60 protein-coding genes, 4 tRNA genes and 1 pseudogene (2 of these 65 only partly in view) are annotated in these 55,702 nt (G+C 71.8%); 45 read left to right on the top strand and 20 right to left on the bottom strand.

Features of this window, described 5'->3' with window-relative positions; genetic code table 11:
* The 18 genes from fliD to DEJ35_RS07105 form a co-directional block, all read left to right on the top strand.
* Window positions 1-285, top strand: the end of a protein-coding gene (gene fliD, locus DEJ35_RS07190) for a flagellar filament capping protein FliD (protein WP_258378443.1). It extends 1,104 nt beyond the left edge of the window; the window shows 285 of its 1,389 coding nt (coding positions 1,105-1,389); its start codon lies beyond the left edge, outside the window; its stop codon occupies window positions 283-285.
* Window positions 286-296: 11 nt separating this feature from the next.
* Entirely contained in the window at window positions 297-770 is a 474-nt protein-coding gene (gene fliS / locus DEJ35_RS07185) for a flagellar export chaperone FliS (protein WP_110859827.1), read from the top strand.
* On the top strand, window positions 760-1,062 hold the full coding sequence (locus tag DEJ35_RS07180; RefSeq protein WP_110859829.1) for a hypothetical protein: 303 nt from the start codon (window positions 760-762) through the stop codon (window positions 1,060-1,062). Before fliS ends, DEJ35_RS07180 begins: the two co-directional genes overlap by 11 nt.
* A 230-nt stretch (window positions 1,063-1,292) precedes the next feature.
* Window positions 1,293-1,637 (top strand): flagellar basal body protein, encoded by a 345-nt coding sequence (locus tag DEJ35_RS07175; protein WP_017886135.1) that lies wholly within the window; start codon window positions 1,293-1,295, stop codon window positions 1,635-1,637.
* Window positions 1,634-2,029 (top strand): flagellar basal body rod protein FlgC, encoded by a 396-nt coding sequence (locus DEJ35_RS07170; protein WP_071244596.1) that lies wholly within the window; start codon window positions 1,634-1,636, stop codon window positions 2,027-2,029. Before DEJ35_RS07175 ends, DEJ35_RS07170 begins: the two co-directional genes overlap by 4 nt.
* A complete protein-coding gene (fliE, locus tag DEJ35_RS07165) occupies window positions 2,029-2,370 on the top strand; it encodes a flagellar hook-basal body complex protein FliE (protein ID WP_111192430.1) in 342 nt (113 codons plus the stop codon). Before DEJ35_RS07170 ends, fliE begins: the two co-directional genes overlap by 1 nt.
* Complete coding sequence (gene fliF, locus DEJ35_RS07160; protein ID WP_111192428.1) at window positions 2,370-4,040, top strand: flagellar basal-body MS-ring/collar protein FliF; 1,671 nt, start codon at window positions 2,370-2,372, stop codon at window positions 4,038-4,040. The genes fliE and fliF overlap by 1 nt, the downstream gene beginning before the upstream one ends.
* Entirely contained in the window at window positions 4,037-5,089 is a 1,053-nt protein-coding gene (fliG, locus tag DEJ35_RS07155) for a flagellar motor switch protein FliG (protein WP_111090858.1), read from the top strand. The genes fliF and fliG overlap by 4 nt, the downstream gene beginning before the upstream one ends.
* On the top strand, window positions 5,082-5,756 hold the full coding sequence (locus DEJ35_RS07150; protein ID WP_111192426.1) for a hypothetical protein: 675 nt from the start codon (window positions 5,082-5,084) through the stop codon (window positions 5,754-5,756). The genes fliG and DEJ35_RS07150 overlap by 8 nt, the downstream gene beginning before the upstream one ends.
* Window positions 5,753-7,096: a FliI/YscN family ATPase gene (locus DEJ35_RS07145; protein WP_111192424.1), complete on the top strand. Its 1,344-nt coding sequence runs from the start codon at window positions 5,753-5,755 to the stop codon at window positions 7,094-7,096. Before DEJ35_RS07150 ends, DEJ35_RS07145 begins: the two co-directional genes overlap by 4 nt.
* Window positions 7,096-7,527: a flagellar FliJ family protein gene (locus tag DEJ35_RS07140; RefSeq protein ID WP_071403924.1), complete on the top strand. Its 432-nt coding sequence runs from the start codon at window positions 7,096-7,098 to the stop codon at window positions 7,525-7,527. Before DEJ35_RS07145 ends, DEJ35_RS07140 begins: the two co-directional genes overlap by 1 nt.
* Window positions 7,524-8,261: a C40 family peptidase gene (locus tag DEJ35_RS07135; RefSeq protein ID WP_110859840.1), complete on the top strand. Its 738-nt coding sequence runs from the start codon at window positions 7,524-7,526 to the stop codon at window positions 8,259-8,261. Before DEJ35_RS07140 ends, DEJ35_RS07135 begins: the two co-directional genes overlap by 4 nt.
* Window positions 8,258-9,664, top strand: coding sequence for a flagellar hook-length control protein FliK (locus DEJ35_RS07130; protein ID WP_111192422.1), 1,407 nt, complete (start codon window positions 8,258-8,260; stop codon window positions 9,662-9,664). The genes DEJ35_RS07135 and DEJ35_RS07130 overlap by 4 nt, the downstream gene beginning before the upstream one ends.
* 25 nt (window positions 9,665-9,689) lie before the next feature.
* On the top strand, window positions 9,690-10,133 hold the full coding sequence (locus tag DEJ35_RS07125; protein ID WP_110859844.1) for a flagellar hook assembly protein FlgD: 444 nt from the start codon (window positions 9,690-9,692) through the stop codon (window positions 10,131-10,133).
* 90 nt (window positions 10,134-10,223) lie between these two features.
* Window positions 10,224-11,399: a flagellar hook protein FlgE gene (locus DEJ35_RS07120; RefSeq protein WP_110859846.1), complete on the top strand. Its 1,176-nt coding sequence runs from the start codon at window positions 10,224-10,226 to the stop codon at window positions 11,397-11,399.
* A gap of 230 nt (window positions 11,400-11,629) precedes the next feature.
* On the top strand, window positions 11,630-11,803 hold the full coding sequence (locus DEJ35_RS17255; RefSeq protein WP_181420035.1) for a hypothetical protein: 174 nt from the start codon (window positions 11,630-11,632) through the stop codon (window positions 11,801-11,803).
* Between the two features lie 19 nt (window positions 11,804-11,822).
* On the top strand, window positions 11,823-12,164 hold the full coding sequence (locus DEJ35_RS07110; RefSeq protein ID WP_111192420.1) for a helix-turn-helix transcriptional regulator: 342 nt from the start codon (window positions 11,823-11,825) through the stop codon (window positions 12,162-12,164).
* Window positions 12,161-12,835: a cation diffusion facilitator family transporter gene (locus tag DEJ35_RS07105; protein ID WP_111123029.1), complete on the top strand. Its 675-nt coding sequence runs from the start codon at window positions 12,161-12,163 to the stop codon at window positions 12,833-12,835. The genes DEJ35_RS07110 and DEJ35_RS07105 overlap by 4 nt, the downstream gene beginning before the upstream one ends.
* Window positions 12,836-12,858: 23 nt before the next feature.
* On the opposite strand, the gene DEJ35_RS07100 is transcribed toward DEJ35_RS07105, so the two are convergent.
* From DEJ35_RS07100 to DEJ35_RS07090, 3 genes are all read right to left on the bottom strand, one after another.
* Window positions 12,859-13,149 carry a helix-turn-helix transcriptional regulator gene (locus DEJ35_RS07100; RefSeq protein WP_110859852.1) on the bottom strand — a complete coding sequence of 97 codons (291 nt, stop codon included), beginning with the start codon at window positions 13,147-13,149 and terminating at the stop codon, window positions 12,859-12,861.
* 99 nt (window positions 13,150-13,248) lie between these two features.
* On the bottom strand, window positions 13,249-13,404 hold the full coding sequence (locus tag DEJ35_RS07095) for a zinc transporter permease (protein WP_110860088.1): 156 nt from the start codon (window positions 13,402-13,404) through the stop codon (window positions 13,249-13,251).
* 89 nt (window positions 13,405-13,493) lie between these two features.
* Complete coding sequence (locus tag DEJ35_RS07090) at window positions 13,494-14,129, bottom strand: isochorismatase family protein (RefSeq protein WP_110859854.1); 636 nt, start codon at window positions 14,127-14,129, stop codon at window positions 13,494-13,496.
* A 115-nt stretch (window positions 14,130-14,244) separates the two neighbouring features.
* On the opposite strand from DEJ35_RS07090, the gene DEJ35_RS07085 reads away from it, so the two are divergent.
* Window positions 14,245-15,189 (top strand): GlxA family transcriptional regulator, encoded by a 945-nt coding sequence (locus DEJ35_RS07085; RefSeq protein WP_111192418.1) that lies wholly within the window; start codon window positions 14,245-14,247, stop codon window positions 15,187-15,189.
* A 122-nt stretch (window positions 15,190-15,311) separates the two neighbouring features.
* Here the strand turns inward: DEJ35_RS07085 and DEJ35_RS07080 are convergent, their stop codons facing one another.
* From DEJ35_RS07080 to DEJ35_RS07050, 7 genes and pseudogenes are all read right to left on the bottom strand, one after another.
* Entirely contained in the window at window positions 15,312-16,913 is a 1,602-nt protein-coding gene (locus tag DEJ35_RS07080) for a Na+/H+ antiporter (RefSeq protein ID WP_111192464.1), read from the bottom strand.
* 136 nt (window positions 16,914-17,049) lie between these two features.
* A pseudogene (locus DEJ35_RS07075) lies at window positions 17,050-17,670 on the bottom strand (DUF475 domain-containing protein); the annotation flags it as partial.
* 263 nt (window positions 17,671-17,933) lie between these two features.
* Window positions 17,934-19,502 carry a UDP-N-acetylglucosamine 1-carboxyvinyltransferase gene (locus DEJ35_RS07070; RefSeq protein WP_176708770.1) on the bottom strand — a complete coding sequence of 523 codons (1,569 nt, stop codon included), beginning with the start codon at window positions 19,500-19,502 and terminating at the stop codon, window positions 17,934-17,936.
* A gap of 110 nt (window positions 19,503-19,612) precedes the next feature.
* A complete protein-coding gene (locus tag DEJ35_RS07065; RefSeq protein ID WP_110859860.1) occupies window positions 19,613-20,422 on the bottom strand; it encodes an anti-sigma factor in 810 nt (269 codons plus the stop codon).
* Window positions 20,419-20,964: an RNA polymerase sigma factor gene (locus tag DEJ35_RS07060; RefSeq protein ID WP_110859862.1), complete on the bottom strand. Its 546-nt coding sequence runs from the start codon at window positions 20,962-20,964 to the stop codon at window positions 20,419-20,421. Before DEJ35_RS07060 ends, DEJ35_RS07065 begins: the two co-directional genes overlap by 4 nt.
* A 68-nt stretch (window positions 20,965-21,032) precedes the next feature.
* Window positions 21,033-21,650 carry a class F sortase gene (locus tag DEJ35_RS07055; protein WP_181435536.1) on the bottom strand — a complete coding sequence of 206 codons (618 nt, stop codon included), beginning with the start codon at window positions 21,648-21,650 and terminating at the stop codon, window positions 21,033-21,035.
* A 29-nt stretch (window positions 21,651-21,679) separates the two neighbouring features.
* Window positions 21,680-22,519 (bottom strand): DUF4397 domain-containing protein, encoded by an 840-nt coding sequence (locus DEJ35_RS07050; protein ID WP_111192416.1) that lies wholly within the window; start codon window positions 22,517-22,519, stop codon window positions 21,680-21,682.
* Between the two features lie 242 nt (window positions 22,520-22,761).
* Between DEJ35_RS07050 and DEJ35_RS07045 the strand changes: the two genes are divergently transcribed.
* The 13 genes from DEJ35_RS07045 to csrA all read left to right on the top strand — a co-directional run bounded on the left by DEJ35_RS07045 (window position 22,762) and on the right by csrA (window position 33,409).
* A complete protein-coding gene (locus DEJ35_RS07045) occupies window positions 22,762-23,064 on the top strand; it encodes a flagellar FlbD family protein (RefSeq protein ID WP_111192414.1) in 303 nt (100 codons plus the stop codon).
* Between the two features lies 1 nt (window position 23,065).
* Complete coding sequence (locus tag DEJ35_RS07040) at window positions 23,066-23,890, top strand: motility protein A (RefSeq protein ID WP_110859870.1); 825 nt, start codon at window positions 23,066-23,068, stop codon at window positions 23,888-23,890.
* A gap of 2 nt (window positions 23,891-23,892) precedes the next feature.
* Entirely contained in the window at window positions 23,893-24,822 is a 930-nt protein-coding gene (locus tag DEJ35_RS07035; RefSeq protein ID WP_110859872.1) for a flagellar motor protein MotB, read from the top strand.
* Between the two features lie 106 nt (window positions 24,823-24,928).
* The gene (locus DEJ35_RS07030) at window positions 24,929-25,807 is read left to right on the top strand and encodes a flagellar motor switch protein FliM (protein WP_110859874.1); all 879 of its coding nucleotides are present in this window, start codon (window positions 24,929-24,931) and stop codon (window positions 25,805-25,807) included.
* Window positions 25,807-26,511 carry a flagellar motor switch protein FliN gene (fliN, locus tag DEJ35_RS07025; protein WP_110859876.1) on the top strand — a complete coding sequence of 235 codons (705 nt, stop codon included), beginning with the start codon at window positions 25,807-25,809 and terminating at the stop codon, window positions 26,509-26,511. The genes DEJ35_RS07030 and fliN overlap by 1 nt, the downstream gene beginning before the upstream one ends.
* Window positions 26,512-26,518: 7 nt before the next feature.
* On the top strand, window positions 26,519-27,079 hold the full coding sequence (locus DEJ35_RS07020; RefSeq protein WP_111123018.1) for a flagellar biosynthetic protein FliO: 561 nt from the start codon (window positions 26,519-26,521) through the stop codon (window positions 27,077-27,079).
* Window positions 27,076-27,912 (top strand): flagellar type III secretion system pore protein FliP, encoded by an 837-nt coding sequence (gene fliP / locus DEJ35_RS07015; RefSeq protein WP_071244631.1) that lies wholly within the window; start codon window positions 27,076-27,078, stop codon window positions 27,910-27,912. Before DEJ35_RS07020 ends, fliP begins: the two co-directional genes overlap by 4 nt.
* 9 nt (window positions 27,913-27,921) lie before the next feature.
* Window positions 27,922-28,197 (top strand): flagellar biosynthetic protein FliQ, encoded by a 276-nt coding sequence (locus tag DEJ35_RS07010; RefSeq protein WP_017887433.1) that lies wholly within the window; start codon window positions 27,922-27,924, stop codon window positions 28,195-28,197.
* Complete coding sequence (locus DEJ35_RS07005; RefSeq protein ID WP_111192412.1) at window positions 28,197-28,955, top strand: flagellar biosynthetic protein FliR; 759 nt, start codon at window positions 28,197-28,199, stop codon at window positions 28,953-28,955. The genes DEJ35_RS07010 and DEJ35_RS07005 overlap by 1 nt, the downstream gene beginning before the upstream one ends.
* A 4-nt stretch (window positions 28,956-28,959) precedes the next feature.
* Window positions 28,960-30,153, top strand: a complete 1,194-nt coding sequence (locus DEJ35_RS07000) for a flagellar biosynthesis protein FlhB (RefSeq protein ID WP_111192410.1) — start codon at window positions 28,960-28,962, stop codon at window positions 30,151-30,153.
* Window positions 30,150-32,204, top strand: a complete 2,055-nt coding sequence (locus DEJ35_RS06995) for a flagellar biosynthesis protein FlhA (RefSeq protein ID WP_111192408.1) — start codon at window positions 30,150-30,152, stop codon at window positions 32,202-32,204. The genes DEJ35_RS07000 and DEJ35_RS06995 overlap by 4 nt, the downstream gene beginning before the upstream one ends.
* The gene (locus DEJ35_RS06990; RefSeq protein ID WP_146244764.1) at window positions 32,179-33,144 is read left to right on the top strand and encodes a hypothetical protein; all 966 of its coding nucleotides are present in this window, start codon (window positions 32,179-32,181) and stop codon (window positions 33,142-33,144) included. The genes DEJ35_RS06995 and DEJ35_RS06990 overlap by 26 nt, the downstream gene beginning before the upstream one ends.
* A 4-nt stretch (window positions 33,145-33,148) precedes the next feature.
* Window positions 33,149-33,409, top strand: coding sequence for a carbon storage regulator CsrA (csrA, locus tag DEJ35_RS06985; RefSeq protein ID WP_111090852.1), 261 nt, complete (start codon window positions 33,149-33,151; stop codon window positions 33,407-33,409).
* A 73-nt stretch (window positions 33,410-33,482) separates the two neighbouring features.
* Here the strand turns inward: csrA and DEJ35_RS06980 are convergent, their stop codons facing one another.
* Window positions 33,483-35,621: an acyl-CoA dehydrogenase gene (locus DEJ35_RS06980; protein WP_111192404.1), complete on the bottom strand. Its 2,139-nt coding sequence runs from the start codon at window positions 35,619-35,621 to the stop codon at window positions 33,483-33,485.
* A 198-nt stretch (window positions 35,622-35,819) separates the two neighbouring features.
* Between DEJ35_RS06980 and DEJ35_RS06975 the strand changes: the two genes are divergently transcribed.
* A complete protein-coding gene (locus tag DEJ35_RS06975) occupies window positions 35,820-37,286 on the top strand; it encodes a peptide MFS transporter (RefSeq protein ID WP_181435535.1) in 1,467 nt (488 codons plus the stop codon).
* 166 nt (window positions 37,287-37,452) lie between these two features.
* Here the strand turns inward: DEJ35_RS06975 and DEJ35_RS06970 are convergent, their stop codons facing one another.
* The 5 genes from DEJ35_RS06970 to DEJ35_RS06950 all read right to left on the bottom strand — a co-directional run bounded on the left by DEJ35_RS06970 (window position 37,453) and on the right by DEJ35_RS06950 (window position 44,273).
* A complete protein-coding gene (locus DEJ35_RS06970; protein ID WP_051596716.1) occupies window positions 37,453-37,767 on the bottom strand; it encodes a hypothetical protein in 315 nt (104 codons plus the stop codon).
* Window positions 37,768-38,381: 614 nt separating this feature from the next.
* A complete protein-coding gene (locus DEJ35_RS06965) occupies window positions 38,382-41,750 on the bottom strand; it encodes an ATP-binding protein (protein WP_111192402.1) in 3,369 nt (1,122 codons plus the stop codon).
* A complete protein-coding gene (locus DEJ35_RS06960; RefSeq protein ID WP_110859894.1) occupies window positions 41,747-42,538 on the bottom strand; it encodes a DUF4194 domain-containing protein in 792 nt (263 codons plus the stop codon). The genes DEJ35_RS06965 and DEJ35_RS06960 overlap by 4 nt, the downstream gene beginning before the upstream one ends.
* A complete protein-coding gene (locus tag DEJ35_RS06955; protein WP_111123011.1) occupies window positions 42,535-44,085 on the bottom strand; it encodes a DUF3375 family protein in 1,551 nt (516 codons plus the stop codon). Before DEJ35_RS06955 ends, DEJ35_RS06960 begins: the two co-directional genes overlap by 4 nt.
* A gap of 115 nt (window positions 44,086-44,200) precedes the next feature.
* Window positions 44,201-44,273: transfer RNA gene (locus tag DEJ35_RS06950), tRNA-Val, on the bottom strand.
* Between the two features lie 215 nt (window positions 44,274-44,488).
* Here DEJ35_RS06950 and DEJ35_RS06945 point away from each other — a divergent pair.
* The 5 genes from DEJ35_RS06945 (at window position 44,489) to DEJ35_RS06925 (ending at window position 47,147) form a co-directional block, all read left to right on the top strand.
* Window positions 44,489-44,560: transfer RNA gene (locus DEJ35_RS06945), tRNA-Gly, on the top strand.
* Between the two features lie 82 nt (window positions 44,561-44,642).
* A tRNA-Cys gene (locus DEJ35_RS06940) sits at window positions 44,643-44,716 on the top strand.
* A 47-nt stretch (window positions 44,717-44,763) separates the two neighbouring features.
* A tRNA-Val gene (locus DEJ35_RS06935) sits at window positions 44,764-44,838 on the top strand.
* 126 nt (window positions 44,839-44,964) lie between these two features.
* Entirely contained in the window at window positions 44,965-45,879 is a 915-nt protein-coding gene (locus DEJ35_RS06930) for a helix-turn-helix transcriptional regulator (protein ID WP_111192401.1), read from the top strand.
* 83 nt (window positions 45,880-45,962) lie between these two features.
* Window positions 45,963-47,147, top strand: a complete 1,185-nt coding sequence (locus DEJ35_RS06925) for an MFS transporter (protein WP_258369855.1) — start codon at window positions 45,963-45,965, stop codon at window positions 47,145-47,147.
* Window positions 47,148-47,157: 10 nt separating this feature from the next.
* On the opposite strand, the gene DEJ35_RS06920 is transcribed toward DEJ35_RS06925, so the two are convergent.
* Window positions 47,158-47,340 (bottom strand): helix-hairpin-helix domain-containing protein, encoded by a 183-nt coding sequence (locus DEJ35_RS06920; protein WP_220032934.1) that lies wholly within the window; start codon window positions 47,338-47,340, stop codon window positions 47,158-47,160.
* Between the two features lie 73 nt (window positions 47,341-47,413).
* On the opposite strand from DEJ35_RS06920, the gene DEJ35_RS17250 reads away from it, so the two are divergent.
* The 3 genes from DEJ35_RS17250 (at window position 47,414) to DEJ35_RS06910 (ending at window position 49,430) form a co-directional block, all read left to right on the top strand.
* Window positions 47,414-47,560: a hypothetical protein gene (locus DEJ35_RS17250; protein ID WP_173033777.1), complete on the top strand. Its 147-nt coding sequence runs from the start codon at window positions 47,414-47,416 to the stop codon at window positions 47,558-47,560.
* A 76-nt stretch (window positions 47,561-47,636) separates the two neighbouring features.
* The gene (locus DEJ35_RS06915; protein WP_111192397.1) at window positions 47,637-48,131 is read left to right on the top strand and encodes a hypothetical protein; all 495 of its coding nucleotides are present in this window, start codon (window positions 47,637-47,639) and stop codon (window positions 48,129-48,131) included.
* Between the two features lie 246 nt (window positions 48,132-48,377).
* On the top strand, window positions 48,378-49,430 hold the full coding sequence (locus DEJ35_RS06910) for a BLUF domain-containing protein (RefSeq protein ID WP_111192395.1): 1,053 nt from the start codon (window positions 48,378-48,380) through the stop codon (window positions 49,428-49,430).
* A 198-nt stretch (window positions 49,431-49,628) separates the two neighbouring features.
* Here the strand turns inward: DEJ35_RS06910 and DEJ35_RS06900 are convergent, their stop codons facing one another.
* Complete coding sequence (locus tag DEJ35_RS06900; RefSeq protein ID WP_111192391.1) at window positions 49,629-50,204, bottom strand: TetR family transcriptional regulator; 576 nt, start codon at window positions 50,202-50,204, stop codon at window positions 49,629-49,631.
* Between the two features lie 46 nt (window positions 50,205-50,250).
* Here DEJ35_RS06900 and DEJ35_RS06895 point away from each other — a divergent pair, with 46 nt between their 5' ends.
* Complete coding sequence (locus tag DEJ35_RS06895) at window positions 50,251-51,309, top strand: NAD(P)-dependent alcohol dehydrogenase (RefSeq protein WP_111192389.1); 1,059 nt, start codon at window positions 50,251-50,253, stop codon at window positions 51,307-51,309.
* Window positions 51,310-51,407: 98 nt separating this feature from the next.
* On the opposite strand, the gene DEJ35_RS06890 is transcribed toward DEJ35_RS06895, so the two are convergent.
* Together DEJ35_RS06890 and DEJ35_RS06885 are read right to left on the bottom strand one after the other, a co-directional pair.
* The gene (locus tag DEJ35_RS06890) at window positions 51,408-53,063 is read right to left on the bottom strand and encodes a catalase (protein WP_111123004.1); all 1,656 of its coding nucleotides are present in this window, start codon (window positions 53,061-53,063) and stop codon (window positions 51,408-51,410) included.
* A gap of 136 nt (window positions 53,064-53,199) precedes the next feature.
* A complete protein-coding gene (locus tag DEJ35_RS06885) occupies window positions 53,200-53,994 on the bottom strand; it encodes an HpcH/HpaI aldolase/citrate lyase family protein (RefSeq protein WP_111192387.1) in 795 nt (264 codons plus the stop codon).
* 277 nt (window positions 53,995-54,271) lie between these two features.
* Between DEJ35_RS06885 and DEJ35_RS06880 the strand changes: the two genes are divergently transcribed.
* The 3 genes from DEJ35_RS06880 to DEJ35_RS06870 form a co-directional block, all read left to right on the top strand.
* The gene (locus DEJ35_RS06880) at window positions 54,272-54,859 is read left to right on the top strand and encodes an HdeD family acid-resistance protein (RefSeq protein WP_111192385.1); all 588 of its coding nucleotides are present in this window, start codon (window positions 54,272-54,274) and stop codon (window positions 54,857-54,859) included.
* On the top strand, window positions 54,859-55,149 hold the full coding sequence (locus tag DEJ35_RS06875) for a hypothetical protein (RefSeq protein ID WP_111090845.1): 291 nt from the start codon (window positions 54,859-54,861) through the stop codon (window positions 55,147-55,149). Before DEJ35_RS06880 ends, DEJ35_RS06875 begins: the two co-directional genes overlap by 1 nt.
* Window positions 55,150-55,214: 65 nt before the next feature.
* Window positions 55,215-55,702 carry the 5' end (the start) of a hypothetical protein gene (locus DEJ35_RS06870; protein ID WP_111123001.1) on the top strand. 895 nt of this gene lie beyond the right edge of the window, so only the first 488 of its 1,383 coding nucleotides appear in the window; its start codon is at window positions 55,215-55,217; the stop codon falls past the right edge of the window.

The raw sequence follows: 55,702 nt of genomic DNA, 5'->3' as shown, positions 1-55,702 counted from the left end.
GCGGACCCGAAGGCGACCCAGACGATGCTCTCCGGGGTCGCCGCGAACGTCGGCGCCGCGGCCACCGCCGCGTCCGACAAGTACGACGGCTCGGTCACCACGTCCATCACCGGGCAGCAGGCCGTCGCCAAGGACCTCAACACCCAGATCGACAGCTGGACCGACCGTTTGACGATGCGCCGGGCCGCCCTGCAGACCCTCTACTCATCCCTCGAGACCAGCCTCAGCAAGCTCCAGTCGCAGTCGAGCTGGCTCGCCAGCCAGCTGGCCTCGACGTCGAGCTGACGGGAACGACCATGACCTTCGACTTCCAGGCAGCCGCCTTCCGCCAGGCCGCCCAGCCGCGCACCGTCACCGACCAGCGTCGTGCCCAGTACACGAACGAGGCGGTGCTGTCGGCGACGCCGGCCCAGCTCGTGACGATGCTCTACGACCGGCTGCTGCTCGACCTGCACCGTGCCGAGGCAGCGCAGGTCGCCGCCGACTGGGAGGCGGCCCGCGAGCAGCTCCTGCACGCCCAGGCGATCGTCGGCGAGCTCTCGAGCACCCTCCGGATCGACGTCTGGGACGGCGGCGAGGGCCTCCTCGCCGTCTACAACTACGCCTCCACCTCGCTCATCACGGCGAACGTGCACCGCGACGTGCAGGCCACCCGGGACTGCATCCGGATCCTCGAGCCGCTGCGTCAGTCGTGGCACGAGGCGGCCGCGTCGCTGCCCGCGACGCCCGCCGCGCAAGCGCCGACCGGGGGAGCCCTCGGTGTCGCCTGAGCAGACGGCGGAGCGGCTCGCCTGGGAGGCCCTGCTCACGTCCCTGGAGCACGACGCCGCCGGGCAGGCGGCCGACGCCACGGCCGTGGCGGGGTGGTCGGAGCCGACCGGGCTGGGACCGCTGCCGCGTGACCTGGTGGGACGGGCCTCCCGGCTGCTCGCCGCGCAGCGGGACCGCATGACGGTGCTCGAGGCGGACCGCCGCTCGACGCTGGAGCACCTCGGTGCCCTGCGCGCCGTCGACGCCACGCGCGAGCCCCGCGGCTCCGTGTACCTCGACGCTTCCGCCTGACCCGCGCCCCAGCACCAGTTCTGCGACAGAGCACCCGTCGATCGACGGGTGCTCTGTCGCATCTCGGGCGCTCCGCCCCGCCCCGCCCCCCGTTCGGGGCGACGCCTAACGTGCCGCACGACGGGCACCGATAGCGCCACTCGAGCACGGATCGCTCACCAGTTCGGCCAGGGATCGGCCACCACCGCACGGCGACGTCGCACCGACGACGCCTGACGAGGGGACCCTTCGTGTTCGATTCCGTGACGAGCGTCGCGCTGCAGAGCGCACTCGACGGTCTTTCGATGCGCCAGAAGGTGATCGCGAACAACATCGCGAACATCAACACGACGAACTACCACGCTGAGAAGGTCCAGTTCGAGGACGCCCTGGCGAAGTCGATCGTGGACGGCGACGGTGCCACCACGCCGACGATGGCGCGCAGCCTCGAGCCGACGAACACGAACGGCAACAACGTCAACCTCGACGAGGAGACGCTGTCGAACATCGACACCGTGCTGCGGTACCAGTTCGCCACGCAGGCGATGAACTCCGAGCTCACCAGCGTCCGTGCGGCGATGCGGACGAACTCGTGACGACCTTCGACGCGATCGGCATCGCGAGCACCGGCCTGACCGTGCACCGGAAGTGGCTCGACGCGGTCTCGGACAACATCGCCAACGCGAACACCGTGAAGTCGATGGACGACACCGCGTTCCAGGCGCGCTACGTCGAGGTGCAGGAGGGCAACGGCGTCTCTGGCGCCTACGTCAAGGGCGCAGCGTTCGGCAGCGCCGCCGGCCGTGTGACCTACGACCCGGACAACCCGCTCGCGAACGAGGAGGGCTACGTCCGCATGCCCGACATCGACCTCGGCACGCAGATGGCGGACCTCATCATGGCCCAGCGCGGCTACCAGGCGAACGCCGCCGTGGTCGACCGTGCCAAGACCGCCTACGAGGCGGCACTGCAGATCGGGAAGAACTGATGCCCATCGACGCCGTCAACGGTGTGACCACCAACGCGATGACGAACGCCCTGACGAGTGTGTCGGGGACGTCCAGCGACAGCACGAACGCGACCGCAGCCGCCGGCGCGACCACCGACGGCAGCGGGTTCGCCGCGAGCCTCGGCAACGCCGTCGACGGGCTGCAGTCGCTGCAGAGCGACTCGAAGACCCTCGCGCTCAAGGCCGTGACCGGCAACCTCGACGACATCCACGACGCCACGATCGCCGCCACCCGCGCGCAGGTCACGCTCGAGCTCGTCTCCGCCGTTCGCAACAAGGGCGTCGACGCCTTCAGCGAGATCATGAGGATGCAGGCCTGATGCCCGTCGCCGTCAAGAACGTCTTCGCGCGCCTCAGCGCCTACGTGAAGGGCTTCTCCGCCGCTCAGCGCACCATCGCGATCCTGGCGATCGCGGCGCTCGTGCTCGGCGGGATCGCCCTCGCGTCCTGGCTCGGCAAGGCGTCCTACGCCCCGCTCTTCACCGGCCTCGCCGCGGCCGACGCGAGCTCCATCACGGACCAGCTGCAGACCGACGGCGTGCCGTTCCAGCTCACCGACGGCGGCGCGACGATCCTCGTGCCGCAGGCGCAGGTGTACTCGGAGCGGCTCAAGGCGGCGTCGAACGGCCTGCCGTCGTCGAACGAGGGCGGCTACTCGCTGCTCGACGAGATGGGCGTGACGAGCTCGGAGTTCCAGCAGGACGTCACCTACAAGCGCGCGATGGAGGGCGAGCTCGCCAAGACCATCGGCGCGATGGACGGCGTGCAGACCGCCACCGTGCAGCTCGCGATCCCGGAGAAGTCCGTGTTCGTCTCCGAGGAGAAGGACCCGACCGCGTCGGTGTTCATCGCGACCGACAACGGCACGCAGCTGAGCACCGACCAGGTGCAGGCCATCGTGCACCTGACGAGCGCCTCGGTCGAGGGCATGCAGCCCACCGACGTCTCGGTCGTCGACGCGAAGGGCCAGACCCTGTCCGCTGTCGGCACCGGTGCGACCGGGAGCGGCGCGGACCAGGCCGCCGACTACGACGCGGCGACGAGCAAGAAGATCCAGGACCTGCTCGACACCACGCTCGGTGTCGGCAACGCGACCGTCGTGGTCTCGGGGACGATGAACCAGGAGTCCGGCACCCGGACGTCCGAGAGCTACACCAGCCCGACCTCGGGCCCGGTCGCGCTGAACGAGTCGAGCACCACCGAGGAGTACGGCGCCGGCGCCGGTGCGGGGACCGGCGCGACCGGGGTCCTCGGTCCGGACAACATCGCCGTCCCGAACGGCACCGCGAACAGCGGCACCGGCGACGACGGGTACAAGAACGAGTCGGCGACGAAGAACAACGCCGTCGACCACACCACCGAGACCACGCAGATCCCTTCGGGCGGACTTGACCGGCAGACCATCTCGGTCGCGCTGAACTCCAAGGCCGACGCCGTGCAGAACGCGAACCTGCAGAGCATCAACGACCTGGTGTCCGCCGCCGCGGGGGTCGACCAGAACCGTGGCGACCAGGTCAAGGTCGCGATGATGGACTTCGACACGAGCGCTTCCGACCAGGCCGCCAAGGCCCTCGAAGCCCAGCAGAAGGCCGACCAGCAGGAAGCACTGTGGTCGTCGATCCGCACCGCCGGCATCGTGATCGGCATCGTCCTCGCCGTCATCGCGATCATGATCTTCGTCGCCCGTCGCAACCGGAAGCAGGAGCGCGAGGCCGTCGACCTCGGCGAGCTCGACGCCTTCGCCGGTGAGACGTTCCAGCTGCCCCTCGCGATGGACGGCGTCGACGACCGGGCGACGCTCGGTGCCGGTGACGCCCCGACCGCCGTCCTGTCGGCGATGCCCGGCGGCGACGCCCCCACCGAGGTGCTGACGACCGAGGAGATCACCGCCGAGCGCCGCCGTCAGGACATCTCCGCCCTCGCCGAGCGCGACCCGAAGCGCACCGCCGAGCTCCTGCGCGGGCTCCTGGACGACCGGGCACCGGTGTGAGCGCCCTGGTGCCGAGCCCCGGCGGTGGGACCGGTCCGAGCGACCGTGCGCTGACCGGCGCGCAGAAGGTCGCGCTCATCCTCATGCAGATGGAGACCGACCGCGCCGCCGAGGTGATGAAGCAGTTCACTGAGATGGAGGCCGAGGAGATCTCCGCCGAGATCGTCCGGATGCGCCGCGTCGAGGACACCGTCGTCGACCAGACGCTGTCGGAGTTCCACCGGATCACGATGAGCGGCCGGCTGCAGAAGCGCGGCGGCAAGGAGACCGCCCTCGGGCTGCTCGAGGCGTCGTTCGGCGCCGAGCGCGCCGCCGGCGTGATGGACCGTCTGGCCTCGAACCTCGCCGGCCAGTCGTTCGACTTCCTCGACGACGCCGAACCCGGCCAGGTCATCTCCCTGCTCGAGGGTGAGCTGCCGCAGACGATCGCCCTCGTGCTCGCCCACCTGGGCCCCGGACAGGCCAGTGCCGTGCTCGCCGGGATCGACGAGCGGGTCCGCACCGACGTCGCCCAGGCCTTCGCCACCATGGGCAGCGCGACCCCCGAGGCCGTCGGCATCGTCGCCGGTGTGCTGCGCCAGCGCGCCGGGGCCGTCGTGTCGCCGCGCGAGAGCGTCGAGGTCGTCGGTGGCATCGCGCCCCTGGTCGACATCATCAACCGCTCGGACGTCGCGACCGAGAAGGCCGTGCTCGAGGGACTCGAGGCCCGCGACCCGGAGCTCGCCGAGGACATCCGCTCCCGCATGCTCACCTTCGAGGACATCGTGAAGCTCGAGTCCCGCGACATCCAGCAGGTGCTGCGCGGCATCGACTCGAAGATCCTCGCGACCGCCATGAAGGGCGCAGCCGGGCCGGTCGTCGAGACCATCCGCGCGAACGTGTCCGAGCGCAACCGCGAACTGCTCGACGACGAACTGCAGGCCATGGGCCCGGTCCGCGTCTCGCAGGTCGAGGAAGCCCGTGCCGAGGTCGTCCGCTCCGTGCGCGAGCTCGAGGCCCAGGGCGTCGTCACCGTGCACCGTGCCGAGGAGGACGAGCTCGTTGACTGACACCGTCGTGCACCGCGTCGCCTTCCCGGTGCTCGCCGACCCCGCCGGACGCGAGCGTGCGTCGAGTGCGGACGTCCGCGGGCACGCGGCCGGGTACACCGCCGGCCTGCGGGCCGCGCAGGCCGAGACCGACGCCCTGCGCGCCCGGCTCGAGACCGAGCACGCCGCGCGGATCGCCGCGCTGCAGGCCGACACGGCACGCCGGATCGCGGTCCTCGACGCCGCCACGAACGCCATGCTGTCCACGGTCGCTCCCGTCCTGGCGGACGCCGAGGCGTCGGTCGCGAGCGCGGCGGTCGACCTGGCCGAGGCGATCGTCGGGAACGTGGTCCGCGCCTCCAGGCCCGCACACGACGCGACCGTCGTCGACGGTCCGGACGGAGAGGGCAGCCGGGAGGCCCGGATCGCGTCCGGCGCCGAGGCCACCGTCCGGCGGGCGCTCGCGTCCGCCGACCGCACGGTCCCGGTGGCCGTCCGGCTGAGCCCGGCGGACGCCGCTCGCGTCGCCGGCCTCGACCTGCCGGTGCCGGTCGTCGCCGACGGTGCCCTGCGCGACGGCGACGCCGTCGTCGACCTGCCGGACGGCATGCTCGACGCGCGCATCGCCTCGGCGCTCGACCGCGCCCGCACCGCTCTGGGTGTCGACGCGACGGGAGCCGGCCGGTGACCGCCACGCGGCTCCGTCCCCGCGGTCTCGACGAGGCGCTGCTGCGGGCCGCACCCCAGCGGGTCGGTGTCGTCACGAGCGCCGTCGGCCTGGGGCTGACGATCGCCGGGCTCGACGCCCGCGTCGGCGAGGTCGTCACGGTCGGCGCCGAGGACGGCGAACAGACCGCGGTCGAGGTCGTCGCCACCGATGCCTCTGGCGTCCGCTGCATGCCGCTCGGCCGCCTGACCGGCGTGACCGCGGGCACCCCGGCGCGCCCGACCGGCCGCCCGGTGCTCGTGCCGACCGGATCCGGTCTGTTCGGCCGCGTGCTCGACGGGCTCGGCCGACCGATCGACGACCGCGGTCCGCTCGAGGGCCCCGGCGGCGAACCGGTCACTTGGGTCCCGCTCGACCACGACACCCCGAGCGCGATGGCCCGGACCCGCATCGACACCCCGATGCAGCTCGGCGTCCGCGTGCTCGACACCCTGACCACCGTCGGCCGCGGGCAGCGCATGGGCCTGTTCGCCGGGTCCGGCGTGGGCAAGTCGTCGCTCCTGTCGATGATCGCGCGCGGCAGCGACGCGGCCGTCAACGTCATCGCCCTGGTGGGGGAGCGCGGCCGTGAGGTGCGCGAGTTCCTGGAGGACGACCTCGGAGCCGAGGGGCTCGCCCGCTCGATCGTCGTCGTGTCGACCTCCGACGAGCCCGCGCTCATGCGCCTGCGCGCCGCGTTCGTGGCCACCCGCATCGCCGAGTCGTTCCGCGACGCCGGCCAGGACGTCGTGCTCATGATGGACTCGCTCACCCGCGTCGCGATGGCGCAGCGCGAGATCGGTCTGTCGGTGGGGGAACCGCCGGCCACCCGGGGCTACCCGCCGTCGACGTTCTCGGTGCTCGCGGGACTGCTCGAGCGCGCCGGGACCGACCGGGTCGGCAGCATCACCGGCATGTACACCGTGCTGGTCGACGGGGACGACCACAACGAGCCGATCGCCGACGCGGCCCGCAGCATCCTCGACGGCCACGTCGTGCTGGACCGCAAGCTCGCGATCACCGGGCACTTCCCGTCGGTCGATGCCCTCGGCTCGGTGTCCCGCGTCGCGTCGAAGGTCACCCGACCCGAGCAGCGTGCCGCCGCCACCGTGCTGCGGAAGGTGATGGCCGCCCGTGCCGGTGCCCAGGACCTGCTCGACGTCGGCGCGTACCAGCGCGGGTCGAACCCGCTGGTCGACGCCGCCGTCGACCACCAGGGATCGATCGACGCGTTCCTGCGCCAGGGCATGGACGAGCGGGCGACCGCCGACGCGTCCTGGCAGCGCCTCGGTGGCCTCGTGCAGCAGCTGGGGGTGTCGTGATGGCCCGCCGTTTCCCGCTCGCCGGACTCCTGCGCCTGCGCCACACCGAACAGGACCGTGCCGCCGCCACGCTGGCCACCGCGAACGAGCGCGTCCGTGACGCGGCCGACGCCCGGATCGCCGCACGCCGGAGCCTCGCCGACAGCGAGGACGCCCAGCCGATCCAGGACGCCGCCACCCTGAGCGCCGTCGCCGCAGCACGTGCCGCGACCCGCGGGATGCTCGAGGAGCTCGACGCCGTGGTGCAGAACCGCCGTGCCGACGCCGACCGGGCACAGCAGGACTACACCGCCGCCCGTCGCGCCGCCGTCGGCCTCGAGAAGCTCGAGGGCAAGCACACCGAGCAGCAGGCGGCCGAGGAACTCCGGACCGAACAGAACGCCCTCGACGAGATCGCGGCACGACGCCGCACGGAAGGTGGTGCCCGATGAGCGTCGAAGCGGTGCTCTCCCGGATCTCGGAGATCCGGTCCCAGATCGACACGCTGCGCGGCGGGACGGCCACGGCTGCCCCGAGCGCGTCCACCACCAGCGGTGCCGCGGGGTCGGCCGCCTTCGCCGACGCCCTCGCCACCGCCGACGGCACGACCGGCGCGGCGACCGCTGCCGGTGCGACCGCCGCAGCGACCCCGACGGCCACCCGTGCGCCCGGGACCTCGGTCGACGCCGGGGCCGGCACCCTCGCCACCGGCAGCGGTGCCACCGGGGCCGACGTCGTGGCCGACGCGAAGAAGTACCTCGGCGTGCCGTACGTGTTCGGCGGGGAGACGACCGCGGGCATGGACTGCTCGGGCCTGGTGCAGACGGTGTTCAAGGACCTCGGGGTCACCATGCCCCGGGTCGTGCCGGACCAGGCGAAGATGGGCGTCGAGGTCGGTTCCCTGAAGGACGCGCAGCCCGGCGACCTGATCATCCCGAAGGGCGAGGGCCACGTCGTCATCTACGTCGGCGACGGCAAGGTGCTGCACGCGCCACGCCCCGGCAAGGACGTCCGGATCGTCGACAACTGGTACTCCGACGCCGACATCGCGACCATCCGCCGGATCGTCCCCGCACACGCGGCACCGGCGGCCATCACCGCGCCGACCGCCTCGGCAGCGCGTTCCGCGACCGACCTGCAGACCGCCGCGCTGCTGTCCATGATGCAGTCCGGGAGCGCCGCATGAGCCTGACCATCGCCACCCAGCCGTCCGTGCCCGCCGCACCGGGCCCCAGCCGGAGTGCGGCGTCCGACCCCGAGGCCGCCGGGTCCTTCGGCGCCGCACTGACCGCCGCCGTCGCGACCGAGCGACGCCCCGGAGACGGTGCCGCCGGGCGGGACGACACCGACGGCCGCACGGCGGACGGCTCGGCCGCGACGCCGAGCACCGCCACGCCGGCTGCGTCCGTGTCCACGTCGGACCAGTCGGTGCCCGCGAACGATTCCCCGTCGGTCGACGCGCAGGCGCTGCTCGCCGGCGGACTCGTGGCCGTGGCCGCACCCGTCGCGCCGGCGGGCCTCGCGAGCAACACGGGGGACCAGTCGGCCAACAGCGCTGCCGAGACACCCGCCGGCGACCCACACGTCGTCGTGGCCGCCGCAGGGGCGACCGTCGGAACGACCACGACTCCGCCGTCGGTGGAGGGGGACGCCTCCACGCCGGTCCCGTCGACCCCGGCGCCGACCACCGCCCCCGACACGGCGACCCCGCAGCAGGCACCCGCGGCGAACGCGGCACGGGAGACCGCTGCCGCAGCGACGACGGGCCCGGCGACCACCGCCGCGGCGACCCCCGCCGTGGCGCCCGTCGGCACCGCGTCTCCGGCCGCTGCCGCGACGACCGTCGCAGGCGCCACCCCCGCGACGACCGCTGTTGCGACCGACCCGGCGACGACCGCCTCGACGGCCGCTGCCGCGATCGCGGCCCCCGCCGCCGGCCGCACCGCCGACGGTGACACCGCCACCGTGACCCCGGCCCAGGCGCCGGTCGTCGCGACCGTCGCTGCCCCGGCAGCCGGCACCGGCTCCCGAGCCGGCCAGGGGACGGAGCAGCAGGCGTCGACGCCGGGTGATCCGGGCCTCCCAGCCGTCGCCCCCAGCCGCGGTGGCGAGACGCCGTTCGTCATGTCGACGACGCCGACCACCGCGCCCGCCGCGGCGACCGCGCCGGCCCCGGCACCGCTCGCCCAGCAGCTGGCGCGACCGGTGTTCTCGCTCGCCCAGGCCGGGCCCGGCGAGCACGTCGTCACCGTGCAGGTCGTGCCGGACAGCCTCGGCCCGGTCACGGTCCGCGCGCACGTCACCGCGCACGGCATGCACGTCGAGCTGTTCGCCGCGTCGGACGCCGGCCGCGAGGCCGTCCGCCAGGTCCTGCCGGACCTGCGACGCGACGCGGCCGGCACCGGTGTGAGCACAACGCTCGACCTGTCGTCCCAGAACCAGCCGCACGACGCGCCGGGTCGCGACGAGCGTCCGGCCGCGCGTGCGCTGCCTGGCGACCCCGGCCTGGAGGCGCGGGTCACCCCGCGTACGCAGCCCGCCGCCCACACGCCCTCCATCCGCAGCGCGGGACTCGACGTCCTCGCCTGATCCGGCTCACGAACAGGAACTCACCATGCCCATCGACGGCATCACCGGCAGCGTGGACCCGACCGCGCAGGCGGCGGCCCTGGCCGCCAACTCGACGGCCCAGAAGTCCCAGACGATGGACTCCGAGGTCTTCATGAAGCTGCTCGTCACGCAGTTGCGCAACCAGGACCCGTCCTCGCCGATGGACACCAACCAGATGATCAGCCAGCAGACGCAGCTCGCGATGATGGAGCAGATCACCAACCAGACCACGACGGGGAACGAGAACTTCTCGCTCCAGATGCGCATCGCCGCAGCGAACCTCGTCGGCAAGCAGGTCAGCTACACCGACGCCGACTCGGGCAAGTCCGTCACCGGGACCGCCTCGGCCGTGTCGTACGCGAACAGCGTCCCCACGGTCACCGTGAACGGGAAGGAGGTCGCTCTCGACGTGATCTCCGGCATCACCACCACCGCTCCGGCTCCCTGACGCCCAGGCCTGCCTTCCCCGTTCTTCCTCGTTCTTCCTCGTTCTTCCTCGTTCTTCCTCGCTCTTCCTGCCTCTCCGAAAGGACGCACCATGCTCCGCTCGCTCTACTCCGGGATCTCCGGCCTCCGCTCCCACCAGCAGATGCTCGACGTCACCGGCAACAACATCGCCAACGTCAACACCGTGGGCTTCAAGTCGTCGACCACCGTGTTCCAGGACACCCTGTCGCAGATGACCCAGGGTGCCGGCGGACCGCAGACCGGCATCGGCGGCACGAACCCGGCCCAGATCGGCCTCGGCGTGCAGGTCGCCGGGGTCTCCACGAACTTCTCCCAGGGCTCGGCGCAGGCCACCGGCAAGGCGACCGACCTGATGATCTCGGGCGACGGCTTCTTCGTCACCCGCCTGGGCAACGACACCGTCTACACCCGCGCCGGTGCGTTCGACTTCGACGCGGACGGCCGCCTGGTCACCGCCGACGGCAAGATCGTGCAGGGCTACCCGGCCACGAACGGCGTCGTCAACGAGAACGGCCAGCTGTCCGACATCACGCTGCCGCTCGACGCCGCGGCCCCGGCTGTCCGCACCACCGCCGCCACGGTCGCCGGAAACCTGCCGTCCGAGACCGCGGTCGGCCAGACCATCACGCGCGAGGCCACCGTGTACGACGCCTCGGGTGCCAAGCACACGATGTCGCTTGCCTACACGCGCACCGCCGACGGCTGGGACGTCACCGGGCGCAACGGCCAGGGCACCACGGCGACGACCTCGCTGACCTTCGGCACCGACGGCAAGCTGACCGCCGGCGGGACCCTCGCCGTCGGTGGGATCCGGGTCGACATGGGCGACCTGACCGGGTTCGCCTCGCTCAACACCGCGGCGATCGGTTCACAGAACGGCCGCGAGGCCGGCGCACTGCAGGGCTACTCGATCTCGAAGGACGGCACCGTCACCGGCACGTTCTCGAACGGCGCGTCGCTCGCGCTCGGCCGCATCGCCCTCGCCACGTTCGCCAACCCGGCCGGCCTCGAGAAGACCGGGGCGTCGGGCTACCGTGCCACCGCGAACTCGGGCGGTGCGACGGTCGGCGGTCCCGGCTCGGCGGGCGTCGGGTCGCTCGCGGCGGGGACGCTCGAGATGTCGAACGTCGACCTGTCGCAGGAGTTCACGAACCTGATCGTGGCGCAGCGCGGGTTCCAGGCGAACGCCCGCATCATCACCACCTCGGACGAGGTGCTGCAGGAGCTCACGAACCTGAAGCGCTAACGGCGGGCTGCGCTCGCGTCGCTGGCGCTCGCGTCGCTGGCGCTCGCGTCGCTGGCGCTCGCGTCGCTGGCGCTCGCGTCGCGGGCGCTTGCGTCGGCGGGCGCTTGGTGAGCAGGATCGGTCGGGTGCTGAAGGGGGACTCGACCGTTCCTGCTCACCATCGTTCGTGGTGCAGGGAGTTCGGCGCCGGGTCGTGACGAAACGACGCGTCGTGACGTCTCATCGGTGCGATGTGCGAGAACCACGACACCGACCACCAGTCCGACCACCGCTGCCGCAGCGTCTTCGACCGCTGGTGGTGCGATCGACCACGCGGCCACGACGGCGTGCACGAGTCGCGTGGTCCCGGCGGCCGCACGAGCTGGAACGACGCGCTGACCGGGCGGCGGCTCGGGGACGTCTGAGCTCGGGTATGGTCAGTACATGCTGACCATTGCCTCGCGGCACGACGTGTTGAACCGCCTCGGGCGGGCGCTCTCCGACCCCACGCGTGCGCGGATCCTGCTCCGGCTGCTCGACGAACCCGGCTACCCGGCGCGGCTCGCCGAGGAACTCGAGCTGACGCGGACGAACGTGTCGAACCACCTGGCGTGCCTGCGCGGCTGCGGGATCGTCGTCGCCGTGCCCGAGGGGCGTCGGACCCGGTACGAGATCGCGGACCGCAACCTCACCCGCGCGCTCGAGTCCCTCGTCGACGTGGTGCTGGCGGTGGACGTCGCCGATGACGGCCGGGTCGCGGACGCCGGCTGCGAGGTCGAGCGGTGAGCACGGTATCGGTGTCGCTCGCACCGGTCCGTGTCGGCGTGCTCCGGCGACGGATCAGGTGGATCGTCGCGGCCACCATCGCCTACAACGTGATCGAGGCCGTCGTGGCGATCGCCGCCGGCTCGGTTGCTTCCTCCACCGCGCTGATCGGCTTCGGGCTCGACTCGATCGTCGAGGTCCTGTCGGCAGCGGCCGTCGCGTGGCAGTTCGCCGGGCGTGACCCGGAGGCCCGGGAGCGAACGGCACTGCGGGTGATCGCGGTCTCGTTCTTCGGGCTCGCCGTCGTGGTGAGTGTCGATGCCGTCCTGACCTTCACGGGTGTCCGCTCGCCGGAGCACAGTCCGGTCGGCATCGTCCTGGCCGCGGTGAGCCTGGCGGTCATGCCGTTCCTGAGCCTCGTCGAACGGCGGACCGGACGCGAACTCGGTTCGGCGTCGGCCATCGCCGACTCGAAGCAGACGCTGATCTGCAGCTACCTGTCGGCGGCGGTGCTGCTCGGCCTGCTGGCGAACAGCCTGTTCGGCTGGTGGTGGGCCGATCCGCTCGCCGGACTCGTCGTGGTGGTGTTCGCCGTACGCGAGGGACTCGAGGCCTGGCGCGGTGACGCGTGCAAGCAGCCGGTGTCGGCGCTGACGGGGGAGCGGGAAGGCGACGGCTGTGACTGCTGCTGACGTGTGTCAGGCGCAGTCGGTGATCAGCCGGCTTCGGCCTCGCGCACGTGGCTGACAGCATCGCCGACGATGTGCGCGATGTGCTCGTCGTGCAGCGAGTACACGGCGTTCCGCCCGATGCGTTCGACCTGCACGATGCCCGCGAGCCGCAGCGTGCGAAGGTGCTGGGACACCAGGGGCTGCGACAGTTCGGTCGCTTCGGCGAGGGAGCCGACGTCGGACGACCGGGAGATCAGCGCGGACAGGATCCGCAGTCGGGCGGGCGAGGACAGCGCCTTGAAGAGGTCCGCCGCTGCTTCGATCCCGTCTGACATGGACTCATGTAAGCGCACGCGCATACGTGCATGCAACACGACGGCCCCGACGCGGTGCGTCGGGGCCGTCGTGTCGGTGCCGGTGATCAGCGCTGTCGATCAGTGCTCGTCGTAGTGATCGCCGTGCTGGGCGTGCTTGTGTCCGTCGTGGACGAAGTCGACGTGGTCGTCGTGCTGGACCGTCTCGTGGCCGCAGCCGTCCTGGTGTGCGTGCTCGGCGACGGTGTGCTCGGCGCTGTTCTCGTGCTCAGCCATGGTGACCTCCTGCTGATCGTCGGTTGGGATGCCCTCAGCGTAGGTCACACATGCAGAAGTTGCAATACATTTATAGATGAGAACCGATGTCAGCCCGGGAACCGCTGGGTCCCCGCGAGAGCCGACGTCGGCAGCGCGTCCCTGGGGATCGCGACTCCGGCGGTGAGTGCCGACGTCCACTCCGAGGTCGGTGCGACGGCGGCGAGGTTCGACTGCAACAACGCCATCAGCGTCCGGTGCACCGTCTCGGCGGACACGGCCCCGCCGGCGTTGACGATGTTGATCGCGCCGGTCGCGTCGGACAGCACCTCGACCGAGACGCCGAGCGCCTCCGCCTCGGCCGCCGAGGCGATGATGCAGTTGTTCGTCATGAAGCCGACCAGGGTGACCGTGTCGATCGACCGCTCCTGCAGCCAGGCGAGCAGGTCCGTGTGGGCGAAGACGGAGCTGAACTGCTTCGTGACCTGATGCCACTCGGGCGTCCGTCGCCGCTCGATCTCGGGGTGCAGGGCGAACGCCTCCGTCGTCGGGTTGAACACGGGAGCAGCATCGCCGGCGGTGTGCTGGACGACGACGATCGGCGTGTCGGCAGCCGTCGCGGCGTCGATCGCGTTCGTGATCTGCGCGAGCGCGTCGCGGACGGGCGGGAACCGGACCTCGAGTGGACCGCTGAAGTACTCCAGCTGGATGTCGACGAGGACGAGGGCGCGCTGGGGATCGGACACGGGAGCTCCTTGGGTCGGTGGGCGTACTCGACGATCCTCGTCCGTCGATGCCCTCGGTGCGATTGGCACGCGTGCATCGGTACGATGGATCCAGGCCAAACCGGAGGAGTCCCGCGTGCGGATCGCCATCTACGCCTTCGACGGCATCACGATGTTCCACCTGTCGGTCCCGCAGATGGTGTTCGACGAGGTCACCCGACTCGGGCTCGCCGACTGGGAGACCGTCGTCTTCTCCGACCGGCCCGGTTCGGTCCGGACCGCCGAGGGGCTGACGCTCGGTCCGGTTCAGGGGCTCGCCGCCGCGGCGGACGCCGACCTGGTCGTGGTGCCGTCCTGGACCGACGACGGCACCCGCCTGCCGACACCGACCGAGCGGGCGGTCGTCGAAGCGCACGCGCGTGGATCGGTCGTGGTCGGTCTGTGCCTCGGGTCGATCGCGGTCGCCGGTGCCGGGCTCCTCGCGGGACGCAGCGCTGTGACGCACTGGCGCGAGGTCGACCGGCTCGCCGCGCACCCCGACGTCACCGTGGACCCCGACGTGCTCTACGTCGACCACGGTGACGTGCTGACGTCGGCGGGCACGGCGTCCGGGCTGGACGCGTGCCTGCACGTCGTGCGGACGCGGCTGGGCGCCGAGGCTGCGAACCGGGTCGCGCGGAGCCTGGTCGTCGCGCCGCACCGCGAAGGCGGCCAGGCCCAGTACATCGAGCGGCCGGTCGTGCAGCGTCGCGACGACGACCCGGTGGCGACGGCATCGGCCTGGGCGGTGGAGCACCTGGACGAGGAGCTCGGCGTCGACCGACTCGCTGCGGCGGCCCACATGAGCCGCCGCAGCTTCGTCCGGGCCTTCAGGGTGTCGACCGGCACCACCCCCGCGGCCTGGGTACGGAGTCGCCGTCTGGACGAGGCCCGTCGACTGCTCGAGACCACCGACCTGCCCGTCGACCGGATCGCCGCAGCGTGCGGGTTCGGCAACCCGGTCACACTGCGGCAGAACTTCGCCGTGGCGTTCGGCAGCACACCCTCGAGCTACCGCCGACGGTTCGACGCGCGGCCCTGACCAGCCGGCCGGGCGAGTGCGTTCCTTCCCATGACGGCTGTGATGGGAAGTGGAAACGGGCGTACCTGGTCAGAACGACAGACCGGGTACGCCCGGTTCGACCAGGTGTGCCCGGAGCCGCCCTACGACGACGTGGGCGATGACGCCACCGACTCCATGCCGTCCAGCCGCGCCTCTTCCGCGTCGTACCCGGCGCGGACCTGACGCAGCACCAGGTCGTCGATCTCGTCGGCGTCGCGCAGGCGCAACAGCGTGTTCGCCTTGTGCTGGACGAGCGCCAGCTCGAGGGCGACCGCGTTGTCGTGCCGCTGCAGCGCGGGGTGGTCGTCATCGTCCCCCTCGCGGGCCTCGATCACGTCGAGGTGCGCCTCGTAGTCCTTCCGCAGGCGATCGACGGTGGCACGATCCGCTCCGGTCGACCGTGCCAGACGGGGGAGCGCATCGAGCGCCTCCTCGATCGCGGTGCGTTCGGCGTAGCGACGTTCCTCGCTGACGGACTCGTCCTCGGGCAGCGCGGCGCGACGCAGGACGGCCGGCAGTACGAGGGCCTGCCCGACGATCGTGACGATGACCACCCCGGCGGTGACGAAGACGATGAGGTCGCGCTCGGGGAAGTCGCCGCCGGACTCGAGGGTGCGCGGCACGGCGACGGCCATGGCGAGCGACACCGCGCCCCGGAACCCGGCGAACCCGCTGACGAGCCGGTCGCGGTGCCCCTCGCGCGGTTCCCCGCCGGTGCGTCGGGTGACGAGCCAGATGGTCCCGCCCGCGGCGTTGAGGAAGGCGAACCGCACGATGACGAGCAGCACCGCGACCGCGAAGACGATCCCGGTCCCGCGCAGCAGGTCGGCGGGGTCGAGTGCGCGTGCGGCGACCATCGCCTCGATGCCGACCAGGACGAACAGTGCGCCGTTGAGCAGGAAGGTCAGGAACGACCAGAACGCACGCACCTGCTGGCGGGTCTCGGCGCGGTCGAGCTTGGGGCCGACCTGGCTGACGACGATGCCGGCCGCCACGACGGCGAGCACGCCGGAGGCGCCGATGGCCTCGGCGGCCAGGAAGGCCGCGAAGGGCACGAGCAGGGTGACGAGGTTCTCGAGCACGACGGTGTCCACGCGCCGCAGCACCATCGTCCCGATCCAGGCGGCGACGAGACCGGCGGCGACCCCGCCGATGTACGACAGGACGAGCATGCCCGACACACCCCAGAAGGTGAGCTCCTGCGTACCGACGGTGACGGCCACCGCGATGCCGTAGACGACCAGGGTGGTGCCGTCGTTCACCAGGCTCTCGGCGCGGAGCACCGTGACGTTCCGCCGCGGCAGCATCTTCGTGAGCACGCCGACCGCGGTCGCGTCGGTCGGGGCGACCGCGGCGCCGAGCACCCAGGCCGGCCCCCACGGGATCCCGAGCAGGTGCAGCAGCACGGCGACGGCACCGGCGGTCACCACGACGAGCAGGGTGCCCATCAGGACGATGCCGCGCAGGTTCTTCCGGATCTCGCGGAGCGACGTCGTCAGACTCTCCCAGTAGAGCAGCGCCGGCAGGAACAGCAGCAGCACGGCCTCGGCGGGGAGCTCGACGTCCGCGAACTGGGGCACGAACGCCAGCAGCGCGCCGAAGACCAGGAGCAGCACGGGTGGAGCGATCCGGATCCGATCGGCCACGGCCGCCGTCAGTGCGATGGCGAGGCCGAGCACGACCACCAGTTCCGGTCCCAGCACGTGCACTCCGATCGTCGTCCGACCCGCCAGTCAACGCCGATCCACGGTGGATCCTTCCAGAACAGCCGAACGACGCGCCGCACCACGGCCGAACGACGCGCCGCACCACACCGCACGACGCCTCACGAACCGCCGCTCACACCGCCCGCGGCCGCCGCACCACCCGCCGCCACCACGCACGCCACGGCAGGGAACCCATCAGCGCCGACCCGATCACGACGGTCCTGAAGCACCCCACGACGACGCCCGGGATCGGCACGAGCAGACTCGCCCACAGCAGCACCGACAGGCTGTACACGCCGTCGAGGATCTCGAAGAGCATGAACACCACGAGCCCCCGCTCGACCACGACGGTCGACGCGGAGAGGTGGATCCGCCAGGCACCGCGGCCGACCCCGATCGACGCCGTGTCCGAGGCGCCGCCTCCGGCACCCGGACCAAGTGCCCACGACGCGGTCCGCTTCGACACGAGGTACGCGGCGATGCCGGCCGCCCCGCCGAGCGCGACCGGCAGCAAGGCACCGGCGGCCCACCCGGAACGCGACCCGACGAGCACGGAGGACACCACGACCCCCGTCGCAGCGGTGACCAGCGACCAGACGCGGGGTCGCGCGACGGAGGCGAGCCGCGCCTCCAGGCTGCCCAGCCACGACCTGCGGGACGCGCGGTCGGTGTGGAACAGGTACTCGGCGAAGACCTGCCGGATGAACGCGGCGCCGAAGGCGGCGAGGGCGGGACGCACCTCGGCCAGGTGCGCGGAGAACGAGCCGGCGCGAACACCGCCTGTTCGAAGGAGCTGGCCGGGTCGGTCGCGTCACCGACCGCGACGGCGGCCGGCGGCAGGAGCATCGCGAGCACGCCCGCGACGATCCCGAGCGACAGGAACAGCCGCCGGGCGGGGGAGTGCAGCCGCCGTCAGGGAGGGAGCGCACAACACCGGTGTTCGCGTGCTGAACCGCGGTCTGCACGTGTTCAACCGGCGAACACCGGTGGCTTGCGGGGGCCTTGCTCGCCGGAGCGTCAGTCGTGGAACGTCTCGATGGACGCGCCGAGCGAGTTGAGGCGCTCCTGGAGCTGCTCGTAGCCACGGGCGATGATGCCGACGTTGCGCAGGACGCTCTCGCCCTTCGCCGCGAGCATCGCCAGCAGGATCACCACGGCGGGCCGCAGCGCCGGCGGGCAGCTGATCTCGGCACCGGAGAAGTGCGTCGGGCCGGTGACGTCGAGGCGGTGCGGGTCACGCAGGGTGACGCTCGCGCCCAGGCGGGTGAGGTCGAGCAGGTGGATCGCCCGGCCCTCGTAGACCCAGTCGTGCACGAGCGTGGTGCCCTCGGCCATGGCTGCGATGACGACGAAGAACGGCAGGTTGTCGATGTTCAGGCCGGGGAACGGCATCGCGTGGATCTTGTCGATCGGCGCGTGCAGCTCGGACGGGTGCACCGTGATGTCGACGAGGCGGGTGCGGCCGTTGGCCGCGGCGTACTCCTCGCTGACGTCGAAGCGCAGGCCCATCTCGGCCAGGGTCGCGAGCTCGATCTCGAGGAACTCGATCGGTGCACGGGTCACGGTGAGGGTCGACGCTGTGACGATGCCGGCGGTCAGCAGGCTCATCGCCTCGACCGGGTCCTCGCTCGGCCAGTAGTCCACGACCTCGTCGATGCGGCTCTTGCCGGTGATGCGGAGCGTGGTGGTGCCGATGCCCTCGATCTGCACCCCGAGCAGCTCGAGGAAGAAGCAGAGGTCCTGCACCATGTAGTTGGGGCTGGCGTTCCGGATGACGGTCTCGCCGTCGCGGGCCGCGGCGGCCAGGATCGCGTTCTCGGTCACGGTGTCACCGCGCTCGGTGAGCACGACCGACTTGGTGGGGACGGCCTGGTTCGCGACGTCGACCTCGTACCAGCCGGAGGTCGCCTCGACGTCCACGCCGAACGGACGGAGCGCGATGAGGTGCGGCTCGACCGTGCGGGTGCCGAGGTCGCAGCCGCCGGCGTAGGGCAGGCGGAAGGACTCGTACCGGCCGCTGAGCGGGCCGAGGAACATGAGCACGCTGCGGGTGCGGCGGGCGGCGTCGGCGTCGATCGCGTCGAGGTGCAGGTCGTCGGGGGCGACGATCTCGAGGGTCTCGCCGTCCTCCGACCACGTGACGCTCGCGCCGAGGCTGCGGAGCACGTCGATGATGCGGTCGACCTCGACGATCCGGGCGACCTTGTGCAGACGGGTCACGCCGCGGTTGAGCAGCGAGGCGCAGAGCAGCGCCACGGCGGCGTTCTTGCTCGAGTTCACCGCGATGGAGCCGCTGAGCTTCCGGCCGCCCTGCACGCGCAGGTGGGCGCGCTGCGGCGCACCGCCGATCGAGACGATCTGCTGGTCGAGGGCGTCGCTGATGCGGGTGAGCATCTCGAGGGACAGGTTCTGCCCGCCCTGCTCGATGCGGTTGATCGCGCTCTGGCTGGTGCCGACGCGTTCGGCGAGCTGGGCCTGCGTCATGCTGCGGCCCTTGCGGGCGCCCCGGATCAGGGCGCCGACCTCACGGAGGGGTGCTGCGGTCGCCGGAGATGCCGGCGAGACGACGGTGGTGGTGTCGGTCATGCGCGCCACGCTAACACGCTCATGAGATAAACCGGTGGAAGATGGACACCCATTGCGCGTCCGGAGGTCTCGAATACGTCACAGTTGGGAATTTCGGGGGACGAAACTGCTCAGGGATCGGTCAGGGTGCCCCGGACGATCGAGTTGCCGGAGTGCGCCGGATCGCCGTCGTCGGCCTCGGCCGAGACGTCGACGACCGGGAACTCCGCGGTGTCGACGCCGTCGGGCACCGTGAAGCGGCCCTGGTCGCCGTCGAGGTAGCCGACGCTCACCAGTCCGCCGAGGTCCGACCGCATCATCCAGACCTCGCGCAGCGGACCGGTGCCGGAGCGACCGCGCTCACCGTGCAGGTCGACGACGAGGGTCACCCGGCCGTCCTGGTCACGTTCGAGTTCGGCACGGCCGGTCGTCCCCGACCAACCGGGCAGTGCCGCGAGCTCGGTGTTCGCCAGGACGGTCTCGGTGTCGCCGCGGGGGAGTCCTGGGACGATCCCCGATGCCACACCGATGCCGAGGACGACGGCGAGGACACCGACGCCGGCGATCGCAACGGCGAGGGCTCGGCGACGACGGGGACGGGATCGGGTTCGGCGGGCCACGGCGTGGTGCTGCGCGTCGGACCGGGTGCCGGCGGGCGCCCCTTCGGATGCGCGTTCGGCCGCTCGTTCGGGTTCGGTCGCCGGCGCCGCAGCCTGCTGTGGCGTCCGGGCGATCTCGGCCGCGATCCGCTCCCACACGTGCTCCGGGGGCGCGGCCAACGTCACGTCCTCGGACGCGCGGGTCACCGCGGCGACCCGCTGCAGTGCGGCCACCTCGTCGCGGCACCGGTCGCAGGACACCAGGTGCTCGGCGACGTCGTCCGTCGCGACCTGGTCGGAGACCGCGAGCATCGCCAGCGTCTCGTCGTCGACGTGCTTCATTCGATCACCTCCAGACGTGTTCGGAGCCGAGCCAGACTTCGGTGGATGTGGCTCTTGACGGTGCCCAGCGGCAGTTCGAGCCGTTCGGCGATCTCACGATGGCTGAGGTCGTCGTAGAACGCCAGTCGCATCACGCGTCGTGGGACCTCGTCGAGCCGCTCGAGCTCGTCGGCGACGAGTGCGCGCTCGGCCAGGTCGAAGGCCGGTTCCGGCGCCGGGGTGGTCTCCTCGACCACGTCCGGGTCAGCGGCGCTGGCGTGCCGTCGACGCTCGTTCTGCGCGTCGGCGATGCAGTTCCGGGTGATGCCGACCAGCCACGCGCCGAGCGGGGCGCGGCCGGGGTCGTAACTCGTGCTGCGCTGCCAGGCCTTCACGAACACCTGCTGCGTGACGTCCTCGGCGGCGGCCGGGTCGGCCAGGGCGCGCAGGGCCAGCGAGTAGACGAGCGACGACCACCGTTCGTAGACGGCTCGCAGGGCGTGCTCGCCCCCGGCGCGGAACGCGTCCGAGAGCTCGCTGTCGTCCGGGAGGATGGTCGTCACGTCTTCCTGTCGCTGGCGCGGTCGTCGTCGACCACGATCCGATCGTAGGGGGCGGATCGTCGCCACGGTCAGGCCGGGACCGCGGTGACGACGAGGTTGCTCTCGTAGTGTCCGGTGGCTCCGTCGAACGTCCCGCCGCAGGTCACCAGGACGAGCCGTCGTGGTCCGTCGTCACGGAACACCTCGCCCCAGGGGAGTCCCCGCTTCTCGAGCATGCTGACGGAGTCGATCCGCCACGCGGTCTCGGCACCGTCCGCGTCCGTCAGGGTGATCCGGGTACCGGAGGGGGCGTCGCCGAGGCGTGAGAACGGGCCGGTGCCGTAGCCGACCGCGTCGACGTGGGCCGCGATGACGACGGTGCCCCCGGTGGACGACGGGGCGGCACCGAACCGGTACCAGCCCGCGGTCGCCGGGTCGGGCGGGAGCGCCATCGCGCCGTCCTCGTCGACCCCCTCGGGACGGACCGGCGCGCTGATGCCGGCGTGGTCGACGGTGATGGTGGTCGGGGCGGGGGCGTTCCGGATCGGCGGGATCGTGGCGGCCTGCTGCGGCACCTCGGTCGAGAACGCCGACGGGACCGGTGTGGGGGTGGTGGTCGGCAGGACGGACGGCTGCCCGCCGGGGGTGGTCCCGGCCGACGAGCACCCGGTCAGGGCGGCGGCCGCCACGGCGACGACGAGCGTCACCGTGGCGGACCGCACAGGGCGTGGCACGTTCAGCGGCGGGTCGCTGCGTGCCGGCGGCGGAGCACCACGGCCCCGATCGCGGCAGCGGCGGCCAGTGCGGCCGCCGCTGCGCCGACCAGGGGCAGGGGGCCCTGGTCGTTCGTGGCCACGAGACCGGCGTTCCCGGCGGGGACGCCGTTCGGCGTGCCACCGAGGTCAGCGATGGTCTGCGTGGCGAGGGCGAGGTCGTCGTCGTCCAGGCTGCCCCAGGCGTAGACGATGGTCGACGAACCCGCGGTGACCGCGACGTCCGCCGGGCCGATCACGGGGTCGGTGGTACCGGTCGCTGCAACGCTCGCCGAGACGGTGCCGGCCGGCAGCTCGAGTGCCTGCTCGTCGGGGTTCGACAGGTTCGACACGACTGCCTTCCCGCCGGCGAGGACGTCGACGGCCGGTGCGGCGGCGACGTGGCGGACGACCAGGCGTCCCTGGCCCGCTGCTACGGCCGAGGTGTCGTTGGTGAACACCGTGGCGGTCGGCGACCCGTCCGTGGCGTCGTGGGCGACGGCGGTGTAGTTGCCCCCCGCGTCGAACGAGACGTCCGCCGGACCGATGATCGGCTTCGACGCGTCGGTGGCGTCCGAGGCGGTGATCGCGAGCTGGTGCGCACCTGCCGGCACCATCATCGGGCCGGCGAGGGTGCCCGGGGTGAAGTCGTCGATGGCACGCTCGCCGTCGAGGTAGACGTCGACGGTGACGTCCGGGACGGCGTGGAGGACCGAGAGCGTCGCCTCGCCGGTGGCGGCGGTCGCAGCGGTCGCGGGCAGTACGGCCGCGGCGGCGGCGAACAGGACACCGGCGCTGAGGCCGGTGGCGAGTGTCTTGCGCATGACGTGTCTCCTTCGGGGCCTGTCCGGGCCGGTGCGGACGACGTCGTCCTCGACCTCGTACCCCCACTACCGTCGGAGCACCCCGATCGGATGCAGTGACTTCCTGGGGATCAGCTGAGACGGCCCGAACGCGTCGCTAACGCACCCGCCGCGTCCGCCGATAGTCCTCCGTGCAGGCCCACGGACGGGCCCGCATCCTGCCCCACGGACGGCGGCGGGACGATCGAGAACCAGGACGGGCCATGATCGTCGTCACACGACTGAACGGCAGCGGATTCGCTGTGAACCCCGATCTCGTGGAGCGCATCCAGGAGACGCCGGACACGACGCTCATCATGGTCGACGGCGCGAAGTACATCGTGCGGGAGTCGATGGCCGACGTCATCGACCTGATCGCCGCGTACCGCGCACGGATCGTCGGCATGGCCTACGGCACCGACCAGGCCTCCCGCTCGAGCACGAACACCGGCCCGCAGCCCACGCTCGCCCCGGTCGCCGCACTCCGCTCCGCGCAGCACGGCCGCGCCCTGGACGGGGGTCGCTGACGTGGACATCGCAACGATCGTCGGCATCCTGCTCGCCTTCGGCGCCCTGTTCGGCATGGTCCAGATGGAGCACGTCGAACTCGGTGGACTCTTCCTGCCCGCCCCGATGCTGCTCGTGTTCGGCGCCACCATCGGCTGCGGCATCGCCAGCACCACCCTCAAGGACGCGATCGCCAGCTTCAAGGCGGTCCCGAAGGCGTTCACCGGCAAGGTCACCCCGCCGGCATCGGTCATCGACGACGTCGTCGGGCTCGCCGAGACCGCCCGCGCCAACGGCCTGCTCGCCCTCGAGCAGGAGGCCGACAAGCACGACGACCCGTTCATGAAGAAGGCGCTGCAGAACATCGCGGACGGCACCGACGGCGACGAGCTGCGGATCCTGCTCGAGGACGAGATCGAGTCGAACGCGGCCCCGACCCGGAGCGCGAGCGCGTTCTTCATGGGCCTCGGCGGGTTCGCGCCGACCGTCGGCATCATCGGCACCGTGGTCTCGCTCACCCACGTGCTCGCGAACCTCGGCAAGCCCGACGAGCTCGGACCGCTGATCGCCAGCGCGTTCGTCGCCACCCTGTGGGGCCTGCTGACCGCGAACTTCATGTGGCTGCCGATCGGCGGCAAGCTCCGCAAGCTCGCCCAGCTCGAGTCGGACCGCCAGACGCTCCTGATGGAGGGGCTGCTCGCGGTGCAGGCCGGCAGCCAGCCCCGTCTGCTCGGTGAGCGGCTGAAGGCCATGGTCCCGCCCGCTGCCCGCGCCGACACGGGCGGCAAGGGTGGCAAGGGCGGCAAGAAGGCCGACGCGGCCGACGACCAGCAGCTGGCGGCCTGACCGTGAGCGCCAACCCCCGAGGCCGCGGCCGCGGTCGCGCGAAGAAGTCCCACGACGAGGCTGAGCACCCCGACGAGCGCTGGATGGCGTCGTACATGGACATGATCACGGTGCTGATGTGCATGTTCCTCGTGCTCTTCGCGATGTCCACCGTCGACCAGGAGAAGTACATCCAGCTGAAGCAGTCGCTCGCCACCGGCTTCGGCGAGGTCGACTCGCAGAAGATCGACACCGCGAGCGGCACCGTCGTGACGAAGGACCAGGTCGAGGACGGCTCCGGCTACTCGACGGACAAGTCCCAGGCCGACCACTCGACCGCCTCGTCGGGCACGAAGGACACCAACGTCGACCCCGCGTCGACGGTGGTGCCGACGACGGCGACGAAGCAGGACCTCGCCGAGGCGAAGCGCGAGCTCGACGACCTGACGAAGCTCGAGCGTGCGATCCAGCGCAACCTGGCGAAGGCGGGCCAGACCGAGAACGTCCAATTCACGGTGGACGCCCGCGGCCTGATCGTCCGGTTGATCGGCAGCGAGACGTACTTCGGCACGAACAGCGCGGACCTGTCCGACCAGGCGCGGTCGATCATGGACGCCATCGCGCCGGTGCTGAAGACCTCCGACCACGACGTCAGCGTCGAGGGGCACGCCGACCAGCGGAACTCGACCGCGCCGTACGCCACCAACTGGGAGCTCAGCGCCGCGCGGGCGACCGGGGTCCTGCGCGACCTGGTCGAGCGGGGCGGGATGCCCGGCGACCACGTGCAGAGCGTCGGGTTCGGGTCAAGCCGGCCACTGGCGAAGGGCGGCACGGACCGGGACCTCGCCCTGAACCGGCGGGTCGACATCGTGGTCCTGTCGAACGCCGACCAGGACGTCAGCGCCCTCATGCCGGCGCTGGCGAAGGCACAGGACGGAGCGCAGCAGGGCTGACACACACAGGACGGAGCCCGGACGGCCTGACGCACGGACGACGCCACCGCCCCACTACGGGTTACAGCACTGACGGGTGCCCCACAGGTGACCGATAGACGCACCCGTGACCGAGACCCTGCCAGCACCCGAGGTGTACGACTTCGCGCGCCCGTCGACGCTGGCCCGTGAGCACGCCCGGGTCCTCGAGCTCGCCTTCGAGACGTTCGCGCGCCAGTGGGGCACGCAGCTGACGGCGAAGGTCCGCGCGGTCAGCCAGGTCACCTGCGAGCAGGTGCAGATGACGACGTACGACGAGTACGCCGCGTCGCTGCCCGCGCTCACCGGCATGGTGCTGCTGCCGATCACCGGCCTGACCCCGAAGGGCGTGCTGCAGGTCCCGCTCGACGCCGCGCTGACGTGGGTGTCGCACGCGCTGGGCGCCTCGAAGCCGCTGCCGACGCCGGACCGCACCTTCACGCCGATCGAGCAGGCCCTGGTCCGCAAGATCGTCGAGGACGCCCTCGAAGACCTCCGCTACTCGTTCGGCGGGCTGCTCGCGCAGGACGTCACGGTCGGCGGGTTCCAGTTCAACAGCCAGTTCGCCCAGGCCGCGCAGAAGGGCGACCTGATGATCGTCGCCTCGTTCTCGATCCGGGTCGGCGACCGCATCGCCCCGGGCACGCTGGCCCTGCCGGCCGAGGCCGTCCTGCCGCAGCTCGGCGAGGCCGCCGCGCACGTGTCGCCCGCCGACGCCCGAGCCCTGCTCGACGCGCAGCTCGAGAGCGTGCCCGTGGGCGTCAGCCTGCGCTTCGCCCCGGCCGCGGTCCTGCCGACGCAGGTCCTGCGGCTCGCCGTCGGCGACGTCCTGCCGCTGCCGCACCCGCAGCACCGGCCCCTCACCATCGCGGTCGACGGCGAACCCGTCGGCACCGCCGCGGTCGGCGCGAACGGCTCGCGCCTCGCCGGCATCGTCGTCACCACCACGAGCACGGAGCAGCACTGATGACCGAAACGACCACCCTCCACACCGCAGCGGCCGAGTCGCTCGCGGCGCAGCTCCCGACGGCCGCCCCGCTGAGCGCACTGCTCCTGCCCGGAGGCGCGACACCGGTCGTGCTCGACGCGGCGACGGACGCCGTCGTCGCCTCGTTCGTCGGCGGCCTGTCGGCCGACCTGGCGCTCGTGCTCACCGACCTCGAGGCGATCACGGCCGCCGGAGGCACCGACCACGGCATCGTGGCCGTCACGGACGTGCTGCGCCCGTCGCTCGAGGCCGCGGCCGGGGTCCTCGGCGTCGGTGTGCTCGGCGAGGCGAACCGCGAGTCGGCCGCGTCACTGCTGGCCGACCCGGACACCGTCGTGTTCGAACTGACCGCCGGTGGCCTGCCCGCCGGGTGGTTCGGCATCCGGATCCGCGAGAACGGCACGGTGTCCGCGCCCGTCGTCGCGAACCTGCCGGCCGGCAACCTCGGCCGGATCAACAACGTCGAGATGACCCTGACGGTCGAGATCGGCCGCACCCGGATGTCGGTCCGCGACGTGCTCGGCATGGAGCCCGGCGCCGTCGTCGAGCTCGACCGCAGTGCCGGTGCCCCCGCAGACGTCCTGCTGAACGGCCGGCTCATCGCGCACGGCGAGGTCGTCGTCGTCGACCAGGACTACGCGGTCCGGATCACCCGCATCCTCGACGTCGCCGAAACGGTCTGACCCGCACGTGGACACCCTCGTCGTCACCCTCCGCGTCGCGCTCTCGCTCGGCGTCGTGCTCGCCCTCATGTGGGTGCTGCACCGCGCGAGCCGCAAGCGCTTCTCGGGCAAGCCGTCGGGCCGTCGTGCGGCGACCGTCGAGGTCGTCGGCCGGCAGGGCATCGGCGGCAAGGCGAGCGTCGTCGTGGTCGACGTCGAGGGGGAGCGGCTCGTGCTCGGCGTGTCCGAGCACGGGGTCAACCTGCTCACCAGCGGGCAGGCACCCGCGCCGGAACTCACCATCGTCACCGGCCCGGTGGCGCTGCCGGTGCGTCCCGCCCCGTCGGCCGACGCGTTCGGTCGGGAACTCGCGCAGCAGTCGGACGCCACCCCGGGCCTCCCGGCAGGCACGGACGACGTGGCCCGGGCGACCGACGCGACCAGCGCCGTCGCGCCGCTGCCGATGCGCCCGCGCAACCGTCGTCCGCAGCGCGCGGTGCCGAGCGCGCAGCAGCTGCAGGGCTCGATCCTGTCGGTCGACACCTGGCGCCAGGCCGCGGCCGCGCTGCGGAACCGGCGGGCCGGGTGAGGGCGGCAGGGCCGCACCGGCTGGCACGGTCGGGTCGACTCGTCGCCCTCGTCCTGCTCGGCCTGGCGGTCGTGGCCGGGTTCCTGATGCTCACGACGACCGGTGCGCACGCCGCCGGTGTCGTCGAACCCACCGCCCCGGCGACCCCGACCGCCCCCGCGACCGGTGACTTCAGCGTCAGCGTGAACGGCCCGGACGGCACGCCGTCGTCGGCCGTGGTGACGCTCATCGGCATCACGTTGCTGAGCGTCGCACCCGCGCTGATGCTCATGATGACGTCGTTCACGAAGATCTTCGTCGTGCTCGCGATGACCCGGAACGCGCTCGGGCTGCAGTCGATCCCGCCGAACCAGGTGATCGCCGGACTGGCACTGTTCCTGTCGCTGTTCGTGATGGCACCGGTGCTCGGACACATCAACGACGACGCCCTGCAGCCCTACCTGGCCGGGCACCTCGACTTCAACCAGGCCGTCGAGATCGGCACGAAACCCCTGCGGACCTTCATGCTCCACCAGACCCGCGACGAGGACGTCGCCCTGATCACCCGCGCCGCCGGGCTCGACAACCCGAAGTCGATGGCGGACGTGCCGATGACGACCGTGATCCCGGCGTTCATCATCTCGGAGCTCCGCAGCGCGTTCATCATCGGGTTCGTCATCTTCATCCCGTTCCTGGTGATCGACCTCGTCGTCTCCGCGGCCCTGATGTCGATGGGCATGATGATGCTCCCGCCGGTCATGATCTCGCTGCCGTTCAAGATCCTGCTCTTCGTGCTGGTCGACGGCTGGGGCCTCATCATCACGTCGCTCATCGAGAGCTACCACGTTGTCTAGGGGGCACGCATGAACCAGCAGGCCGTCATCGACCTCGTGCTCCAGGCGCTCCTGGTGTCCGGCAAGCTCGCCGCCCCGGTCCTCGTCACCTCGCTCGTCGTCGGCTTCGCGATCTCGCTGTTCCAGTCGGTGACGCAGATCCAGGAGGTCACGCTCTCGTTCGTGCCGAAGGCCGTCGCCGTCGCGATCGCCCTGGTGGTCTGCGGCAACTGGATGATCTCGGAGATGATCGCGTTCACGCACGTCGCCTTCGACATGATCCCGAAGCTGCTCGGGGCCGGTTGATGGAGCTCAGCATCGACGCCGACCGTCTGGAGGCGACCATGCTCGCCGGCGTCCGGCTCGTCGCGTTCTTCGTCATCGCGCCGCCGTTCTCGTACCGGGCGTTCCCCGGCACGGTCAAGGTGATCCTCGGGCTGGGGCTCGCCATCGGCGTCGCCCCGCGGGTCGCCGCCGGCTACGAGCAGCTCGCGACCGGCCCGTTCCTGCTCGCCCTGCTCACCCAGCTCGTGGTCGGGCTGTCCCTCGGGTTCCTGGTGTTCCTGGTGTTCGCCGCCGTGCAGTCGGCGGGTGCGCTCATCGACCTGTTCGGCGGGTTCACGCTCGCGCAGGCGTTCGACCCGCAGTCCCAGGTCAACGGCGCCCAGTTCACCCGTCTGTTCCAGATGACCGCGCTCGCGCTGCTCTTCACCTCGGGCGGCTACCAGCTCATCGTCGGTGGTCTGGTGCGGTCCTTCGACGCCGTGCCGCTCACCGGTACCTTCGCCGTGGACGGGCTCGCGTCGATGCTCGTGACCGCGATGTCGCAGATGTTCCTCGCGACCCTGCAGATCGCCGGTCCGCTCGTCGTCGTGCTGTTCCTGGCCGACGTGGGGCTCGGGCTGCTGACCCGCGTGGCACCGGCGCTCAACGCGTTCCAGATGGGCTTCCCGATCAAGATCGGCCTGACCGTCCTGTTCGCCGGCGCGCTCTTCATGGCCCTGCCCTCGGTGGTGTCGTCGCTGACCGGCGACGCCGTCGAGGCGATCACGGGACGGGGGTGACGACGTGTCCGACAGCGGAGAACGTTCCGAACAGGCAACCCAGCAGCGGATGCGCGAGGTCCACGAGAAGGGCCAGATCGGTCGCTCGCAGGACCTCGGCGCGTGGATCGGGATCGCCGTCGCGGCGCTCATGATCCCTGCCGCGATCGGCAACGCCGCGGCCGCTGGGCAGGACCAGCTGCTCGCCGTGCAGCGGGTCATCGAGGACCCCGAGCTCGGTGCCGTGCAGGCCCTGCTCGCCGACGCCCTCGGTTCGATGGGTGCGACCCTCGGCCCGATGCTCGCGGTCGTCGCGGTCGCGGTGCTCGCCGCCGCCGTCACCCAGGGCGGGGTGCACTTCCGCAAGATGACGCCGCAGCCCGACCACTTCGATCCGATCGCCGGACTGAAGCGCGTGTTCGGCACCCAGGCGCTCTGGAACGGCGCGAAGGCGCTGCTCAAGACCGCAGTCGTCGGGCTCGTCCTCTGGTTCGCGGTGCAGGGGCTCATGCCGGTCCTGATGACGAGCGGCTCGCTGCCGCTGTCGGCCGTGCTCGAGGCCGCCGCCGCCGGGTCGGGCACCCTGCTGCGCGCCGCGATCGTCGCCGGACTCGTCCTCGCAGCCCTCGACGTGTTCGTGGTGATCCGCCGCAACCGGAAGCGCACGATGATGACCAAGCGCGAGGTCAAGGACGAGAACAAGCGGAGCGACGGCGACCCGCTGGTGAAGTCGCAGCGCCGCTCCCGTCAGCTCGCGATGAGCCGCAACCGGATGATCCAGGCCATCGGCACCGCGGACGTCGTGATGACGAACCCGACCCACTACGCCGTCGCGATCAAGTACGAGCCGGGCAGGTCCGCGCCCCGGGTGGTGGCGAAGGGGGCCGGACCGGTCGCCGACGTCATCCGTGCGCGTGCCGAAGAAGAGCGGGTGCCGATCGTCCGTGACGTCCCGCTCACCCGGGCGCTGCACGCCGCGTGCGAGCTCGGGCACGAGATCCCCGTCGACCTGTACACCCCGGTGGCCCGCGTCCTGTCCTTCGTGATGGCGCTCAAGGCCCGCGGCACCGCGGCCGGCACGCACGCGCCGCCGCGGCCGACCACCCCGGACGAGGTCGCGAGCGTCATCGACCCCGCCACCCTGACCGGCGACCTCCGCCCCCGCAAGCTCCGCACACCGCGCACCGCAGAGAACCAGACCGAAGGACTCCCCGCATGAACCGCAAGGACCTGCCGAAGCTCGTCGTCCCGGTGTTCATCGTCGGCATCATCCTGCTGCTGATCCTGCCGGTGCCGTCGTTCCTGCTCGACTTCCTGATCATCATCAACATCCTGCTGGCGCTGGTGATCCTGCTCACGACGCTGTTCGTGAAGAAGCCGCTCGACTTCTCGGTGTTCCCGTCCCTGCTGCTCGTCGCGACGCTGTTCCGGCTCGGCCTGAACGTCGCGTCCACCCGGCTGGTGCTCGGCGAGGGCTTCGCCGGCGACGTCATCCAGGCGTTCGGCCACGTCGCCGTCTCCGGGTCGATCATCATCGGCGCGGTCATCTTCCTGATCCTCATCGTCATCCAGTTCGTCGTGGTGACGAAGGGTGCCGAGCGCGTCGCCGAGGTCGGGGCACGCTTCACCCTCGACGCGATGCCGGGCAAGCAGATGGCGATCGACGCCGACCTGAACGCCGGGCTGATCACCGACCAGGAAGCCAAGGAGCGCCGCGCCGCGGTGTCCGCCGAGGCCGACTTCTACGGCGCGATGGACGGTGCGTCGAAGTTCGTCAAGGGCGACGCGATCGCCGGCATCCTGATCATCATCATCAACCTGATCGGCGGCATCGCCATTGGCATGCTGCAGAACGGACTGTCCGCCACCGACGCCCTGTCGAAGTACGGCATCCTCACGATCGGCGACGGCCTGGTCACGCAGATCCCGGCGCTGTTGATGGCGGTGTCGACGGGCATGATCGTCACCCGGTCCGGCGCGGAGTCCGAGATGGGTTCCTCGGCCGCGACCCAGCTGTCGCAGTCGCGGAACGCCCTGATGATCGCCGGTGTCGCCGCGATCGCGATGGGGTTCATCCCCGGCATGCCGATCCTGCCCTTCCTGCTCGTCGGCGCGACCCTGCTCTTCACGGGCTGGCGCATCGGCCGGAACGCCGCCCGGGCCGAGGCCGACGCCGCCCAGCAGCAGGCACTCGCGGCGGCGGCGCCGGCCGGGGACACCCCGGAGGACCTGCTCGAGCAGATGCGCGTCCACGCCCTCGAGATCCTGCTCGCCCCCGACCTGGTCGACATGGTCTCCGGCGCCTCCGACGACCTGCTCGGCCGGGTGCGTGCCCTCCGCCGCAAGATCGCGATCGACATGGGGATCGTCGTCCCGCCGGTCCGCACCCGCGACTCGATCGACCTGCCGCCGTCGACGTACGCCATCCGGATCGCCGGCGTCGAGGCCGGTCGGGGCACCGCGCCCGCCCGCAGCGTCCTGGCGCTCGGCGACCACCTGGACGGCCTGCCCGGCACCTCGACCGTCGAGCCGGTGTTCGGCCTGACCGGCAAGTGGGTGCCCGCCGAGCTCCGGCACGCCGCCGAGATGACCGGCGCGACCGTGATCGACCGGGTCTCCGTGCTCGTCACCCACCTGCAGGCGGTCATCGGCGACAACGCGGCACGCCTGCTCACCCGCGAGGACGTCAAGGTCCTGACCGAGGGCGTCAAGCAGGTCAACCCCGCGGCGGTCGAGGAACTCGTCCCCGGCATGCTCTCGATGGCCGAACTGCAGCGGGTGCTGCAGGGCCTGCTCGCCGAGCGCGTGCCGATCAACGACCTCGGCCGGATCTGCGAGGCCCTCACGCTCCGCGCCAAGGTGTCGACCGACCCCGAGGGGCTCGTCGAGTCCGCCCGTGCGGCCCTCGGCCCGGCCCTCGCCGCCCGGCACACCGACGCCGGCACCCTGCGCGTCATCATGATCGACCCGATGCTCGAGCAGTCGATGCTCGAGGGGCTCCGGCCGTCCGAGCAGGGCAGCCAGATCGTGCTCGACGCACACCGCATCGAGCAGGTCCTGGGCTCCGTCCGCGACGCCGTGCGCTCCGTGGAGGACCAGGGACTCTCCGCCGTCCTGGTCTGCGCCCCGCAGCTCCGCCCGGCCGTGCACCGCATGGTCGCCGCCCAGTCGAACGGGCTCCCGGTGCTGTCGTACCAGGAGGCCACCGCCGCGGGCTCCACCATCGAGACCGTGGGAGTGGTCCGTGCCGCCGACCCGATTGCAGCGTAGCGGCGCCACGCTCGAGTCCGTCCGCGACGCGGTCCGGACCGAGTTCGGCGCGGGTGCGCGGATCGTCGCGGCCGAACGCGTGACCACTCCGGGCTTCGGCGGGCTGTTCCGCAAGGCGCACGTCGAGGCCACCGTCGAGGTGCCGGAACCGGGGGACCAGCCCACCGCCCGGGTGGTCATCGCCGACTCGCCCGTGCAGCGCGTCGGCATCGCCGCGCTGCTCGCCGACGCCGAGGCGGCCGAGGCCCGCATCGCCGCCACCGACGGCACCGCGACGACGCGGGCCGACGCCTTCGCGTCGGTGCTCGACGGATTCCAGGCGGACGGGATCACGCCGAGCGCCCCGCGCCCGACGCGCGCCCCGGGTGAGCCGGACGTGCCCACGGGGGTCGACCCGCGCCTCCAGGCCGCCGTCGACGCGCAGCCGGTGGCCGACGCGCAGGCGGTGGCCGTCGCGCAGCCGGTCGTCGAGACCCGGTCGGGAGGCCCGTCCCGCGTCCTCGGCTCGCCCTCGCCGGCAGCGGTGGCCCGGTCCACCGCCCCGGCCGTGCGGTCCGCGGACGGTGACCTGGTGCTCCTGGTCGGGCGGCCGAACGACGTCGACGCGGCCGCCGGGCTCTTCGCGGTGCGGCACGCGCTCCGGCCGACGGACGCCGCCGACCGCCGTGCGGCGATCCTGGCGCGGGCCGACGGTGTCCGCGACCGTCACGCCGTGCTCGCCGTCGCCGCGTGGGACGACCGGGCGACCGGCGACGCGCTGCAAGCCGACCAGGTGTGGGTCGTGGTCGACGTCGGGCGGAAGCCCGCGGACTCGGCCGCGATGGTGTCCGCGGTGGCCTCGAGGCTGCCCGTGGCCGGTGTCGTAGCCATCGGTGCGGGCGAGACCGCCACGCCCGAGTCGGTGGACCTGCTGGGGCTCCCCGTCGTGTCGCTAGGCTGAACGCGTGCTGGTACTCACGCGGAAGGTCGGCGAGCGGATCCTCGTCGGCGACGACATCGTCATCACGGTGCTCGACTCCCGGGGCGACGGCGTCCGGATCGGCATCGACGCCCCGCGCGGCGTGAAGATCCAGCGCGAAGAGGTCGTGCGTGCGGTCGCCGAGGCGAACGCCGAGGCCGCCGCTGCCGGTGACGACGCCGAGGCGCAGCTGCGCGCGGCGCTCGGGGCCCGCGGCGGGGCTGCGCCGGAACCGACCGACTCCTAGCTGTAGCTCCCGACACGGCCACGCCCGTCTCGGGCGCGGCCGCGTGTCCGTCATGGACGGGGCTGCACGTCCGTCACGGACGGGGCTTCTTCTCCTGCTCGGGTAGGCGGCCGGCAGCGGCCTCGGCGGCGAGCCAGGCACGTGCCTCGTCCTGTCGGGCCTGCTCGGCACCGAGCGCGATCGGCGCCCGGACGTGACCGGGCTCGTAGCCGAAGGTCTCGATCAACTGCGGCACGATGGGCCGGACCCGGGCGACGAGCCGGTCGATGTACGCCGACACCGCACGGGCACGCTGCGCCGACAGCCGGCCGTGCAGCAGGTACCAGTCCAGGTGCTGCTCGAGCAGGCCGAGTGCGAACAGGTCGCGCAGCCAGACGAGCACACGGCGGGTGTCGCCCTCGGTCACCTCGTCGAGCGCCTCGGTGAAGGCGTCCCACTGCATGAGCTCGGCGTGCGCCTTCGACGCCTCGATGAGCTCGTGCTGCGAGCGGTTCAGCAGTCGGGCGGCGCGTGCTCGGTCCTTGCCGGCCGACGCCAGGCGCATGCCGATCTCGGCGACCATGGTGTCGACCCGGCCGGCGAGCAGTTCGCGCTGCGTGCGGGGGTCCTGCAGGTCGGCGACGCTGGCGGCCAGCGAGCCGCGGTCGGCCACGGTCTGGCCGAGGCGACGGATGCCGGACGCGTCGGCCAGCTTCGACGCCGCGACGGCCGCCACGAACTTCGCGGTGGACGCCGGGTCCTTCGGGGCCCTCGCGCGGAACTCGGTGAGCAGGCGCTTGCCGACGAGCTGCAGCAGCACGGTGTTGTCGCCCTCGAACGTCACGTAGACGTCGAGGTCGGCGCGGAGCCCGGTCAGACGGTTCTCGGCGAGGAACCCGGCACCGCCGCACGACTCGCGGGCCTCCTGCAGGGTGTCGAGCGCCGACCAGGTCGACATCGACTTGAACGCCGCGGCCTGGGTCTCCAGGTCCTCCCGGCGCTCCGGGGTGTCCTCGCGCCCGCTGAAGACGTCGTCGAAGGTGCGCAGGAGCTTCTCGTGCGCGAACGACTGCGCGAACACCGTCGCCAGGCGCGGGATGAGACGGCGCTGGTGCCGGCCGTAGTCGAGCAGCACGCCCTCGGTGCCGTCACCGGTGGGGAACTGACGGCGCTGCATCGCGTAGGTCAGGGCGATCTGCAGCGCGATCTTCTGTGCGACGACCGCGGCGCCGTCGAGCGATACCCGGCCCTGCACCAGGGTGCCGAGCATCGTGAAGAACCGACGGCCGGGCGACGCGATCGGCGACGAGTAGGTGCCGTCCGCGGCGACGTCGCCGTAGCGGTTCAACAGGTTCGTGCGGGGGACCCGGACGTGGTCGAAGGCGAGCCGGCCGTTGTCGATGCCGTTCAGGCCGCCCTTGGGGCCGTCGTCCTCACCGCTCACGCCGGGCAGGAACGCCCCCTCGGCGTCGCGGAGCGGGACGTAGAACGCGTGCACGCCGTGGTCGACACCCGCGGTCACGAGCTTCGCGAACACGACGGCGGCGTGACCGTGCAGGGCCGCGTTGCCGATGTAGTCCTTCCACGCACCGCGGAACGGCGTGTGGATCTCGAACTCCTCGGTCGCGGGGTCGTACGTGGCCGTCGTGGCGATGCTCTGCACGTCCGAGCCGTGGCCGGTCTCGGTCATCGCGAAGCAGCCGGGGACCTCGAACGAGACGATGCCCGGCAGGAACTCGCGGTGGTTCGCCTCGGTGCCCAGGTGGTGCACGGCGGACCCGAACAGTCCCCACTGCACCCCGGCCTTGATCTGCATCGACGGGTCGGCGGTGACGAGCTCCTCGAACGCCGCCAGGTTGCCACCGTGGTTGCTCTGGCCGCCGAACTCGGCGGGGTAGGGGCGCTGGATGGCCCCGGCGTCGACCAGGGTCCGGAGCTGCTCGAGCACGCGTGCCCGGTGCTCGGGGATCGGCTGGCCCTCGATCTTCTGCATCGCGGGGTCGAGCGCGAGCCGCCGGGAGATCCGGCGGTCCTCGGCCCAGCGTCCGAGCAGGAGCTCCTGCACCAGCTCGACGTCGATGCGGACGTCGGTGTCCGTGCCGGCGGTCGGGGTGCCCGCTGCCGGGTCGCCGGCGGCGTCGGCGTTCGGCGCGGCGTGCTGCGCGTCGACGTCCGGCGCGGTGTCGCTGCCGCTGGCGGGGGTGGTGCGCTGGGCGGGTGCGGTGTCGACCATGGGCGGAGTCCTCCTGAACTGCGGTGTCCGTGTTGCACCGTCCACGCTAGACACCCGTGCCGACAGTGGCGGGAACGCCGTGCGCGCCGCACAACACCGTGTCGTCGATGCCGTCACGAGGTCGTGGGAACCCTCCAAAGACATGAGCGGTGTTCGACGATTGGGCGTGCCCACCCGGCCAGGGGCAGACTGGCCGCCATGTCACGTACCACCCCCGCGGACCGCGAAGGCCGTCCCGGACGCACCTTCTTCGGGCAACCGTTCGAGCTCTCGACACCGTTCGCCGTGGAGCTCTGGGAGCGGTTCTCGTTCTACGGCATGCAGGGCATCGTCCTCATCTACATGTACTACACGGTCACGCAGGGCGGCCTGGGGATCGACAAGGGCATCGCCGCCGGCATCATGGGTGCCTACGGCGGCGCGGTCTACCTGTTCACGATCATCGGGGCGTGGATCGCCGACCGGCTGATCGGTGCGGACCGGACCCTGTTCGGCAGCGCGATCGTCGTGATGCTCGGGCACATCGCACTCGCGCTCATCCCCGGGGTGGCCGGGGTCGGGGTCGGCCTCGTGCTCATCGCGCTCGGCTCCGGCGGGCTCAAGGCCACGGCCACCACGATCGTCGGCGGCCTCTACAGCCGCGAGGACCCGCGCCGCGACGCCGGCTTCTCGCTGTACTACCTCGGCGTGAACCTCGGGGCGTTCTTCGGACCGCTGCTCACCGGGCTGCTGCAGAGCTCGCTCGGCTTCCACTGGGGCTTCGGCCTCGCCGCCGTCGGGATGGCCGCTGGCCTGGTGCAGTACGCGATCCGTCGGAAGAAGCTGCCCGAGGTCGTCCGCCACGTGGCGAACCCGGTCGACCGCCGCCGTCTGCCGCTCATCGGTGCCGGCGTCGTCGTCGCGCTGGTCGTCATCGTCGTCGCCGTGCTGACCGGCCTGCTCAACGTCGGCAACCTGCCCACCGTCGTGGTGGCGGTCGTCGTGCTCGCCACCATCGGCTACTTCGTCGTGATCCTGTCGAGCGGCATCACCCGTGACGAGCGGTCGCGGGTCTTCGCGTTCATCCCGCTGTTCATCGGCAGCGCCGTGTTCTGGTCCCTGTACCAGCAGCAGTTCACCGTCGTGACGGTCTACTCCGACGAACGACTCGACCGTTCGCTGTTCGGCTGGGAGATGCCGGTGTCGTGGGTGCAGTCGATCAACCCGGTCTTCATCATCGTGCTGTCCGGCGTCTTCGCGGCGCTGTGGACCAAGCTCGGCGACCGCCAGCCGTCCACCCCGACGAAGTTCGCACTCGGCACCGGGATCATGGGGCTCGCGTTCCTGCTCTTCCTGCCGTTCACCGGGTCGGGCGAGAACGGCACGCCGCTGCTCGCGCTCGTCGGCATCCTGCTGGTGTTCACGCTCGCCGAGCTGCTGCTCTCGCCCGTCGGCCAGTCCGTCGCCACGAAGCTCGCGCCGCCGAAGTTCCAGACGCAGATGGTCGCGCTGTTCTTCCTGTCGGTGTCGCTCGGCACCGCCGTCACCGGGGTGCTGTCCCGCTACTACGACCCGGCGAACGAGGCTCCGTACTTCACGATCCTCGGCCTGGTCGCCGTCGTGGTGGGTGTGGTCCTGCTGCTCCTGGCCAAGCCGGTGCTGCGGCTCATGCGCGGCATCCGGTAACCTGAGCGGAGCCACACGCCGACGCAACCAAGGAGTCACCACCCATGCTCGAACTCATCGCAGGGATCATCATCGGCGTCGGCGTCCTCGGTGGCGTCGGGTGCTGCATGGCCGTCGCGGCCATGATGAAGAGCGGCTCCGAGGAGTACTGAGTCCCTGACCCGGACTACTCGCCGCTGTCGGTCGTGACCGGCACCAGCTGACGACTCAGGACGGTCGCGCGCTCGAAGGGGCCGCGGCCGTCCTTCGTGTACACGGGCTCCTCGAACGCAACGGTCCACGTGCGCTGTGTCCCGCCGATCTGACTCCCGCCGGGAGCCACGATCACCCCGATCGGCTCGTCGGCCCACTGCTCGCCACCCCGGTCGGTGTCGATGACCTGCACGAGGGCACCGATGCCGAGACCGGGAGCGTCGTCGGGGCGGGGACTGGGGGAGCGGCGGCGTCCGAACACGCCATCACCGTAGCGGCGCGTGGTCATGGAACGTCTGTGCGGCACCTGTCGACACGCTGACGGCCCGGCCACCGGGTGGTCAGGACACCCCGCCGGGTGCGCGCCGAGCGGTCGCAGACCGTCGGCGGCGGCGCCGCCAGGCGACGGTTCGTGACCAGCGCGCGGAGGTGAGCGGGGTGTTGCGACCGGCGGGACGACGGCCGGGAGGCTCGTGGCGGACCCGCACCGCGCCTCCAGGCCGCTGTCGGTCGCGTCCAGAGCGCGGGCCGGGTGGTCAGGACACCCCGCCTGCGGCGCGCCGAACGGTCACGAACTGTCGGCGGCGCCGCCGCCAGGCGACGGTTCCTGACCAGCGCGCGGAGGTGAGCGGGGTGTTGCGACCGGCGGGACGACGGCCGGGAGGCCCGCATCGGGCCCGCACCGCGCCTCCAGGCCGCTGTCGGTCACCTCCTGGGCGCGGGCCGGGTGGTCAGGACACCCCGCCTGCAGCGCGTCGAGCGGTCCCGAACTGTCGGCGGCGCCGCCGCCATCCGACGGTCCGTGACCCCTCGGCGAACCTGAGCGGGGTGCCTTGACCAGCCGACACGCGCGACCACCCGACACGCGCGCCCAGAACCGACACGCGCGACCACCCCGGCCCGTCAGACGGCGGCCGGCTCCACGCGGGCGATCTCGGTGATGGACGAGTGGCCCGACTCGGAGTGCTTGCGCATCGAGAGGAGCCGCTCCATCGACGGTTCGAGCGCCGTGACCTTGTCGAGCGGCGCGCTCACGACGAGCTGGAACCCGAGCCGGAGCCACGCGGTGACCGCACGGCCGGCGAACTCCGAGTCCGCCTTGATGAACGCCTCGTCGAGGAACACCGGCGCGAAGCGGGGACGGGGACGGGTCTCGTCACCGAGCTGGTAGCGCAGCGCGGCGCCGACGATGAACGCCACGAGCTCCTGCGTCTCACCACCGGACTTGTCGCCGAGCGACGAGTACACGCCGAGGTCGTTGCCGTCGGTGTCGTACCGGACGGCCGTGATCTCCATGTGCCGCCGGACGTCGAGCACGGCGTCGCGCTGGGTGGTGCGGCCCCGGGCGGCGTCCGGGTCGGGCCGGATGACCGCCATGAAGCGCCGGAGCCGTCGGAACCGGGTCTCGAGCACGTCGTCGGTCAGCTCGGTGTCCACCGAGGCCGACAGGGCGCGGAGCTCGCGGCGGAAGGCGGTGACGTCCTCGCGGGTGACCCGGCGGATCTGGATCTTCAGGCGGTCCCGGTTCGCGCCGAACGGCAGCTCCCGCAGGATCTCGTTCACCGGCTCGAGGCGCTCCTCGATCTCGACGACGGCGCGGTCGAAGGCGCCGGCGAGCGGGACGAGGTCCTCGCCGCTCCACTGCGACAGGCGTCGACGCCACTCGCTCCGACGCGCGTGCAGGCCGGTCGCCACGATCTGGTCGAGGATCGCTTGGTAGTCCGGGTACGACGCGACGCCGGTGCCGAGGTTCGGGTCGGGCCAGGCGTCCTGGTACCGCTGGAACGTCAGCGTCAACGAGGTCGACGCCGCCGCGGCACCGTCGAGGGCCTGCGAGAGCCGCTCCTCGAGCCGCCGCTTGAGCCGTCGTGTGGCGTCGTCGAACCCGTCGACGCCGTCCGGGGCACCGATCTCCTCGAAGGTCTCCTCGAGCAGGCGGGCCTGCTGGTCGTCGGGCAGTGAGCCGGGCGACGACTCGAAGCGCTCGAGGATCTCGGCGGCGGCGTCCTGGCCGTCGACGAGCACCGCGTGGCGCTCCTCGAGCCGCTGGACGGACAACCGTGCGGCCGAGCGACGGTCGGCCGCCTCGTCCAGGGACTTCCGCAGTCGCGCGACCGAGGCCCGGAGCGTCCGGAGCCCGTCGTCGGCGGCGAGCAGCGCCTGCCGTTCCTCGTCGAGCCGGGCGAGGGACGTCCCCAGCCCGTCGACGTCGATCGCGGTCCACGTGGCGTCGACCACGTGCTGGTGTGCGGCGCGGAGCACGTCGAGCGCGGTGAGGTCCTGCGCGACGTCGGTGCGGCGGGCCTCGAGCGTCGCGAGGTCCTGCGCGATCGAGGCGAGCTCCTGCTCGACCGCGGCGACGCGGGCCTCGTTCGTGAAGCCGATGACGTTCGACTGGCGGCGGTCACCGTGTGCGCCACGACGGCCGTCGCGCAGCTGCCCGGACTCGGTGACCCGACGGCCACCACCGCCGAGGTCCGATGCCGAGGCGACGCAGCGGGCGTCGGTGCGGTCGGACTCGATCCGCTCGCGCACCCAGGTGCTGAACGGCGACGGCTTGATGGCGAGCTTGCCGGACACCATCGCCGGGTCGCCGTCGAGGTCCAGGTGCGGGCCGGTCGGCACACCCTCGAACTGCACGCGGACCGGCAGGCGCAGTGCGTCGATCGCCTCGCTGAAGTCGCCGAGGCGGTCCTGGTCGACGAGCAACGTGCGGGCGACGGGAGCCAGGACCGACTCGATGGCCGTGCGCCAGCGCTCCTCGCCGGGCAGCACGTCGAGCAGTTCCGCCACGAAGGGCAGTTCGGCCGGATCGATGCCGGCGGCGCGGGCCATCGCGAGCCGGGCCTCGTGCATCGGCAGCGGCATGGCCCCCTGCCGGTGCTCGAGCGACTGGCGCTCCTGCCGCAGGGACCGTTCGCGGTCGAGGAGCGGGTACTCCTCGCGGGTCAGGGCGTCGCGCCGCTCGTCGAGGGCGGTGCGCGCGTCGGTGTACGACCCGAGGAACTCGTGCGAGCTGCGCTGCGCGGCGGTGAAGTCGGCCTCGGTCACGACGGACGTTCCGAGCACCGCGGTGCGGTCGTCGAACGTGGCGCGGGTGCGGACCACGGCGTCGCGCTCACGGGTGAGCCGTTCGATGCGGTCCTCGAGCTGGGCGAGCGCGTTGCCGCCCTGGTCGCGGAGCCGGGCCTCGGCGTCGCGCAGCTCGATCTCGACGGCGGCGTGCCGGGCCTCGGCCGCGGCGACCTCGGCGCGCGATGCCGTGCGCTCGCGGGCGTTGCGCGACACCTCGGCGTCGAGCAGATCACGCTTCCGCGAGGCCGTCCAGTGCGCGAACGGCGACACCTCGGCGCCGGTCGCGATGCCGTCCAGGGCCGCTGCGGCTTCGGTCGCGCGCGAGATCTCGTCGTGCAGGTCGGTGATGGGGGAGAGGATGCGGACCTTGCGCTCTTCGGTGTCCATCGCCTCGTACGCCTCGTCGAGGGCGGAGAAGTGCGCGAGGGCCCGGTCGGCCGCCTCGTACGTGCCGGGGGTCTCGAGCACGAGCGACTTGTACAGCGCGTCGACGGTCGGCAGGTGCTGGCCGGCCTGGATCCGGGCGAGCAGGCGCATCGCGCGGTTGCCGCCGCCGGAGTCGCCGATGCCCAGCCGGGTCTGCAGCGTGTACGCGAGCTCCTGGTAGGTGTCGCGGATGACGAGCCCCGGCACGCGGCCGGTCAGCTCGAGGTGGTGGAACCGCGAGGGCACGAACTCCTCGAGCCGGCGCAGGTCGAAGGTGTCGTCGACCGTCGCCATGGTCATCTGGATGTCGCCGACCCCGCGGGCACGCTTCGGCACGATGTACGCACGCAGCACCGTGAAGCGCCGCTCGTCGTCGTTGCGGAACGTGACCGCCGCAGCGCCCCACGTGGTCTGGTCGTCGCCGCGCAGGTTCACGTCGCGCAGGCTGCCGGTCTCCGGGTCGCGGCGGGTGTCGACCTTGCCGCGCAGGTACGTGAGCAGGTTGCGCTGGTCGGCGCTGCGTGCGCGGCCGGTGGTGGCGTCGTTCGAGGCGCCGTTGAACGGCACGTCGGACGGCATCATCACGGCCAGGTAGGCGTCCATCAGCGTGGACTTGCCGGTTCCCGAAGCACCGGAGATGAGCGTCGCCGTGCCGGACAGCTCGACCTGCCGGTGGCCGTGGAACCCACCCCAGTTGACGACCTGCATCGACTCGGCGCGCCACTGTGCGACCGTGTCGAAGAGCGCCGGGATCTCGAACGTGTCGGTCATTCGCTCGCCTCGTCCAGGTCGGTGTCGGTCACGGAGTCCGTCTCGTCGTCGTCCGGGAGGCCCGTGGCGGCTCCGTCGGTCGCCTCGCCTCCCGGGGCGGTCGCCTCGTCCTGCGCGGTGGTGGTCCGCAACCACGCGTCCAGTTCGAGCAGCCGTTCCAGGGGGAGCAGCACCTCGACGACGCTCGCCACCCGGAAGCGGTCCGGGTCGGAGGTGCGGATCAGGATGCGCGCGGTCACGAGGCGCTCGATCGCCTTCGCCACCCGGCCCTCGTCGCGGGTGCGGTCGGTCGCGGTCGCCGGACGGAAGCCCGCCACGTGCCCGAGGATCTCGGACCGGTCGACGACGACCTGGTCCGGACCCGGTCGGGCGTCGGCGCGCAGGCGCATCCGCAGGTAGACGAGGACGATCGTCTCCTCGCGGGTGTAGGGCAGGTCGCGGAGCAGGGTCGGGAAGGTGCGGCGCTGGCTCTCCGACCGGGCCTGGCGCTTCCAGGCGACCTCGCGGTCACGGTCGACGTGCAGCTCGAGGAACAGGTCGTTCAGGCGGGACCGCAGCTGGTACTCGGCGTCGAGCACGGCACGCCACTCGTCGGGGTGCGTGCGGGAGCTGACGTACGAGTGCCGCAGCAGTGCCACCAGGGCGCGTCGCTGGTGCTCGTCGAGCCGGCCCTCGTCGCCCTCGAAGAGGGCGAAGCTGGACTCGTCACGCTCGTCGTCCTGCATCACCGATGCGGGGTCGTCGTAGGGGACCGTCTCGTCGACCGGTGTCGGCGTCGTGTCGCTCACCGTGCCTCCTGTGCGTTCTCGTGGTGTGCGTCGCCGACCGGAGTGCGCTCGTCGTCGAGCGCAGCGGTGGGCATGTGGAAGGTGATCGCGGTGCCGTCGGGCCGGACCGTGCGGTGCTCGGCGACGTGGGCGGCCGACTCGAAGTCGTCGCGCCCCGTCAGCAGGTGCGCGAGGCCGAAGAGCTCGACCGGTCGGCGCTGCTCGGGCGGCAACCCGTGGAACGCGTCGACGCTGGAGTCGGCCTCGGCGAAGCGGAGTGCCGCGCGCAGCTCGGTCAGGAGCGGCCCACCGTGCTTGCGGAGCATCTCGACGTCGAGGTCCTCGAAGACGTCGTCGTCGGGTTCCTCGATGGGCGGCGGCACCGACTCGGCGTCCGGGTCGTAGAAGCGCTCGCGCAGCGTGCCGACCTCGGCGGCCGCCGGCAGGAGCGGCAGCGGGATCCGATCGCGTGCACCGCCCTGGTCCATCAGGGTGGCGAGGCCGCGGTTGATCGAGCGGAGCACCGCGTCGAGCTCGCGGTCGCGCACCACGTCGTGGGCGACGATCTGGTCGCGGAGCGTGGCGGTGAGCTGACGGCGCTGGGCCAGGACGTCCTCGATGCCCTGGCGCAGGATCGTCACCGTGTTGCGGAAGGCCCGACGCTCGCCGGCTCCGAGGCCCTGCGCGAACGGGTGCGCCAGGATCGTGGCGATGTCGTCACGGAGCCGCAGGAGGAGGGCGTCGTCGCGGAGGAGCTCGAAGGCGCCCTCGAAGGCGCGGCCCTCGGGCGTCGCTTCCATCAGGTTGTCCGTGCGCGCCAGGTAGTCGTCGAGGATCTCGCCGATGGGGCGGACCTCCTGCCGGAAGTCCTCGACGATCGAGCGGTGCATCGTCGCGACCGCTTCCTCCACCCGCTTGAAGTCGCTCGGCAGCTGCCGGATCAGGTCGGAGATGTTCGTGTACCCGTCCCGCATCCGGTCGTCGTCGACGGCAACGACGTCGTCGCCGTGCTCCAGGCGCTCGCGTTCGGCCTGCAGCTCGGCGATCTGGGCGTCGATCCGGCGGATCTGCACGTCGGGGTCGGGTTCGGCGCGGGCCGCCCACCGGTGCACCGCGTCCACGATCATCGCCAGCCGGCTCTCGCTGATCAGGGCGCGGTCGGCCGACAGGGCATCGACGAGCGAGAGCGCCTCGAGCGCGTGGCTGGTCAGGGAGTACTGCTCGTCGCCGTCGGGGGAGTTCGAGCGGACGAGCCACTGGGCGCCGACCCACTCGCGGCACAGCGCGCGGCCGTTCGGTCGGGCTTCCTGCTCACCCTCGGCCTGCTCGCCGGCCGCCGGCACTGCCTGGTCGCTGGCGGGCACGCGGGCACCCGCCGCCTGCAGGCGCGCGACGTGCTCCTCGACCTGCAGGTGCATGCGGTCGGCGGGCACGTACTGCACGTCGCGGTCGAAGACCGTGCGGAACACGGCGAGGACCGTGGCGCTGGTCGGCCGGGACATGAGCCGCAGGGTCGGACGGTCGAGGACCGCTCGGACCCGGGCGAACTCGAGGTCGACGTCGGTCATGCGCCCCTTCGTCCGATCGTGCTGGTGGTGAGGCCCGCGTGCTGGGGCCTGATGAGATGACAAGAGCCCGACGCTGCTGCGTCGGGCTCTTGTCGGTGGTGTTCGTGTTGCTACGTGGGCGATACCAGACTCGAACTGATGACCTCTTCGGTGTGAACGAAGCGCGCTACCAACTGCGCCAATCGCCCCCTGCACTGTTCGTGCGGATCGATACTAGCGGAAGTCCGGCGGTGCATCGAACACATCGCGCGGCCCGGGTGTGGCGCGCTCGCCCCAGGGGGCGTCGAACCGCCCCGATCCGCATGAACTCGGGGGACACGCCCGGTGAACGGGGAGGATTTTGGTGGAACTGCCCCGGTGCGTATAGAGTTTACGTCGTCGCCGCGACAGCGGAACGACAAGTGCGGATGTGGCGCAGTGGTAGCGCATCACCTTGCCAAGGTGAGGGTCGCGAGTTCGAATCTCGTCATCCGCTCGAGTGTGGGTCTTCTCGAAGGCCCGCGACTCACCAGAGGGTATCCCACCGTTCGGGTACTCACGGAGACGTGAACCTCGATGGTGGGGTGGCCGAGAGGCTAGGCAGCGGCCTGCAAAGCCGTCCACGCGGGTTCGAATCCCGTCCCCACCTCCAGATCCACCCTCCAAGACCTTGATGGACTCCGGTCCACGCAGGGACTTGGGCGATTGGCGCAGCGGTAGCGCGCTTCCCTGACACGGAAGAGGTCACTGGTTCGATCCCAGTATCGCCCACCACCACGAAGCCCCCGGCAGGACCACCAGGTCCGGTCGGGGTTTCGTCGTTCGTGGATCGTGCCAGCGGCTGTGGGCTAGCGTGGGGATGCTCGGAGCCGAGCAGGCTGTTGGGAGAACGACCACCGCATGACCGTGATGATGCTGCAGCAGGACACCGTCGACTTCGACGCGGTGAGTGAAGTACTCGGAGCGATGTACCCGAAGGTGCGCCTCGAGCCGCCGCGTGGCCGGGTGCGGTTCCGCGCGGACATCCGCGGCGACGACCGACTGAGCATCGCGCGCCTCTCGATGGGCTTCCACGCGCAGGTGACCGTCGAGCCGGCGGGGGTCTTCATCTCGGCCACCCGACTCGGCGGCGGACTCCGGACCGAGCACGGTGACGGCGGAGAGGTCGGCGGCGTGCTCTTCGGTCAGGAGGAGACCGTCGCCGAGTACGACGGTTCGGAGCTGCTCGTCGTCAACATGCCGGAGTCCTCGCTCGTACAGCACGCCGTCCGTGCCGAGGGAGCCGACACCGGCGTCCTCCGGCTCCACGGCCACCGGCCGATCCCGGAACGTGCCGACGTCTGGGCACAGGCGGTCTCCCACGTCCACCAGAACGTCGTCCGGGTGGAATCCGCGTTCCGGAACGAGCTGGTCCGCACCGCCGCGTTCGACTACCTGCTGAGCGTCGCGACCTGGGCACTGCCGTTCGAGACCGTCACGCGGGTCTTGGCCGGCACCGGGGCGGGGGCGGCGACGGTCCGGCGGGCCGCCGCGTACATGGACTCGCACCTGAGCGACCCGATCACCCTCGAGGACGTGGCGGCGGCGGCACGGGTGTCTTCCCGCGGACTCCAGTCGACCTTCCGTCGGCAACTCGACATGACGCCGATGACCTACCTGCGCCGCGCCCGGCTCGCCGAGGCGCACCGGGAACTCCTCGACGATGAGTCGAAGCTGATCAAGGACGTCGCGGCGAAGTGGGGGTTCAGCAACCAGGGACGGTTCAGCCGCCTTCGACGTGAGATGTACGGCACGGACGGTCACCGGACGCACTGACCAGGTCGGTCGTCGGCGGCGCACGCAGCGACACGCACCGACCGTCGCTGGCGGTCTGGCCCGCCGTCCGCCAGGGTGGTCACGTGACCGCCCCGTCGACGACCACGCCCCCTCGGCTCGCTCCGCTGTACGCCGCGGGGTTCGTCACCGCCTTCGGGGCGAACGGCATCGCGGCGGCGGTCGGCGGCGAGCACCTCGAACTCGGTCTGACGCTCGCGTGGCTGGGGCTCTTCCTGGCGCTGTACGATGTCGCCGAACTCGTCCTCAAGCCGGTCTTCGGCGCACTGTCCGACCGCATCGGCCCGCGACCGGTGATCGTCGGCGGACTGGTCGTGTTCGCGGCGGCCTCGCTCGTCGGCGTGTTCGGAACCGGACCGTTCTGGCTCGGGCTCGCCCGCCTGCTGCAGGGTGCCGGCGCCTCAGCGTTCTCGCCGGCGTCGTCCGCCGCGGTCGCCCGCCTCGTGCCGGCGCACCGTCGCGGGACGTACTTCGGTCGGTACGGCTCGTGGAAGGGTCTCGGCTACGCCGGGGGACCGGTCATCGGTGCACTCGTGGTGCAGTTCGGCAGCACGCAGTGGCTCTTCGGGATCCTGGTCGTGATGGCTCTCGTGACGGCGGTCGCGGTGCTCGTCGCCGTCGAGCCGATCGTGCCCCTGCCCCGGCAGCGGGCCACGCTCGCCGTCATGGTCCGCGCGGCCACCGACCGCCAGTTCCTGATCCCGGTCGTCGTGCTGGCCGTGGGCAGTGCGGCGATCGGCGCACTCACCGGCATGCTCCCGGCGCTCGGCACCCAGGTCGGTACCCCGCTCCTGGTGTCGACGCTCGCGGTCGCCGTCCTCGCGGTGACCTCGTCGCTCGTGCAGCCGGTCGCCGGTCGACTGCACGACGCCGGGCGCCTCGGTACCGGAGTGGCAGGTGTGGCCGGGACAGCCGCGGTCGCTGCTGCCTTCCTGGTCGTCGCCGTCGCGCCGTCCGCGGTGGCGGTCTTCATCGCGGCGCTGCTCGCCGGGGCCGGTGTCGCGACGTTGACGCCGGTCGCGTTCGCGCACCTCGCCGGGACGACTCCGCCGGACCGGCTCGGGCGGACCATGGGCTCTGCGGAGCTCGGGCGCGAGACCGGGGACGCCGTCGGCCCGCTCGTCGTCGGCGGTGTCGGCAGCGCGATCGCGCTGCCCTTCGGGTTCGCAGCGTTCGCGGTCGTGGCGCTGGTCGGGACGCTCGTGGCATCGCGGTTGCCGTCGACGGCCGCTGCTCGGCAGGACACGTAGCCCACCGGAATCAGTGGCCCGTTTCGGCCTCGAGCGCTTCCTCGAGTCGTCGGAGTGCCGTCGGTCCGACTCCGTGCAGGCGCGAGAGTTCGTCGACACCCACCCGGCGGACGTCGGCGAGCGTGTGCACCCCGGCGCCATGGAGCGCCCTCGTCGCCGGTGCTCCGATGCGCGGGAGATCGGTTGCGTCCATACGCCAACCGTACGTGTCGGCGGTAGCGTGGCAAACGGGCGACCACGCAGGTCGGGACCGACGAGGGGGCACCATGAGGATCCTGAGCACCGTGGCACGAGGACTGGGCTGGTTGCTCACGACGGTCGCGAAGACGATGGGCGGGATGCGGGGCGCGAAGCCGTTCACCGATTCGCATGCGGCGCAGGTCCCACCACGTCGTGAGGACTACCGCCCCTAGGCGGCGAGACCGCGGTTCCGCGCCGTCACCGTAGGATTGTCGAGCCGCATCCGGCGGAACGACGGGGGAGCACGTGATGGAACAGCAGACCGCACAGCGCACACGACCGCGGGTCGTCACGATCGCCGTGGCGCTCTGGTGGGCGTCCGTCATCATCCGCCTCGTGGCCGCAGCGCCCGGCATCGTCGTTTCCCTGCGCGAAGCCGGTGGCGCGATCATCGGGGCTTCGATCGGACTGCTCTTCGTCCTCGCCTGGTCGGCACTGTTCGTGTGGCTGGCGACGCGGATGGGACGAGGCTCCGGGAACGCGCGACTCTGGCTCGCGATCATCGCCGGGCTGACTGCCTGCAGCGCAGTGTTCACCATCGCCACGGACGGCGCGGACTGGGGCCTCGTGGATGCCGTGTGCATCGTCGTCGCAGCGGTGCTCAGCTACCTGCCCAGCGCTCGACCGTTCTTCCCGCTCGAGGAGCGACGCCCGCGAGCAGTGGAACCCCGCACCATCGGCTGGGACCCGACGACGGGCGAGCGCATCGTCGAGACGCCCCCGTCGGGCGACCGCGCGCACTGAAGCGAACCCCGGAACAGCCGGAGAACGCGCGTTCCCCATTGTGGGGGTACCGCCGGACACAGCCGGATGGTTGCATTCAGAGGTCGGCATCCTCCGGGTGCCGAGCAGCCACGGACCGTCTTGTGTCGCAGTGAAGGTGGTCGCCGCTGGTTACGGTGACCACGAGGTGCCGTCGAGTCGATTCGGGTTCGACACGGCGGCGCCTCCCACACACGCCGGGGGACCGTCCGACCAGGAAGCAGCACCATGCGATCGCTCGTCTACACCAGCACCCAGACCCGTCCGATCACGGATTCGGAACTCGCCCAGATCCTGGCGGTCGGTCGCGAGAAGAACACCCGGCTCGGCGTCACCGGCATGCTCGCCCACCGCGACGACAACTGCATCGGGATCATCGAGGGCGAGGACGACGTCGTCCGGGAGCGCTTCGACCAGGTCCGGGCCGACCCGCGGCACACGAACGTCCGGGTGCTGCTCGACGAGCCGATCACCCGGCGCTCGTTCCCGGACTGGTCGATGGCGTTCCAGTCCCTCGACCCCCTGATGCACGACGTTCCGGGGTTCAGCGACCTGTTCAGCCCGGGTCGCCCGACTGATCCGGCGTTCGGGGCCTCCCGCGCTCGCGCACTCCTGGACTGGTTCCGGAAGCACCCGCTGGCACCGCTGACGAACCAGAACGCCGCCGACGAAGCGGTGCCGCGTACGCGGGCGATCAACGGTGCGATCGCGGTCATCCACGACGGGGGACTGTCACGCTTCTCACTCGAGGGCGTCGCGTCCCGGGCGGGGATGCGGCAGGCCGAGATCCTCGAGCTCTTCCCCTCGGAACACGCACTGCTGGCCGCCGCGGTGATGCGGTGGACCCGTGCGGTGTCGGCACCGCTGCTGCCCCTCGCCGGCGAGAAGGGCACGGTGGCGTTCCTGCACGCGCTGCTCTCCGCCCACGCCGAGGACCCGTCCCTCATGCGGCTCATCGCCGCGACGCTCGCCATCTCGACCGACCCGTCGACGGACGGCGCCGACTACTACCGGTCCGCGTACCTGCAGTTCCGCGAGACCGTCCGCACCGCGCTGCAGGAGGACGTCCGCGCCGGTCGCGAACCGGCGACGATGGACCCGATCCGCGGGGCGCAGCAGCTGCTCGCCCTCTACGACGGCATCCGCCTGCAGGCGCTCCTGACGCCGGACACCGACGTCGTCGACGCGTTCGACCGCGCCGCTGCACGGATGCGCCGCGGCTGGTCGGAGCAGTACGAGGAGACCACCGTGTGGGACATCTCCGCGCCAGCCGTGGGCTGACGCTTCAGCGAACCAGGCGGACGATCCGCGGGACGGGTCCGAACGCCGGCTCGGCACCGTCGGGTGCGAACCCGTGGCCGGAGCAGCGTCGAGACGTCACCATCGTTCCCCGCACGGTCAGGGTAGCGATCGACGGCCGGTGCTCAGAGTCGAGGTCGAGGGACGCCGAGGATGCCTCCGCGCTCCAGTGTTCGAGGCTCACGCCGGTGGCCGCACCGCCCCGTGGACGTAGCGGACGAGGGCACTCCGCCGCCGATCGTGTTCGGCGGGCGGGTCCTCGGCAGTCGCGACCACGGTGATGGAGCCCTGGGCCCAGGTCGCCGCACTGGCGATGAGCAGTGCCCAGAGGTCAACCGGCTCGAGGTCGTCGCGCACCCGTCCGGCACGCTGTTCGGCCGCGATCTCCCGCAGGTGCTGCTCGTCGTGCTCCTCGAACCCCGGGTACAGGTACCCGGCGCCGTCCTGCTCGAGGCGCTTCCACATGAGCAGTCGCACGAGCGCCGGGTCGGCCAGGTAGTCGTCGTACAACCGTGCCGCGTACCCGGGCAGGTCGGCGGCGTCGAACGGCACGCGGTCGCCGTTGCCGAGGACGTGGGCGCGGAAGACGGCGTCGAAGAGCGTGCTCTTGCCGCCGAAGTACGTGTAGATCATCGGCTTGCTCATGCCGGAACGCTCGGCGATGCGGTCGACTCGCGCGCCCGCGATGCCGTGCGCCGCGAACTCCGTGGTCGCCGCGTCGAGGATGCGGGCGCGGGTGTCGTCTGCGGTGCTCACGCCACCGATCCTACCTGGCTACCAACTAGTAGGTAGTATCGGGCCCATGCTCACCACCGCACTCATGTCCGACGCGCTCCACGATCCCCTCCACCCGGTCCCGCTCCTCCGCCGCGACCTCCGTCCTGATGACGTCGACGTCCGCGTGACGTTCTGCGGGGTCTGCCACAGCGACCTGCACGCCCTCGCCACGCCGCCGGAGCAGGGCGGGACGTTCCCGATCGTGCCGGGCCACGAGTTCGTCGGAGAGGTCGTGGCCGTCGGCACGGCGGTCACCGACTTCCGCGCCGGGGACCCGGTCGCGGTCGGCAACATCGTCGACTCGTGCGGCACCTGCGCGATGTGCCGCCGCGGGCAGGAGAACTTCTGCGTCGAGTTCCCGACGCTGACGTACGCGGGGCGGGACCGCGTCGACGGCTCCGTCACGGCCGGTGCCTGGGCCGGCCGGTACGTCGTGCGGGACCGGTTCGTGTACCACCGTCCGGCCGCGCTGGACCCGGCGTCCGTGGCGCCCCTGATGTGCGCCGGCATCACGGTCTGGGAACCGATGCGTTCCGTCGGGGTCGGCCCGGGGACCCGCCTCGGCGTGGTCGGGATCGGCGGTCTGGGGCACCTCGCGGTCCGGCTCGCGCGAGCGCTCGGTGCCGAGGTCACCGCGTTCACCACGACGCCGGCCAAGGCCGCGGACGCCGAGCGGCTCGGGGCCGACCACGTCGTGGTCTCGACCGACGCGGCGGCGATGCAGGCCGCACGCGGCTCCCTCGACGTCGTCCTCGACACCGTCGCCGTCGAGCACGACCTGGGCCCGTACCTCGGGGTGCTCGACCTCGACGGCACGCTCTTCAACCTCGGACACCTCGGCCCCGTGACGATCGCGACGACCGACCTGCTGATCGGCCGTAAGCGGCTGGCGTCGGCGGGCAGCGGTGGCCATCGCTGGACCCAGGACCTGCTCGACTTCTGCGGCGAGCACGGCATCGTCGCGGACGTCGAGGTCCTGCCCGCCGCCGCCGTCGCCACGGCCGTCGAGCGCCTGGCGCGCGGAGACGTGCGATACCGCTTCGTGCTCGACCTGCGTGACCTCGACGTGCCGGAACCGGCCTGACCCCGGGTGGCGAGCGGACGCTTCGGTCTCCGCCACGGACGGACGGGAGGCCCGGTGCCAGCTGGCACCGGGCCTCCCGTCCGACCTGGGGTCGCGTCTCAGACGCGCACGGCGCGTTCGTCCGGGACGCAGTGCGTCATCATCAGGCCCTCGACGTCGCGAGAGCCGTTGTGGCCGAGGTTCGCCAGGCGGGCGATCTCGTCGTCGCTGAGCGTCTGGGACTGCAGCGGGGGCAGGTCCCGCACCTCGTCGAGGGTGATGCCGAGCCCCTCGCCCACGCGACGACCCAGGTCGTCCTCGACCATGTAGAAGTGCCAGAGCATGCGCTCCTGCACCGGACGGGCGGCCTGCGAGATGAGGTCGACGAAGTTCGCGACGAGGTCGTCGCGCTCCCAGTCCTGCAGGAGCAGGTACCGCTGGCCGGCCTGGGTGTAGTCGTTCGTCCGGGGGATCCGCTTGCGCGTGAGGCGCCCGACGATCTCCGGCCCCTGGTCGTCGTGGGTCGGGTACTCCGCCTCGCGCAGGCCACCGGTGATCGACGGCTCGTAGTTGACGTGCGGGTTCTCGCCACCGTGGTCCTGGTGGTACGCCATCTGCCCGTCGCGCTGGTTGGTCGCGACGTTGCCGTTCTTCGGTGCGTTCACCGGCAGCTGCAGGTAGTTCGGGCCGACGCGGTAGCGCTGCGTGTCCGAGTACGAGAACGTGCGGCCGACGAGCATCTTGTCGTCGGAGAAGTCCAGGCCGTCGACGAGCACGCCGGTGCCGAAGGACAGCTGCTCGTTCTCGGCGAAGTGGTTCGTGACGTTGCGGTTCAGGACCATCTTGCCGACGGGCTTGGGCGGGAACTCGTTCTCCGGCCACACCTTCGTGTCGTCGAGCGGGTCGAAGTCGAGCTCCGGGTGCTCGTGGTCGTCCATGAGCTGCACGCGGAGCTCCCACTCGGGGTACTCACCGCGCTCGATCGCCTCGTACAGGTCCTTCGACGCGTGCCCGAGGTCGCCGGCCTGCACGGCGGCGGCGTCGGCCTCGGTCATCGAGGACACGCCCACCGACGGGATCCAGTGGTACTTGACGAGCTTGGTGTCGCCGTCCGCGTTCACCCACTTGTAGGTGTTGACGCCGAAGCCCTGCTGGGTTCGGTAGTTCGCCGGGATGCCGCGTGGGCTGAACAGGTTGACGAGCATGTGCATCGACTCGGGGGTCTGCGACATGAAGTCGAAGATGCGCGCCGGCTCCTGCCGGAAGGTCACCGGGTCGGGCTTGAGGGAGTGGATGACGTCGGGGAACTTGATGGCGTCGCGGATGAAGAAGACGCCGAGGTTGTTGCCCACGAGGTCCCAGTTGCCGTCCTCGGTGTAGAACTTCACGGCGAAGCCGCGCGGGTCGCGGGCGGCCTCGGAGGAGTCACGGCCCCCGATCACGGTGGAGAACCGGATCGCCAGGTCGGTGCGCTTGCCCGGCTCCTGGAACAGTTTCGCGCGGGTGTACTGCGCGATGGGTTCATCACCCCACGTGCCGGTGGCCTCGAAGTACCCGAACGCGACGGCACCGCGGGCGTGCACGACCCGCTCCGGGATCCGTTCGCGGTCGAAGTGGCTGATCTTCTCGAGGAACTGGTAGTTCTCGAGCGTCGCCGGGCCACGGGCCCCGACGGTGCGCTGGTTCTGGTTGTCGTAGACGGGGTGGCCCTGGCGGTTCGTCAGGATCCGGCGGTCGTCGCCCTCGGCGGGCGGTTGGCTGGAGACGTCGGTCACGGGTCTCGTCCTCTCTGCGGTCGCGGTCGGCTCGGGTTCCCGACCGAGTGTGGACCGGGGCGCGGGCACGCCCTCTCAGCGGCGCCGAGGACGCGGACGAGGACCGCTCGCTGGCGCGGTCGCCGCTGACGACCCGTCAGTACGAGGTGCGACCGGTGGCTGCGGAGCCGAGCACCGCGGCCGCACCGTGGGCGAGCAGGGTCCCGTCGGTGACGACGGCGACGCGGTCGAACCCGAGTGCGCGGAGCCGTTCGGCGCGCGCCAGGTCGCCGGCGAAGGCGCCGGTGTGCTTGCCGGCGCGGCGGGCAGCGGCGACGATCGCGGGGAGCGCGGCCGGGCGGTGGTGGCCGTCGGCATCGGCGTCGGCTGCGTCTGCGTTGTCGTCGTCGGCTGCGAGCAGTGCATTCAGCTCGATGCCCAGCCCGATCGACAGGTCGAAGGGGCCGACGAACACCGCCGTGACGCCCGGCACCGCCAGGATCTGCTCGGCGGCACGGAGGCCCTCGGGTGTCTCGAGCATCACCCACACCTCGGGGTCGGCAGCGGCTGCGGACGGTGCCGCGCCGCCCCAGATGCCCGCCATCGGCCCCCAGCTCCGTCGGCCCCGCGGCGGGTAGTGCGCGGCACGGACGGCGTGCTCGGCCTGCTCGACGGTCTCGATCATCGGGACGATCACGATGTCGGCGCCGAGGTCGAGCGCACGGCCGATCGCTGCGTCCGAGCCCTCGGCGACCCGGACGGCGACGGGGACCTGCGGTGCGACCGCGGCGAGCGCCGGCATCGTCGCCAGGAGCGTGGCGTCGTCGAAGGCGCCGTGCTGGGCGTCGAGGCCGAGCCAGGCGAACCCGTTCTGCGCGATCTGCGCGGTGGTCCGGGGTTCGCCGAGCGTGCACCACACGCCGTCGGCGCGGCCGTCTCCGAGTGCTGGCACCGTGGTCCTCCGTCTGGTCTACCGTCGCGATCGCCGGTAATTCGTCGTCCGGCGCGTCAGGCTACCGTCCACGGAGCGCTCGTCGCCCGTCCGCCGGTCCGGCCAGGCCCGGTCCGGTCCGGGGAGGCATGGCCTCATGCGCACGCATGGGACATGGACAACTGCTCACCTTCGGGTGTAGTCCTGTGCGCAGGACGCACTGCACGGGCGGTCACAGGTCGCCAGCACCAACCAGCACCACAGCACCAGTCGGGACCTGCAGGGAGGTCGGACGGACATGCGTGACGAAGGTGGCGTCGGTCGGCGGACGGGCTCGCGCCCGCCGGGCGGCGACCGAATCCGGTTGGCGTTCGGGATCGTCGGCGCGGTGGGCGTGTTCGCCGGACTGGCTGCGATCGTCCTGCCCCACGCGACGCTGTTCGCTGTGTCGTGGGTCTTCGGGGTCTACCTCGTCGTGTCGGGAGCGGCGTTGATCGTCCGGGGACTCCAGGTGCACCCTCGGGTCTGGTGGCGTCAGGTCGGGCTGGTGGTCCTCGGGGCGCTGGTGCTCGCCGGCGGCGGCGTCGCGATCGTGTTCCCGCCGATCGGGGCGCGGTGGGTGGCGCTGCTGCTCGGGTTCGCCTGGATCCTCGAGGGCATCGCACTCGTCTACGCACCGTGGGTGGGCCGCCGTTCGTTGACCGTGGTGCTCGCCGTGCTCAGTGTGCTGAGCGGCATCCTGGTGATGAACCTGCCGGGTCTCGGCGCGCTGGTGACGGTGGCCGCGGTGGGGAGCGTGCTCATCGTGTTCGGTGTCGTCCAGCTCGTCGTCGCGTTCAGCTGGCCGCGTCCGCAGCGGGCCGGCCTTCCGGTCCCTGGCCCCTGATGCTCGCCGTCCGCTGGGAGCAACAGGGACCGAAGTCGTGGGTGGCGCGCGACCACGGGACCAGCCTGGGGCTCGTGCTGCACGTCCGTGAGCGGTTCCTGGCGTTCGACCAGGACGACCGGCCGCTCGGGAGCGCAGCGTCCCTGGCCGCGGCTCAGCAACTCGTCACCGGTGCCGTCCGCTCGAGTGCCCCGGCCCGGCGGGACACCGTCGCGGTGGTGCTGTCGGTGCTCGCGGCGCTGACCGTCGGGGGAACGGCCGTCGTGCTCGCCGCCCGCGCCCTGATCTGAGCGGCGACCGTCGCGGCGAGGCACACCGGCGCGCTCATGCCGGGCGCACCGGTACCGTTGCGTCCGTGAACGACGACCCCGATGCCGCCATCGCCCAGCACGTCCACGACGCCTGGGACGGTTCCCTGCGCCTGGTGCACATCACGATCTCGGACGAGGACGGTGACGCCTACCCCGGGCAGGACGTCGACCGGTGGGTGATCGACGTCCGCGTCCCGATCACCGACGACGACGAGACCGAGGCGGTCTCCGTCGCCGGGGTCACCGCGTTCACGAGCCGTGCTCCGGAGTCGCTCGAGGCGCTGGTGCTCGGCTACCAGGTCTCCGACGTCGCCGGGTCCTTCGCGTCCGCCGTCGCCGCGCAGGACGCGACGGGGGAGACGTTCTTCTCGCTGCAGACCCACGCCGCCGAGATGCTCGGCAAGCCCGACCTGCTCGCCGTCGACCGGCTCACGGTCCGTCCCGCGTTCCAGGGGCTGCCCGGGCTGGTGCCGGCGATCGTCGACGCCGTCCGCCACGGACCGGCCGGTCGCACCGCATCGTGGGTGCTCAC

Source organism: Curtobacterium sp. MCPF17_051 (assembly GCF_003234595.1).
GTDB lineage: Bacteria > Actinomycetota > Actinomycetes > Actinomycetales > Microbacteriaceae > Curtobacterium > Curtobacterium flaccumfaciens.
The sequence above is the reverse complement of the archived record's forward strand: the minus strand, read 5'-3'. Positions and strand labels throughout refer to the sequence as shown.

Coding starts and splice junctions, on each gene's coding strand:
- fliS (WP_110859827.1), top strand. CDS start 297: ATGACCTTCGACTTCCAGGCAGCCGCCTTCCGCCAGGCCGCCCAGCCG.
- fliE (WP_111192430.1), top strand. CDS start 2,029: ATGCCCATCGACGCCGTCAACGGTGTGACCACCAACGCGATGACGAAC.
- fliF (WP_111192428.1), top strand. CDS start 2,370: ATGCCCGTCGCCGTCAAGAACGTCTTCGCGCGCCTCAGCGCCTACGTG.
- DEJ35_RS07140 (WP_071403924.1), top strand. CDS start 7,096: ATGGCCCGCCGTTTCCCGCTCGCCGGACTCCTGCGCCTGCGCCACACC.
- DEJ35_RS07135 (WP_110859840.1), top strand. CDS start 7,524: ATGAGCGTCGAAGCGGTGCTCTCCCGGATCTCGGAGATCCGGTCCCAG.
- DEJ35_RS07130 (WP_111192422.1), top strand. CDS start 8,258: ATGAGCCTGACCATCGCCACCCAGCCGTCCGTGCCCGCCGCACCGGGC.
- DEJ35_RS07125 (WP_110859844.1), top strand. CDS start 9,690: ATGCCCATCGACGGCATCACCGGCAGCGTGGACCCGACCGCGCAGGCG.
- DEJ35_RS07120 (WP_110859846.1), top strand. CDS start 10,224: ATGCTCCGCTCGCTCTACTCCGGGATCTCCGGCCTCCGCTCCCACCAG.
- DEJ35_RS17255 (WP_181420035.1), top strand. CDS start 11,630: ATGTGCGAGAACCACGACACCGACCACCAGTCCGACCACCGCTGCCGC.
- DEJ35_RS07110 (WP_111192420.1), top strand. CDS start 11,823: ATGCTGACCATTGCCTCGCGGCACGACGTGTTGAACCGCCTCGGGCGG.
- DEJ35_RS07100 (WP_110859852.1), bottom strand. CDS start 13,149: ATGTCAGACGGGATCGAAGCAGCGGCGGACCTCTTCAAGGCGCTGTCC.
- DEJ35_RS07095 (WP_110860088.1), bottom strand. CDS start 13,404: ATGGCTGAGCACGAGAACAGCGCCGAGCACACCGTCGCCGAGCACGCA.
- DEJ35_RS07070 (WP_176708770.1), bottom strand. CDS start 19,502: ATGACCGACACCACCACCGTCGTCTCGCCGGCATCTCCGGCGACCGCA.
- DEJ35_RS07065 (WP_110859860.1), bottom strand. CDS start 20,422: ATGAAGCACGTCGACGACGAGACGCTGGCGATGCTCGCGGTCTCCGAC.
- DEJ35_RS07050 (WP_111192416.1), bottom strand. CDS start 22,519: ATGCGCAAGACACTCGCCACCGGCCTCAGCGCCGGTGTCCTGTTCGCC.
- DEJ35_RS07045 (WP_111192414.1), top strand. CDS start 22,762: ATGATCGTCGTCACACGACTGAACGGCAGCGGATTCGCTGTGAACCCC.
- fliN (WP_110859876.1), top strand. CDS start 25,807: ATGACCGAAACGACCACCCTCCACACCGCAGCGGCCGAGTCGCTCGCG.
- DEJ35_RS07010 (WP_017887433.1), top strand. CDS start 27,922: ATGAACCAGCAGGCCGTCATCGACCTCGTGCTCCAGGCGCTCCTGGTG.
- DEJ35_RS07005 (WP_111192412.1), top strand. CDS start 28,197: ATGGAGCTCAGCATCGACGCCGACCGTCTGGAGGCGACCATGCTCGCC.
- DEJ35_RS06995 (WP_111192408.1), top strand. CDS start 30,150: ATGAACCGCAAGGACCTGCCGAAGCTCGTCGTCCCGGTGTTCATCGTC.
- DEJ35_RS06980 (WP_111192404.1), bottom strand. CDS start 35,621: ATGGTCGACACCGCACCCGCCCAGCGCACCACCCCCGCCAGCGGCAGC.
- DEJ35_RS06975 (WP_181435535.1), top strand. CDS start 35,820: ATGTCACGTACCACCCCCGCGGACCGCGAAGGCCGTCCCGGACGCACC.
- DEJ35_RS06970 (WP_051596716.1), bottom strand. CDS start 37,767: ATGACCACGCGCCGCTACGGTGATGGCGTGTTCGGACGCCGCCGCTCC.
- DEJ35_RS06965 (WP_111192402.1), bottom strand. CDS start 41,750: ATGACCGACACGTTCGAGATCCCGGCGCTCTTCGACACGGTCGCACAG.
- DEJ35_RS06955 (WP_111123011.1), bottom strand. CDS start 44,085: ATGACCGACGTCGACCTCGAGTTCGCCCGGGTCCGAGCGGTCCTCGAC.
- DEJ35_RS06930 (WP_111192401.1), top strand. CDS start 44,965: ATGACCGTGATGATGCTGCAGCAGGACACCGTCGACTTCGACGCGGTG.
- DEJ35_RS06920 (WP_220032934.1), bottom strand. CDS start 47,340: ATGGACGCAACCGATCTCCCGCGCATCGGAGCACCGGCGACGAGGGCG.
- DEJ35_RS17250 (WP_173033777.1), top strand. CDS start 47,414: ATGAGGATCCTGAGCACCGTGGCACGAGGACTGGGCTGGTTGCTCACG.
- DEJ35_RS06915 (WP_111192397.1), top strand. CDS start 47,637: ATGGAACAGCAGACCGCACAGCGCACACGACCGCGGGTCGTCACGATC.
- DEJ35_RS06910 (WP_111192395.1), top strand. CDS start 48,378: ATGCGATCGCTCGTCTACACCAGCACCCAGACCCGTCCGATCACGGAT.
- DEJ35_RS06895 (WP_111192389.1), top strand. CDS start 50,251: ATGCTCACCACCGCACTCATGTCCGACGCGCTCCACGATCCCCTCCAC.
- DEJ35_RS06880 (WP_111192385.1), top strand. CDS start 54,272: ATGCGTGACGAAGGTGGCGTCGGTCGGCGGACGGGCTCGCGCCCGCCG.
- DEJ35_RS06875 (WP_111090845.1), top strand. CDS start 54,859: ATGCTCGCCGTCCGCTGGGAGCAACAGGGACCGAAGTCGTGGGTGGCG.